The organism is Paenarthrobacter sp. PH39-S1 (assembly GCF_030063245.1).
Classification (GTDB): Bacteria; Actinomycetota; Actinomycetes; order Actinomycetales; family Micrococcaceae; genus Arthrobacter_M.
In genome coordinates this window covers 1-56,689 of the sequence record NZ_JASISR010000012.1, presented here as the reverse complement: position 1 = coordinate 56,689, position 56,689 = coordinate 1, and the positions used below count along the sequence as shown (strand labels likewise).

53 protein-coding genes and 3 pseudogenes (1 of these 56 cut by a window edge) are annotated in these 56,689 nt (G+C 61.2%); 32 read left to right on the top strand and 24 right to left on the bottom strand.

Features of this window, described 5'->3' with window-relative positions:
* From QMG52_RS09545 to QMG52_RS09535, 3 genes are all read left to right on the top strand, one after another.
* A protein-coding gene (locus QMG52_RS09545; protein ID WP_283560179.1) for a type IV secretory system conjugative DNA transfer family protein crosses the window boundary here: on the top strand, positions 1 to 781 show its end. Its footprint begins 1,031 nt before the window's first position; only the last 781 of its 1,812 coding nucleotides appear in the window; its start codon lies off the left edge, out of view; its stop codon occupies positions 779 to 781.
* A gap of 9 nt (positions 782 to 790) precedes the next feature.
* Positions 791 to 1,276: a hypothetical protein gene (locus tag QMG52_RS09540; RefSeq protein WP_283560178.1), complete on the top strand. Its 486-nt coding sequence runs from the start codon at positions 791 to 793 to the stop codon at positions 1,274 to 1,276.
* Positions 1,277 to 1,472: 196 nt separating this feature from the next.
* Positions 1,473 to 2,522, top strand: coding sequence for an ArdC-like ssDNA-binding domain-containing protein (locus tag QMG52_RS09535; RefSeq protein ID WP_283560177.1), 1,050 nt, complete (start codon positions 1,473 to 1,475; stop codon positions 2,520 to 2,522).
* Between the two features lie 351 nt (positions 2,523 to 2,873).
* Here QMG52_RS09535 and QMG52_RS09530 read toward each other — a convergent pair whose 3' ends face one another.
* The gene (locus QMG52_RS09530; RefSeq protein WP_283560176.1) at positions 2,874 to 3,920 is read right to left on the bottom strand and encodes a YopA family protein; all 1,047 of its coding nucleotides are present in this window, start codon (positions 3,918 to 3,920) and stop codon (positions 2,874 to 2,876) included.
* A gap of 575 nt (positions 3,921 to 4,495) precedes the next feature.
* Here QMG52_RS09530 and QMG52_RS09525 point away from each other — a divergent pair.
* On the top strand, positions 4,496 to 5,194 hold the full coding sequence (locus QMG52_RS09525) for a DUF8453 domain-containing protein (RefSeq protein WP_283560175.1): 699 nt from the start codon (positions 4,496 to 4,498) through the stop codon (positions 5,192 to 5,194).
* Positions 5,195 to 5,781: 587 nt separating this feature from the next.
* Here the strand turns inward: QMG52_RS09525 and QMG52_RS09520 are convergent.
* From QMG52_RS09520 to QMG52_RS09510, 3 genes are read right to left on the bottom strand one after another with little or no spacing between them, the layout of a single operon-like run.
* Positions 5,782 to 6,312 (bottom strand): hypothetical protein, encoded by a 531-nt coding sequence (locus QMG52_RS09520; RefSeq protein WP_283560174.1) that lies wholly within the window; start codon positions 6,310 to 6,312, stop codon positions 5,782 to 5,784.
* Positions 6,313 to 6,341: 29 nt separating this feature from the next.
* The gene (gene mobF / locus QMG52_RS09515; protein ID WP_283560173.1) at positions 6,342 to 9,890 is read right to left on the bottom strand and encodes a MobF family relaxase; all 3,549 of its coding nucleotides are present in this window, start codon (positions 9,888 to 9,890) and stop codon (positions 6,342 to 6,344) included.
* The gene (locus QMG52_RS09510; protein ID WP_283560172.1) at positions 9,887 to 10,444 is read right to left on the bottom strand and encodes a hypothetical protein; all 558 of its coding nucleotides are present in this window, start codon (positions 10,442 to 10,444) and stop codon (positions 9,887 to 9,889) included. The genes mobF and QMG52_RS09510 overlap by 4 nt, the downstream gene beginning before the upstream one ends.
* 1,397 nt (positions 10,445 to 11,841) lie before the next feature.
* Here QMG52_RS09510 and QMG52_RS09505 point away from each other — a divergent pair.
* Genes QMG52_RS09505 through QMG52_RS09490 form a run of 5 tightly spaced genes read left to right on the top strand, consistent with a single transcriptional unit; the run spans position 11,842 to position 19,916 of the window.
* Entirely contained in the window at positions 11,842 to 12,192 is a 351-nt protein-coding gene (locus QMG52_RS09505; protein ID WP_283560171.1) for a hypothetical protein, read from the top strand.
* Positions 12,120 to 12,503, top strand: coding sequence for a transposase (locus QMG52_RS22220; protein ID WP_502920484.1), 384 nt, complete (start codon positions 12,120 to 12,122; stop codon positions 12,501 to 12,503). Before QMG52_RS09505 ends, QMG52_RS22220 begins: the two co-directional genes overlap by 73 nt.
* 50 nt (positions 12,504 to 12,553) lie before the next feature.
* Positions 12,554 to 17,467, top strand: coding sequence for a DEAD/DEAH box helicase (locus QMG52_RS09500; RefSeq protein ID WP_283560170.1), 4,914 nt, complete (start codon positions 12,554 to 12,556; stop codon positions 17,465 to 17,467).
* Positions 17,464 to 19,461 (top strand): GNAT family N-acetyltransferase, encoded by a 1,998-nt coding sequence (locus tag QMG52_RS09495; protein WP_283560169.1) that lies wholly within the window; start codon positions 17,464 to 17,466, stop codon positions 19,459 to 19,461. Before QMG52_RS09500 ends, QMG52_RS09495 begins: the two co-directional genes overlap by 4 nt.
* Entirely contained in the window at positions 19,458 to 19,916 is a 459-nt protein-coding gene (locus tag QMG52_RS09490) for an ASCH domain-containing protein (protein ID WP_283560168.1), read from the top strand. Before QMG52_RS09495 ends, QMG52_RS09490 begins: the two co-directional genes overlap by 4 nt.
* Before the next feature lie 265 nt (positions 19,917 to 20,181).
* Here QMG52_RS09490 and QMG52_RS09485 read toward each other — a convergent pair whose 3' ends face one another.
* The 3 genes from QMG52_RS09485 to QMG52_RS09475 form a co-directional block, all read right to left on the bottom strand.
* Positions 20,182 to 20,928, bottom strand: coding sequence for a DUF4192 family protein (locus QMG52_RS09485; RefSeq protein ID WP_283560167.1), 747 nt, complete (start codon positions 20,926 to 20,928; stop codon positions 20,182 to 20,184).
* Positions 20,913 to 21,206, bottom strand: coding sequence for a hypothetical protein (locus QMG52_RS09480; protein WP_283560166.1), 294 nt, complete (start codon positions 21,204 to 21,206; stop codon positions 20,913 to 20,915). Before QMG52_RS09480 ends, QMG52_RS09485 begins: the two co-directional genes overlap by 16 nt.
* A gap of 65 nt (positions 21,207 to 21,271) precedes the next feature.
* Positions 21,272 to 22,330 (bottom strand): DUF4192 domain-containing protein, encoded by a 1,059-nt coding sequence (locus QMG52_RS09475; RefSeq protein ID WP_283560165.1) that lies wholly within the window; start codon positions 22,328 to 22,330, stop codon positions 21,272 to 21,274.
* Positions 22,331 to 22,720: 390 nt separating this feature from the next.
* Between QMG52_RS09475 and QMG52_RS09470 the strand changes: the two genes are divergently transcribed.
* The 4 genes from QMG52_RS09470 to QMG52_RS09455 all read left to right on the top strand — a co-directional run bounded on the left by QMG52_RS09470 (position 22,721) and on the right by QMG52_RS09455 (position 26,030).
* Entirely contained in the window at positions 22,721 to 23,212 is a 492-nt protein-coding gene (locus QMG52_RS09470; protein ID WP_283560164.1) for a hypothetical protein, read from the top strand.
* Positions 23,209 to 24,237, top strand: a complete 1,029-nt coding sequence (locus QMG52_RS09465; protein ID WP_283560163.1) for a hypothetical protein — start codon at positions 23,209 to 23,211, stop codon at positions 24,235 to 24,237. Before QMG52_RS09470 ends, QMG52_RS09465 begins: the two co-directional genes overlap by 4 nt.
* A 319-nt stretch (positions 24,238 to 24,556) precedes the next feature.
* Complete coding sequence (locus QMG52_RS22215; protein WP_502920483.1) at positions 24,557 to 25,720, top strand: alpha/beta hydrolase family protein; 1,164 nt, start codon at positions 24,557 to 24,559, stop codon at positions 25,718 to 25,720.
* A 49-nt stretch (positions 25,721 to 25,769) separates the two neighbouring features.
* On the top strand, positions 25,770 to 26,030 hold the full coding sequence (locus tag QMG52_RS09455) for an addiction module protein (RefSeq protein WP_283560162.1): 261 nt from the start codon (positions 25,770 to 25,772) through the stop codon (positions 26,028 to 26,030).
* A gap of 529 nt (positions 26,031 to 26,559) precedes the next feature.
* Here QMG52_RS09455 and QMG52_RS22210 read toward each other — a convergent pair.
* Positions 26,560 to 26,703 carry a helix-turn-helix domain-containing protein gene (locus QMG52_RS22210; RefSeq protein WP_502920488.1) on the bottom strand — a complete coding sequence of 48 codons (144 nt, stop codon included), beginning with the start codon at positions 26,701 to 26,703 and terminating at the stop codon, positions 26,560 to 26,562.
* A 98-nt stretch (positions 26,704 to 26,801) separates the two neighbouring features.
* On the opposite strand from QMG52_RS22210, the gene QMG52_RS09450 reads away from it, so the two are divergent.
* Both QMG52_RS09450 and QMG52_RS09445 read left to right on the top strand, forming a co-directional pair.
* Complete coding sequence (locus QMG52_RS09450; protein WP_283560161.1) at positions 26,802 to 27,986, top strand: FAD-binding domain; 1,185 nt, start codon at positions 26,802 to 26,804, stop codon at positions 27,984 to 27,986.
* A 4-nt stretch (positions 27,987 to 27,990) separates the two neighbouring features.
* Positions 27,991 to 28,608 (top strand): TetR/AcrR family transcriptional regulator, encoded by a 618-nt coding sequence (locus tag QMG52_RS09445; protein ID WP_283560160.1) that lies wholly within the window; start codon positions 27,991 to 27,993, stop codon positions 28,606 to 28,608.
* A gap of 183 nt (positions 28,609 to 28,791) precedes the next feature.
* Here QMG52_RS09445 and QMG52_RS09440 read toward each other — a convergent pair whose 3' ends face one another.
* Positions 28,792 to 29,178, bottom strand: coding sequence for a hypothetical protein (locus QMG52_RS09440; protein WP_283560159.1), 387 nt, complete (start codon positions 29,176 to 29,178; stop codon positions 28,792 to 28,794).
* Positions 29,179 to 29,487: 309 nt separating this feature from the next.
* Entirely contained in the window at positions 29,488 to 30,159 is a 672-nt protein-coding gene (locus tag QMG52_RS09435; protein ID WP_283560158.1) for a VOC family protein, read from the bottom strand.
* Between the two features lie 365 nt (positions 30,160 to 30,524).
* On the opposite strand from QMG52_RS09435, the gene soxR reads away from it, so the two are divergent.
* The 3 genes from soxR (at position 30,525) to QMG52_RS09425 (ending at position 31,819) form a co-directional block, all read left to right on the top strand.
* Positions 30,525 to 30,995, top strand: a complete 471-nt coding sequence (soxR, locus tag QMG52_RS09430) for a redox-sensitive transcriptional activator SoxR (protein ID WP_283560157.1) — start codon at positions 30,525 to 30,527, stop codon at positions 30,993 to 30,995.
* A 208-nt stretch (positions 30,996 to 31,203) separates the two neighbouring features.
* A complete protein-coding gene (locus QMG52_RS22205) occupies positions 31,204 to 31,527 on the top strand; it encodes an RraA family protein (RefSeq protein ID WP_502920482.1) in 324 nt (107 codons plus the stop codon).
* Positions 31,415 to 31,819, top strand: a complete 405-nt coding sequence (locus QMG52_RS09425; RefSeq protein ID WP_283560156.1) for an RraA family protein — start codon at positions 31,415 to 31,417, stop codon at positions 31,817 to 31,819. The genes QMG52_RS22205 and QMG52_RS09425 overlap by 113 nt, the downstream gene beginning before the upstream one ends.
* A 135-nt stretch (positions 31,820 to 31,954) precedes the next feature.
* Here QMG52_RS09425 and QMG52_RS09420 read toward each other — a convergent pair whose 3' ends face one another.
* The 3 genes and pseudogenes from QMG52_RS09420 to QMG52_RS09410 form a co-directional block, all read right to left on the bottom strand.
* A complete protein-coding gene (locus QMG52_RS09420; protein ID WP_283560155.1) occupies positions 31,955 to 32,347 on the bottom strand; it encodes a VOC family protein in 393 nt (130 codons plus the stop codon).
* Positions 32,348 to 32,436: 89 nt separating this feature from the next.
* Positions 32,437 to 32,829 (bottom strand): annotated as a pseudogene (locus tag QMG52_RS09415) (Tn3 family transposase); the annotation flags it as partial.
* A gap of 372 nt (positions 32,830 to 33,201) precedes the next feature.
* Complete coding sequence (locus QMG52_RS09410) at positions 33,202 to 33,681, bottom strand: MarR family winged helix-turn-helix transcriptional regulator (protein WP_283560154.1); 480 nt, start codon at positions 33,679 to 33,681, stop codon at positions 33,202 to 33,204.
* Positions 33,682 to 33,773: 92 nt separating this feature from the next.
* Between QMG52_RS09410 and QMG52_RS09405 the strand changes: the two genes are divergently transcribed.
* The 3 genes from QMG52_RS09405 to QMG52_RS09395 are packed head-to-tail and all read left to right on the top strand — an operon-like array spanning position 33,774 to position 36,287.
* Entirely contained in the window at positions 33,774 to 34,409 is a 636-nt protein-coding gene (locus QMG52_RS09405; protein ID WP_283560153.1) for an NAD(P)-dependent oxidoreductase, read from the top strand.
* A gap of 31 nt (positions 34,410 to 34,440) precedes the next feature.
* Complete coding sequence (locus QMG52_RS09400) at positions 34,441 to 35,343, top strand: NAD(P)H-binding protein (RefSeq protein WP_283560152.1); 903 nt, start codon at positions 34,441 to 34,443, stop codon at positions 35,341 to 35,343.
* Positions 35,340 to 36,287 carry an NADP-dependent oxidoreductase gene (locus QMG52_RS09395; RefSeq protein WP_283560151.1) on the top strand — a complete coding sequence of 316 codons (948 nt, stop codon included), beginning with the start codon at positions 35,340 to 35,342 and terminating at the stop codon, positions 36,285 to 36,287. Before QMG52_RS09400 ends, QMG52_RS09395 begins: the two co-directional genes overlap by 4 nt.
* A 16-nt stretch (positions 36,288 to 36,303) precedes the next feature.
* On the opposite strand, the gene QMG52_RS09390 is transcribed toward QMG52_RS09395, so the two are convergent.
* Together QMG52_RS09390 and QMG52_RS09385 are read right to left on the bottom strand one after the other, a co-directional pair.
* The gene (locus QMG52_RS09390) at positions 36,304 to 37,161 is read right to left on the bottom strand and encodes an alpha/beta fold hydrolase (RefSeq protein ID WP_283560232.1); all 858 of its coding nucleotides are present in this window, start codon (positions 37,159 to 37,161) and stop codon (positions 36,304 to 36,306) included.
* Positions 37,161 to 37,640, bottom strand: coding sequence for a MarR family winged helix-turn-helix transcriptional regulator (locus QMG52_RS09385; protein ID WP_283560150.1), 480 nt, complete (start codon positions 37,638 to 37,640; stop codon positions 37,161 to 37,163). Before QMG52_RS09385 ends, QMG52_RS09390 begins: the two co-directional genes overlap by 1 nt.
* Positions 37,641 to 37,780: 140 nt before the next feature.
* Here QMG52_RS09385 and QMG52_RS09380 point away from each other — a divergent pair, with 140 nt between their 5' ends.
* From QMG52_RS09380 to QMG52_RS09365, 5 genes are all read left to right on the top strand, one after another.
* A complete protein-coding gene (locus tag QMG52_RS09380; RefSeq protein WP_283560231.1) occupies positions 37,781 to 39,004 on the top strand; it encodes an FAD-dependent oxidoreductase in 1,224 nt (407 codons plus the stop codon).
* A 14-nt stretch (positions 39,005 to 39,018) separates the two neighbouring features.
* Positions 39,019 to 39,654, top strand: coding sequence for a TetR/AcrR family transcriptional regulator (locus tag QMG52_RS22200; protein WP_502920480.1), 636 nt, complete (start codon positions 39,019 to 39,021; stop codon positions 39,652 to 39,654).
* A gap of 427 nt (positions 39,655 to 40,081) precedes the next feature.
* A complete protein-coding gene (locus QMG52_RS09375; protein WP_283560149.1) occupies positions 40,082 to 40,696 on the top strand; it encodes an RDD family protein in 615 nt (204 codons plus the stop codon).
* 89 nt (positions 40,697 to 40,785) lie between these two features.
* A complete protein-coding gene (locus tag QMG52_RS09370; protein WP_283560148.1) occupies positions 40,786 to 41,247 on the top strand; it encodes a MarR family winged helix-turn-helix transcriptional regulator in 462 nt (153 codons plus the stop codon).
* 329 nt (positions 41,248 to 41,576) lie between these two features.
* Positions 41,577 to 42,215 carry an SDR family oxidoreductase gene (locus QMG52_RS09365; protein ID WP_283560147.1) on the top strand — a complete coding sequence of 213 codons (639 nt, stop codon included), beginning with the start codon at positions 41,577 to 41,579 and terminating at the stop codon, positions 42,213 to 42,215.
* Between the two features lie 766 nt (positions 42,216 to 42,981).
* On the opposite strand, the gene QMG52_RS09360 is transcribed toward QMG52_RS09365, so the two are convergent.
* Both QMG52_RS09360 and QMG52_RS09355 read right to left on the bottom strand, forming a co-directional pair.
* Complete coding sequence (locus QMG52_RS09360; RefSeq protein WP_283560146.1) at positions 42,982 to 43,635, bottom strand: LysE family translocator; 654 nt, start codon at positions 43,633 to 43,635, stop codon at positions 42,982 to 42,984.
* Between the two features lie 9 nt (positions 43,636 to 43,644).
* Complete coding sequence (locus QMG52_RS09355) at positions 43,645 to 44,775, bottom strand: GNAT family N-acetyltransferase (protein WP_283560145.1); 1,131 nt, start codon at positions 44,773 to 44,775, stop codon at positions 43,645 to 43,647.
* 47 nt (positions 44,776 to 44,822) lie between these two features.
* Between QMG52_RS09355 and QMG52_RS09350 the strand changes: the two genes are divergently transcribed.
* Entirely contained in the window at positions 44,823 to 45,281 is a 459-nt protein-coding gene (locus QMG52_RS09350) for a MarR family winged helix-turn-helix transcriptional regulator (RefSeq protein WP_283560144.1), read from the top strand.
* Positions 45,282 to 45,666: 385 nt separating this feature from the next.
* Here QMG52_RS09350 and QMG52_RS09345 read toward each other — a convergent pair whose 3' ends face one another.
* The gene (locus QMG52_RS09345; RefSeq protein ID WP_283560143.1) at positions 45,667 to 46,161 is read right to left on the bottom strand and encodes a MarR family winged helix-turn-helix transcriptional regulator; all 495 of its coding nucleotides are present in this window, start codon (positions 46,159 to 46,161) and stop codon (positions 45,667 to 45,669) included.
* A 151-nt stretch (positions 46,162 to 46,312) separates the two neighbouring features.
* On the opposite strand from QMG52_RS09345, the gene QMG52_RS09340 reads away from it, so the two are divergent.
* The 4 genes and pseudogenes from QMG52_RS09340 to QMG52_RS09330 form a co-directional block, all read left to right on the top strand.
* The gene (locus QMG52_RS09340; RefSeq protein WP_283560142.1) at positions 46,313 to 46,948 is read left to right on the top strand and encodes a hypothetical protein; all 636 of its coding nucleotides are present in this window, start codon (positions 46,313 to 46,315) and stop codon (positions 46,946 to 46,948) included.
* Positions 46,945 to 47,733, top strand: coding sequence for an SDR family NAD(P)-dependent oxidoreductase (locus tag QMG52_RS09335; RefSeq protein ID WP_283560141.1), 789 nt, complete (start codon positions 46,945 to 46,947; stop codon positions 47,731 to 47,733). The genes QMG52_RS09340 and QMG52_RS09335 overlap by 4 nt, the downstream gene beginning before the upstream one ends.
* Before the next feature lie 101 nt (positions 47,734 to 47,834).
* Entirely contained in the window at positions 47,835 to 48,278 is a 444-nt protein-coding gene (locus QMG52_RS21935; protein WP_349361684.1) for a putative immunity protein, read from the top strand.
* Positions 48,279 to 48,542: 264 nt separating this feature from the next.
* Positions 48,543 to 49,090: pseudogene (locus QMG52_RS09330) on the top strand (recombinase family protein); the annotation flags it as partial.
* Here the strand turns inward: QMG52_RS09330 and QMG52_RS09325 are convergent.
* The 4 genes from QMG52_RS09325 to QMG52_RS09310 form a co-directional block, all read right to left on the bottom strand.
* Positions 49,073 to 50,377 (bottom strand): carboxylate-amine ligase, encoded by a 1,305-nt coding sequence (locus tag QMG52_RS09325; RefSeq protein ID WP_283560230.1) that lies wholly within the window; start codon positions 50,375 to 50,377, stop codon positions 49,073 to 49,075. The pseudogene QMG52_RS09330 and the gene QMG52_RS09325 sit on opposite strands and share 18 nt — an antisense overlap.
* Before the next feature lie 85 nt (positions 50,378 to 50,462).
* On the bottom strand, positions 50,463 to 50,657 hold the full coding sequence (locus QMG52_RS09320; protein WP_283560140.1) for a hypothetical protein: 195 nt from the start codon (positions 50,655 to 50,657) through the stop codon (positions 50,463 to 50,465).
* 240 nt (positions 50,658 to 50,897) lie between these two features.
* Entirely contained in the window at positions 50,898 to 52,361 is a 1,464-nt protein-coding gene (locus tag QMG52_RS09315; protein ID WP_283560139.1) for a protein adenylyltransferase SelO, read from the bottom strand.
* Between the two features lie 75 nt (positions 52,362 to 52,436).
* The gene (locus QMG52_RS09310) at positions 52,437 to 53,144 is read right to left on the bottom strand and encodes a VOC family protein (RefSeq protein ID WP_283560138.1); all 708 of its coding nucleotides are present in this window, start codon (positions 53,142 to 53,144) and stop codon (positions 52,437 to 52,439) included.
* 434 nt (positions 53,145 to 53,578) lie between these two features.
* Here QMG52_RS09310 and QMG52_RS09305 point away from each other — a divergent pair, with 434 nt between their 5' ends.
* A complete protein-coding gene (locus QMG52_RS09305; RefSeq protein WP_283560137.1) occupies positions 53,579 to 53,917 on the top strand; it encodes an ArsR/SmtB family transcription factor in 339 nt (112 codons plus the stop codon).
* A 148-nt stretch (positions 53,918 to 54,065) separates the two neighbouring features.
* Here the strand turns inward: QMG52_RS09305 and QMG52_RS09300 are convergent.
* Both QMG52_RS09300 and sigJ read right to left on the bottom strand, forming a co-directional pair.
* Positions 54,066 to 55,460: pseudogene (locus QMG52_RS09300) on the bottom strand (IS1380 family transposase).
* 167 nt (positions 55,461 to 55,627) lie between these two features.
* On the bottom strand, positions 55,628 to 56,524 hold the full coding sequence (gene sigJ, locus QMG52_RS09295; RefSeq protein WP_283560136.1) for an RNA polymerase sigma factor SigJ: 897 nt from the start codon (positions 56,522 to 56,524) through the stop codon (positions 55,628 to 55,630).
* Between the last annotated feature and the right edge of the window lie 165 nt (positions 56,525 to 56,689).

Below are 56,689 nucleotides of genomic sequence, written 5' to 3'. Positions count from 1 at the left end.
GATCGGCGTTACCGCCGCCGTCGCGCCTCTTTCATCTCCGAAAGTCTTGGCAGCACTTGACCCGCACGGTGAAGCCGAACAATTCGATCCGAAAGCGTTTATCCGTCAACGCGGCACGCTCTACCTGATCGGCACAAAATCCGGGGCCGCCGCAGCGGGACCGTACCTCTCGGCACTGGTCGATGACATCGACTACGCGGCCAGGGAGATGGCGTTCGTCGCCCAGGGAGGACGGCTGGACCCGCCACTCTCGCTCATTCTGGACGAGATTGCGAACCTCTCACCCTGGCCCGGGCTTCCGGTTGCGCTCTCCGACGGCGGCGGCATCGGCATCTCCACAATGGTCGTGCTCCAATCCCTGTCCCAGGCACGCTCCGGCTGGTCCATCGATGAAGCGGCCACCATCTGGGACGCCGCCATCATCAAGATCATCTTTGGCGGCGGGTCGGATGAACGCGACCTGCGGGCCTTGGCCGGACTCATCGGTGAACGCAGCACCACCGTCAATACCCGATCATGGTCCGCTCAGGGGCGCCAAGACGGTGAACAGATCCGTGAAACCCCCGTTATCCCACTGCACGAGATCCGCAGGCTCCCCGTCGGCACGGCGATCATGCTGGGCAGGCGAACCCGCCCCATCCTGCTGGACCTGCGTGAGTGGCACAAACGCAAGGACGCCGCGCAACTCGGTGTGTCCAAGAACGAAACCGAACTCGAGCTTGCCGCGGGGCACCGGCAGCGCCAACAGGCCAACGGGAATTCCGCCCCAGCGGAGGAATAGGAAAACAGCATGGATGAGGAAGAGTCCTTCGAATACACCGTTGGCGGGGGCGCCGAAGACGAATTCGCCGCGATGCTGTTCGGATCGACCGAGGGCAAACGCTCCAACCGGGTCCCGATAACGTACCGCTGGCGCGACATGGACGCCCGCACCGCAGAGGCAGTTTGGAAACACCTCGGACTGTGGGTCCAGTGGCTCGTCGACACGTACCACCTGTCAACTTCCGTGGTGCCTGACTGCTGGTGGAAGCACAGCGACATGGTCGCCGAACTCTACGGTCTCCAGCGAGCGGAGCAGGCCTCGTACACCGAGGACGACGGCGGGTTCGGCCCCATCACGTTCCACGAACGGCTGACATCGAGCATTGAGCGCATGCGTGAACACACCCGCACGGCAGGCTGCGTGGGCCTGCAGGCACACCGGGAACCGTCGCGTCGAAACCTGCCGCCGGACGGGCCTGGCTCATCGAGCTGGGGCCCCGAGCCACGAGGCTAAACCTGCACCATGCCGTTCCCGTTTCACAACACCATGAACAGGTAGCCGGGCGGAAAGCCCGGCACGTGGAGTTGTGGAGGTCGCGGCAATGGGTACCAACTCGTTGGAATCCGAGGTTCCGGAAGGCTACGGACCAGTGGACCATCACGCCGCCCCGCCGCCAACCCATCCGGGCCCTGAAGAACGAGTTGCTACTTTGACGCAAGGCCTCGTGGACCTCCTGGACCAGGCAGTCAACGAACCATGGCGCTGGCAAAAACTCCTCGACAACTCCGCCACCCTTTGGCGTTACTCCGGCGGCAACGCCGCCATGTTGATGGTCCAGATGGCGCAACGCGGCAAGGAACCACCAACACTCGTCGCCGGATACAAGGAATGGGAACGCCACGGCCGCTATGTACTCAAGGGCGAAGGTGCACTCTGGGTCATCGCACCGCGAACAGCCCGAGCAATAGCGGACGAAGAAGTGGACCATCGACCGGCGCCCGGGCCTGACGTTATGGGAGGAACCGTTGAGCCGCAACGTGCCCGCATCGTCGGCTGGCGTGGACAGGCAGTCTTCGACGTCTCGCAAACCGATGGGGAGCCACTTTTGGTTCCACGCAAAGACACAGGACTCCCGCAGCCCGTCGGAACGACGCACGAGGAATTGTGGGAGTCACTGGTAGCCGCCGCCGGCAACCGCGGGTTCTCCGTCGAGGTTTCCGACGGCCAACGCTCGCTGGCCAGCGGCTATACCAACTTTGGTGATCACCTCATCAGCATTGGGGCATGGCTCGACAATGAGGAACGCACTGCCGTACTCGCCCACGAACTTGCACACGTTTTGCTCCACGGCCCCGACGATCTCCTCGGGCAGCTCTACGGCAGCAGCGTCGAGCACCGCGGACTCGCCGAAATCGAGGCCGAATCCGTTGCCTACACAGTGCTCAAGGCGCACGACATCGATCGAAGCGGGCAGTCGTCCAGTTACCTGGCGGGCTGGGCCGACGCCGTCCTCGTCGCCGAAGCGGATTCCATCCTGCAATCAGCAAACGGCTGCAAGCTGCTATCCCGAACCGACATCGCCAAGTCAGTGCTGGGCCGGGTAACGTCGGCATCCAAATGCATCTTGGACGTTACGGCGCCCATCGCCGCCGGCGGACGCCTTGCTACTCTCAGCGCGGACACCCGGATTGATTTGAATTTCCCGCCCCGTGCGACTGAACCAAGGTTGCATCCAAACCAGGGGGTGTCCTTGGGCTAGAACGAGCAGTGTTCGAGTTTGTATTGTAAGGTCTACTTTCAAATATCACGAAAAATAGCCTGGGACATGCGCTGGGGCTGCCTGCTCTTCAATATCCTTCTCCTGGTCAAGCGCGCCGAATTCGAATCCGACTTAGCTCGCGCAACGCACCCGCGACAGCATGCGGACGAGCAAAGCCAATGGCCGGTCCGGCAGCAAACAACCCAAACTCACAAAAGTCAGGAAACCTACCTCCTGTCCATCCATAGGGGAGGACGAAAACTCGACCGTCGAGTTTGCGGAACTATTCGAGTCGCATACTGCACCGTGCACCGAACTGTTCAACGGACAGCGTGACAGCAGGAGGGTCGCTCAGGGACCGATATCCTCACTTCCTTTGTTCCACGGAGACGGATCGGATTCTCCAACCCATCCGCGCACGCGCGTGCGGTCCGCCACTCTTCCCTCGTATCCCAAGTAATGCAGAACCAGCAGGTCTAGGTATCGCCGTGCCAGACGAGACGTCTCAGCAATGAGAGCGGGCCTGCTGTACAGGTCTTCGGTATTTTTTGGGTGTGTTAGACGATCTCTGATATCTACAATTACCAGTGGCCCGTCGCCCAACCCGTGTTCTCGCGAATACTCAGCGAGGCAAGGAGAGCGCAGGGGATTGAGGTGGATGGGAATTGATGCATTGCTGAGAAGCCTCCTGATCCGCCAATCAGATCTACGGCCACGCCAGTTTGCCTCTGTGAGTCTCTCGGTCAGAACCTCGGTGGCCCACGATAAGTTCTCAATCGCTGCCAAACTCGTCATCAGTCGCTGCTCGACAAAGGCGCCTTCCCCCGAGGCAATCGCCGAAGTGACAAGAAACGAGAGGTGACGCCTCGCGCCGGCATCTTCCCAACGATCAACCCAGTTATGAAGAAACGACCATAGATCCTCGGGGCGGTGATTCACCCACCATCTGCCTGACCCGTGCATCGGCGGATCAATATGCAAGGGAGTCCACTCGGACCAGATCGCTTCGCCAATGTTGGAGAATCCAACAGGTAAAATTGGTGCGACCCATCGGCTGAGAGCAAAGCTCATGACCAGCTGCATACATATGAGAAACTCAGCAACATCGGATGCTGAGAACAACGTTTCGTCCGCTCTCCTGACTTGCATCACATGGGTGGCGACGTTGAGATAACCTGCTTTGGCCATCTTGAACACCTCATCGAGATCGGGCCGAGCGTCTATTCGACACCGCCAGATACCGAAATCCAGTTCGTGCCGTCCTCCCCATTCCTGCCACCCGCCATCAGGCATGATTTGGCGCAGCTTGTCTCCGAAAGGGATGTGCGGAAGATTGATCCAATGAACTATTACGCGGTCTAGGATTTCTTCCGTATCAGCGGGGTCGGGTTGTTTCATGACGAAGCCCCTACCGGCTGACGTCTGGGCCACACGCAAGGATAAAGGGCGACCAAGAAAGTTGATTCTAATCGACTCCGGTTCCTCTGTCACACGAAAACTCCACGGATCGTCACCATTGTCTTGGAGACCTTCGGCCTCGACGGACCAGTGGAGGTGGGACCCGGCGCGTACGATGAGCTGAATCAGCCCCTTGGTTCGGGGAGTAATGTGCAATCCAGCCACATATTGAATGGGTCCGTTGAAAAGATTGAAGGTATCTGACGGGGCGGACCAAGGGAGCACCGGCTGGAGTGGCATAACGAACGTGGACATGCCTCCATGGTCCGTCACAAAAGCGCTATTCCCCTTACAGCACGCAATGTATGCCGCAAGGTTTTTCAGCTCCGACGGGACACTCAGCGTTGGGAGTCGAATTTTTCCCAGTGCAAAGAGCTTTCAGCGCCTTGTGGCGCTCTTGGGCCCCTCACAGCCCTGGTCCCAAGTGACGGCTAAAGTCATCGCCGAGGAAGACGAACGAGGGGACACGGAGCGGAAGCATCGGACCTGTCGCTCCCCAACCCTAGGATGAGTCCGTGACTGCAAATGAACTCGCCCAGCGCGCTAACGATATTGCTCAGTCCGCAGCCACTGCCACATGGTGGTCTGCCGCCGGGACTCTACTTACAGCACTTCTGACTCTTGGATTGCTGGTCGGTGCAATGCTGGCTTGGCGGACTGCAAAACATGCGTTGGACCAGGCCAAGTTCACCCAGAAGCAAATGGAGAGGGACAGCATCGAACAGACGCGGCCCTACGTTTACGCGCACATTGTCCCCGGGCTTGCAGGGATGGCAACCTGGGACCTCGTCATCAGTAACACTGGTAAGTCCACGGCGCGGAAGCTTACTATCAGCTGCGACAGATGGCCTGATTCGGAGGATGAGATCACCATCGCATTGGGAAAAATGTTCGCTACTGAGCAATCGTTGCCCCCGAGTGTGACGCTGCGTACGTATTGGAAACTTGGGCTGGAAGAGGGGGCAATGTGGGGAGACGGCACCAGTGACCCGGTCGGCATAGCTACGGGCGCGACCCTCACGCTCCGGTACACCAGCGACGACCCATCCAACCCCCCATACGAGGATCGGTTCAGGATTGACGACGCGGTTATCGGGCTGACACCAGTCCCTTACAAGGGCCCGGAACCGAAAAGGGGGAAGTCAAAGGCTGAAGAGGACCTTCATAGTGTTCTCACAGCAATCGCGGTCAACGTGGGGGAGATCAGACGATAAGCGGCACAACTACGTGTCGCCGTCGCGGATGAAATACAGAAGCTTAACGAGCTGGGCTATTTTTTTCTGCCCGTTTTGTTTCTCATAAACCATGGAGATGCTGGCGTGCATCGAAGGCCCTCGGGTCACCCTCCAGCCGGTCCTGTGCAAGCCCTCGGACAGAGAACTAACGCCGACTCATAGTGGTCGACCTTGCCGACCACTTATATGGAATCCATCAAATAAAGCAATCCAGTTACCATGATCACACCATCAGCAGCATCGTTGGCTCCCCGGACTGCGTTGTGAAGTTGCTCGAGCAGTTGCCCAATCCGGACATGGAGTTTACCCAAAAGAGAGGTTCCCGTGACGTTGAGATCCTACGTTTACGTCACAGGGCCACTTCGGCGCTGCCTTTGGTCTTCAGCTTTTCCAACGCACTCGTAGTTTGTGGGGTATTTGTCCGGTTCGGAGCCCTCGTCAACGGTGTTCTGACCATTTCGGCGTGCCACGCACATTTGGTCCAGCTGTCGAAGGTCGCTGGATTTCGCTTGACGAAGACTGCAGGGCGAGGGCCGGAAAAGTGACGAGCATCTTGGAACCTGCATCTATCGGAGAGCCAACTGACCAACAGCAGGGGCAACAGCGCGGCAATCCGTTTCGGCAATCCGGTACGTTGGTGGCCACGGCTGACCGATGTGTACCTGTGCAGGGTCGGGAGTGATGAGTAGGACGGAGCCCGGCCAGTAGGTTCCACCTCTGCCTTCGATCCAGGCTGGCTGCTGGTAGCCGAATTGGTCCCAGTTGATTGTTACCCAGGCGCCGGTGGGCTGGACTTCCTGAACGCTGAGGACGGTGACTTCCGCTGTTGTACCGCCGGTTCGTCTCGCGACTTCAAGTTGTTGCCACTGAAGCTGTGCGTTCTTGTTCCATTGTCGAGCTTGGCGGACCTTGATGATCCAGCGCAGTGCCAGCAACGCCAGTAGTACGAGAAATACCGAAGCGATGGTCGTTAGCCATGCAGGGGCTGGCCAGTTTGCCATGGTCGCGGGAACTAAATACGCCGCACCCAAGCCCACTAAGACACTCGCCACGAGGAGGGGCATCGAGATAACCGTTGGCTTAATCATTGGGTTCATGACCGGAGCTCTTCCTTTCGAGACCTAGCTTAGATCGCGGGGCCGACAGAAATAAGGGGTTGTCGCGCAATAGGTTCAGGAAGCGCCGTTTGGTCAGCCGGTGAATGATGCGCCGCATCCTCCGTCATCGATTGGATTCGGCATTCGAGGTCCCTTCGATGTTCCGATTGCTCCCATTCGTAGTTTGCAGGTACTGGACCGAGCGGCTCTGTGGGTACACCTATGCCCCAGCGGTCACGATAGGCGGCGACTTCTTCGACGACGGCTGCCCATTGGTCTGCTGTGACTGTAGATCCGATTTTCTTTTGTAGCGCATGAACCCAAGAAGGACGGGCAGTAAGAGCTTCTCGACCAACACGATCACGGCGTTGAACGGTGCGGGAGCGAACCTGATTGATCATGTCCCTCAAGGCGGCCCGGTCGGTGTGCAGTGACTCTTGAAGGATGCTCAGAGATTCCAGGGATGTGCTGCGAGCGAATTGGCGAAGCCTCGCATGGATAACAGCCATGTGGTCCTCGGCATCCCCGGAATGGCGCAGCGCGTTCTCCAGCACCCGCTCGGCAGCCAGCGGGTTGACGACCATGGCTCGTCGCCACGCTGCTACTCCGGCACCCCAGGCTGGTGATTCTTGAAGGTGAGTGACGCCGTCGGGCATCGCTTTGTCAATGACAACGGTGAGGTGCTCGGCAGCGGCGAGCTGGGCAAGGTAGTCGTATTCGGCAGCAAGTCGCTGGAGTGTGTCGCTCTTGGCGAGTTGGGCCTGGCGGACTTCATGGGCGGTGCGTTCGGAACCTTCGGAGGCTAGGACCTCGCCGAGGATTTGGAGCCAATCCTCCGCGGGCTGTGTCATTTGGGGTTCGTCAACGGCGGGGCTGGATTCGCACACGTATGCGGTGTTGCTGGTGCGGCCGCGGGTCATGCCGACGTAGAAGAGTTCGCGGGTGAGGCGGCCTTGCGTGAGGACTGTGTGGCTGGTGTCCACGGTGATGCCCTGTGAGCGGTGGGCAGTCGTCGCGTAACCCAGTTCGGCCGATGTGAGCAGGTAGACCGGATCCAGCGTGATCATGGCACCGGTGTCCAGTCGCCGAGCAGCGACATGCTTGGCTTTGCGCGGTTGCTCCGTGATCTGGAGAAGGGTGCCGTTGCGCAGATAGTCGCCGTTGCTGTCGGTCAGCGTGCGGTTGTTTTTGCGGGCAATGATCGTGTCCCCGCGCCCTGCGGTCAGCCCGTCGCTGAGAACGACTGTATGTTCGGCATCGACGCGGCCTGACTCGACCAGGTCAGCATGCGCGCGTTCGTTGAGCGTGGTTACGGTGTCGTTGTCCGGGGCGATGAGGATGGACGATTTGCCGTCGTGGAGGTCACGGGTCCAGCCTCGGTAGGCGTCTTCGACCATGCCCGTGAAATCGCCGTGTGAGATACGGCCGTGGGCGGCGTATTGGTCGATAGCCTCGATGTTGCCATCGCGGAGCATCAGCGAAGCGGAGCCTTCCCACTCATGGGTGAAGCGGTGGATGCTCGTCAGCTCAATCGCTTTCCCTTCACGATGCAGCCACCCGAGGATGCCGCCAGCGTCAATCGAATCGAGCTGGGCTGGGTCGCCAACCAGGAGCAGTTTCGCTCCCGCATCCCGCGACTGGTGCACTAGCCCTGCGAGCTGGATGGTTGAAAGCATGGAGGCTTCGTCAACGATGACGAGCTGATTCGTCTTGAACTGCCACTGCGCCTGCTGCAGGGACAGGCTGGCCAGATACTTCGAGGCAAAGCTGCGTGAACCGTTCCGCGCCGCCTCCAATGCGTGGAAACGATCTGCCCTGTTGCCCGCACCTTGCCCGACACTCTCGTAGAGCCACTTGGCGACATTCTCGGCCGTGATACCCAGTTCCCTTGCAAGAACGTCGGCGCTCGCAGCAGCGGGTGCAAGTCCGACGACGGTTCCGTCACCGTGGGTGCGTTCCCAAGCGCCCTTGATGGCCGCCATCGTGGTCGTCTTCCCGGACCCGGCCGGTCCGACGATGGCATCCAAGCAGTTGCCGCTGGTCAGGACGGCCTCCGCGGCGCCGCGTTGGTCTGGGGCAAGCCGATAGCCAGCGGTGTGCCGGTATGCGGAGAGCAAATCGCCGGCTTCGGCCGAACAGACGGCTGGCCCGTTGTCGTCGTTCCTGGCATTCATGACGAACGCTTCGTTGGCGAGCGCACTGGCGTCAGTGTAGAGTCGAGCGCCTGGGAAATCGAAGAGGCTGTGGCCGGCGTAGGCGAGGTCTCCGCGGGCATTCAGCGGGAGGCGGTAGCGGTCGTGGTTGAGAGGAACGGACTGGGATTCTGCCGCGGTGGTGACGGCGTTGATCAAGAAGCGGCGATCGGCGGGGGAATAGCAGCGGATGTCGGCACAAACGCGCTCGGCCTCTGCCAGAAGGTTCCAACGGTTCCAGGTAGCCCTCCTCTGCGCGACTCCTTCGCGGGTGAGTACTGCGGCGGCGTTGGTCCATTCAGGCGAGAGGTCCGTTGCCCTGACAGGCCGCTGTATGGAACGGTGGATGGCGCCTTCGACGACGGCATTCGGGTTCTGCCCCTTGGCTTCAGCCCGCTGCCGCCATCCGGCTCTTAGCGCAGGCAGAGGCGTCGGGGACTCGTCCTTGGGCCTGCGGGTGGACAGTGTGGCTGTCTGGCGGAGCTTGATGATGGTCGTGGCGCTGGGCTGTCGGCCGTGCTCGCGGGTCCAGTTCTGGCTGAGTTTGTCGGCTTCGGCGTCGATGAGTCGCGAACGGTTGGAGAACTCTTTGATGAGCTCCGAGTCAATACCGACGAGCTCATGGCCGAAATTTCGCCGCGCAGTGGTTTGTGGACGGAACTCGCCTTCAGTACCCAGGTCGCGTTGCAGCTCGTCGAAGAGTAGGCCGTTGTAATGTTCGCTGGCGGCGACGACGGCCTTGTACAACGTTCGGGAATCAAGAGTGGTCCACGCCCCGTCGCTGAGCCGTTGCACCCGGTTTACAATGACCAGATGTGTGTGGAGCTGGGGGTCGCCGGCGCGGGATTCCCAATGGTCGAAGGCCGCGGCAATGGCTCCTTTTGTGCCGACGTGGGCGACGCCGTTGCGTCCCGTTCTGGTGTGGATTGCTTCCTGCTCGAGCCACGTGAGCGTGGTGGTGACGGCAAAGTGGTGTGCTTCGAGTATTTGCCGTTGGACCTCTTTGTTTGCGAGTGCCCAGAGCACGGACACAGACTTGGGTACGCTAAACGTCAGATCAAAACCTGCGACCGCGTGGCGTTGCTGCTCCTCGCCGTTCCGGTAGGCGACAGTGGTCCGCCCATATGGTCGGCCCAGGATTACTTTGGTGTCTGGGTGCGCGGCGTGCGTGAATAAGGCGTTGGCATCGGTGGACGTCACTGGATCTTGCAGTTTTCGGTCAATGCCGGCCAGCCCAAGACCGAGCCACCGTCCTTGCGGGGTCCCGGCTTTGATGTAGTAACTGGTGACGTCAGCGACGGGTTTGATCAGGTCATCCTGCATCGTGGTTTTCAGCAGGTACTTGAGACCGACGCCGGCCGCCAGCTTGGCAATCGAGACGGTCAAGGTTCGGTGACCAGAGTGTTTGTCCGCCAACCACGACGCTGGAATATCTCCTTTGTGGCCTTGTCCAACGGGATGCCCAGCCGCGACGATAGCTGAAACAACCTGCCGGCGATCTGCATGAGTTCTTCGGAATCTGCATGCTGGCCGTGGAGCAGCCGTGCGTTGTCCAGCTGCAGCTCGGTGACCTGTGCCTTCAACTCAGGGATCTCACTACAAAGATCGACGTTGACTGTTGCTAGGTCACGGAGTCTCGCATGGAGTTTCCCTAACTCCTGATCGTGCCGGTTGACCTCCCGCTCGAGTTGGTCACGGGCGGTTTGGCGTGCTTCGGCCAATTGACGCTGGAACTTTGTGGCGGCGGCTTCTCGATTTATTCGATTCTCTGTCGCGGCAACGGTAAGCTGCGCGCGCAGTGACTGTGCCGCCTTTGATTGGTGACGGTTGCGCCACTCCCGATCCCGGTGCCTATGCGAGCACTTCGTGGAACAATACCGCTGGGTGGTACGTCTCGGTTCAAACGATTCGCCGCACTGGTTGCATAACTTCGTATTCATACCCGCTCATAGGGCTGGCGAAGCTCTACGGCATGACTGCCCGTCGGGATCGAATCCGACTGGCAGGGCCTTGGGTGCCAGACGTGTGAAACTATGACGCTGTTGATGATTGGAGCGGGGGACTGCTGGCAGATGCCGGTCGGATTGATTTGGCGGCGCGCTTGACTATTATCTGGTGGGCAGCCCTTTCTCGCGCAACCTGATGACGCGGTATCCGGCGTCCGGCAGGTCGAGGGACTTGCGCTGGTCGCTGACACGCTGGGGTCGCCGACCCGCGATTGTCTTCATGGCCGGAACCATGCGTGGAAAGTTCGGTCCTGGCTGCCAACGTAGGAGAGACCCGTACCAACCTGTCGGCAGCGGTGCCCTATTCTGATTCCATGACACCTTCGCCGACGCCGGTCCCCATCGATGTCATCCTGCGAGCTGGCCCTTCCAACTGGTGGGAACCTCTCGCAGCTTTGGGACCTCTCGCTGTTCTCCTTGGAGCTGTACTGGCCGCTGTCCTCGGCTGGAACACGCTGAGGCAGCGGACAAATGCAGACGCCCTCACTCTCAGCCATAAGGATGAATCGGATAGCAAGGCTCTGGAACAGAAGCAACATGCCGATGATCGGTCCGAGTGGTGGAGGCGTGCCCAATGGGCACTTGACCGCGCCTTGGACGGCGACCCGGACACCAAAGCCCTGGGTATGGCCACTCTCGAAGTTCTGGCACACAGTAAGCTGGCGCATGAAGAGGAGCTTGAGCTTTTCGACATCACCTGGGAGGCTGTGAGCGCCATAACATCGGTCGCAGCTCCGGAGACTGACGAAAAGGGTAGACCATTCGAGTTCGTTTTTACGGAGCCTGTTAACGGCTACTCATATTCGTCAGGCTCCGGAGAGCAGTACCCCAGATGGCCGAACGCTGGAGGGCTGTACCCCGGAGATCCATACACGGGTAGGTCGAGCCTGAAGTCGCGCTTTCGACGTTGGATGGGCCGGAGACCTCCCGCCCCTGTGGACACGTGGGGCGGTACACAGGACAATAGAATGACTACTGAGACGGAGGAGGATTAGGCATGGTCAGGAAGGTTTCGGCCCACCAGACTGTCAGGAATCAGTTCGGTGCCCTCCCTATGCGAAGCTCAAGGCAAGCTGTTGTCCCGAAGACCTTCAAACTGGAGGATCTCTCTCCTCAGGATCGCCGGGTCCAAGTCGCTGCTGCCCGCCTCCGCGTCACCTTGGACGAGCGGCTGGACCGCCCCACGCCGCCAGAAGTTGCGGCTTTGGCGAAAGAAGCACTTTAGCCCTGCGCGTCCGCGCGCGACGCCGCTTGCCTTGCATGGCCTGAAGATGGAAGGGAATCTTCCAGGGCAGCCAGATGGAATCGAGTCACACTGTCTGCGTTACCTATTGCTGCAGATCTTCCCCTCCCTGGAACGGGCCCTTCCGGGAGTGCTGATTCAGGTGCTGGTGCTTGAGCCGTTCATCCGGCATGCGGGTCCCCACGGGTCTGCATGCTGTCGGCCGGCCGAACATGCTGGCTGGGCCCGTAACCATAGCCGCAAGGACCCGGTGAAGCTCATTGACGCGATCTTCACTGCTCTCGGGGAACAGAGCGTGACCGTCGCCGGAGCCGAAGCCGTCGAACTCGTGATTCCGCGAATTGCCGGACAGATCATCGAGGACGGATGCACCATCGGGCGACCGTGGCCGAAGAAATCGAAAAACTTCTTGATGGCTTCCCTTGTTCCCGGTTCTTGATGTCCGTGCCGGGAGTCTGCATCAAGACCGCTCCGACGATACTCCTGACCGTCGGCAGTGACAGCAGCTTCCAGACCGCCGGCCATCTCGGCTCCTACGTAGGCATAGCGTCGATCACTGCCGCTCCGGCACCTGACCCTGTCCAAAAATACCTGCTGCCACCGGTCAGTTTTAACGTGCTGTTGGCACAAGGAACACAAACGCGGCTATCATCTGTCTCGCCCGGCACCGCAGCAGCGTCCTCTTCGCCATACCCAGAAACGCAATCCCGTACCGGGAAAAACCCCTCAAGCGGCTTGAAAAAAAGATAGGACCCACTCTGGATGCGGCGCCCACCATCGCCATAGGCGAAGATAGACCCATGCCTTCATCCGCCTTCGCCACCCTGCTCGACAAGCTGTACTTCACCGCATCGGACGAGCATGACAAGGGCAGCAAGTTTGAGAACCTGATCCAGTCCTACCTGAAGCTGGATCCGCAGTACACGGATCAGTTCTCCGACGTCTGGCTCTGGAACGAGTGGCCGGGCCGGAACGGTCAGGTGGACACCGGCATCGATCTGGTGGCCAAGGAGCGGGGCACTGGCGCGCTGGTGGCGATCCAATGCAAGTTCTATGATCCGGCGCGGCAGTTGCGCAAGGAACAGATCGACTCCTTTTTCACCGCAGCCGGTAAATCGGACTTCCAGTATGGGATGATCGTCTCCACCACGGACAACTGGAGCAAGCACGCCGAGGACGCCCTCCGGGGCCAGTCCAAGCCGGTCACCAGGCTGCGGTTCCAGGACCTGGCGGACTCCGTGGTGGACTGGTCCACCTTCGATTTGGACCAGCCGGCGGAAATGGAGCGCAAGGACAGGAAGCGTCCGCGCCCGCACCAGCGCAAGGCCATCGAGCAGGTCCGGGCGGGCTTCGAGACCCATGACCGCGGCAAGCTGATCATGGCCTGCGGCACCGGCAAAACGTATACATCGCTGCAAATCGCGCAGGAGCTGGTCCCGGTGGGCGGGAACGTGCTGTTCCTGGTCCCCTCCATCTCGCTACTACAGCAAACGCTCGTCGAATGGACCGCCGAAGCCGAGGTCCCATTGCGCCCGCTGGCGGTCTGCTCAGACACCAAGGTCGGCAAAAAGCAGGAGGACATGAGCGTCCACGACCTCGCGTTCCCCGCATCGACAGATCCGCAAAAGCTCTACGCGCGCTCGCAGATCAGCACCGGTCAGGACCACCTCACCGTTGTCTTTTCCACCTACCAGTCGATCGACGTCGTCGCGCAGGCGCAGGCGCTGGGCCTGCCGGAATTTGACCTGATCATTTGCGATGAGGCGCACCGGACCACGGGTTTGACGCAGGGGGATGAGGATGATTCCGCGTTCGTGCGCGTCCATGACCAGGGTTTCCTGAAGGCGGAGAAGCGCCTGTATATGACGGCGACGCCGCGGATTTATGTGCAGGAGTCCAAGACGAAGGCGGCGGAGAACGACGTCAAGGTCTTTTCCATGGACGACGGCGGCGCGTATGGTCCGGAGTTCCATCACCTCGGGTTCGGGGAGGCCGTGGAGAAGGATCTCCTCGCGGACTACAAGGTCCTGGTCCTGGCCGTGAACGAGGATTCCGTCAACAAGACCTTCCAGCAGCTGCTCACCGATGAGGACAACGAGCTGAGCCTGGATGACGTGGCCAAGATCGTGGGCTGCTGGAACGGGTTGGCCAAGCGCGGCGTGGCGCAACCCCGCTGGGATGGCGTCGGCACCGAGGTTACCGGCGCCCCGATGCGCCGGGCCGTCGCTTTCGCACAGAACATCAAGGAGTCCAAGAAGATCGCGGGCATGTTCGCCGACGTCACCGGCCAGCTCGCCCGCGAACACGAGGGCTCGCTGCGCTGCGAGGGCGAGCATGTGGACGGCACCTTCAATGTGTTGGACCGGAGCGCGAAACTGGATTGGCTCAAGGCGGACACCGCCACCGGCTCTGCAATAGATGGCCCGGTGTGCCGGATCCTCTCCAACGCCCGCTGCCTGTCCGAGGGTGTGGACGTCCCGTCGCTGGATGCGGTGCTGTTCTTGAACCCGCGCAATTCCCAGGTGGACGTCGTCCAGTCGGTGGGCCGGGTGATGCGCAAGGCCCCGGGCAAGGAGTACGGCTACATCATCTTGCCCATCGCGGTCCCGGCGGATGTGCCGCCGGAGGAGGCGCTGAAGGACAACCGCAAGTACAAGGTCGTCTGGGACGTCCTGCAGGCCCTGCGCGCGCACGATGACCGCTTCAACGCGATGGTCAACAAGATCGAGCTGAACCAGGCCAAGGACGACAAGCTGCAGATCATCGGCGTCGGCGCGGGCACGGACAGCGAAAACGAGACCGACGACGGCGGCACTGACGCGGGCAGCGGGCTCGCCGGCGGAGTGCAGACGGCACTGAGCTTCCCGAACCTGGAGGAATGGCGGGAAGCGATCTACGCCAAGATCGTGCAGAAAGTGGGGGACCGGCGGTATTGGGAGGACTGGGCCAAGGATGTCCGGCAGATCGCCGAGCGACACACCCTGAGGATCGACGGTATCCTCGACGACCCGGATTCCGGCGTGCAGGAGGCCTTCGACGGGTTCCTTGCCGGCCTGCGCGGGAACCTGAACGACAGCATCAGCCGCGCCGACGCTGTGGACATGCTCTCTCAGCACCTGATCACCAAACCGGTCTTCGACGCGCTCTTCGAGGGGTATTCCTTCGCCAAGCACAACCCGGTCTCCCTGGTCATGGAGGACATGCTGGCCCAGCTGGAAAGCAAATCACTTCAAACGGAAACGGAGTCGCTGGAAAAGTTCTACGCCTCCGTCCGGATGCGGGCCGAGGGCATCGACAGTGCCGAGGGCAAGCAGCAGATCATCCACCAACTCTATGAGAAGTTCTTCAAATACGCCTTCCCGCGGGCCGCCGAATCCCTGGGCATCGTGTACACGCCCACCGAGGTGGTGGACTTCATTATCCGCGGCGTGAACGACCTGCTCCGCGCCGAATTCGTCGCCTCCCTGTCCGACCCCGGCGTGCATGTACTTGACCCTTTCACCGGAACGGGGACCTTCATCGTGCGCATCCTGCAGTCCGGCCTGATCAGGCCCGAGGACCTGCTGTACAAATACACGAACGAGTTGCACGCCAACGAGATCCTGCTGCTGGCGTACTACATTGCCGCCATCAACATCGAAGCCACCTTCCACGGCCTCACCGCAGAGGATCGTGACGGGCTGAACGACATCAACGTCACGGACGTGGATGAGTATGTCCCCTTCGAGGGCATCGTGCTGGCGGACACCTTCCAGATGACCGAAGACGGCGACACCCTCGACGACGTGATTTTCCCGCAGAACAACGAACGCGCCAGCAAACAGCTCGCCACGGACATCCGTGTTATCGTCGGAAACCCGCCATACTCCGTTGGCCAGAGCAGCGGCAACGACAACAACGCCAACTTCAAATACCCCACCCTGGACGGCTCCATCGCCCGGACCTACGCCGCCCGATCGACAGCTACAAACAAGAACTCGCTCTACGACTCCTACATCCGCGCCATCCGCTGGGCCTCGGACCGTATCGAAGGCTCGGCCGACGGCGGCATCGTCGGCTTCGTCAGCAACGGCGGCTACATCGACGGGAACACCGCCGACGGACTACGCAAATCGCTGCAGGACGAATTCGACTCCCTCTACATCTACAACCTGCGTGGCAACCAGCGCACGGCAGGGGAACTGTCCCGCAAGGAAGGCGGCAAGGTCTTCGGCAGCGGCAGCCGCAACACCGTGGCCATCATGTTCCTGGTCAAAAACCCCGCCCGACGTACCAAGGCCGGCGACGCGGCGGCTCAGCTGCATTACCGGGACATCGGCGACTACCTCACCCGCGAGCAAAAGCTCGAGATCGTCTCCGGCGACAGTCTCGCGTCCGTAAACTGGCAGCAGCTTCAGCCGAATTCCGACGGTGACTGGATCAACCAGCGTAATGCTTCGTTCGATGAGTTCATTCCCGTCGGGGACAAGGCAGGCGGATCGAGCGCAATCTTCAACACATATTCCGGAGGACTCAAGACCAACCGCGATGCATGGGTTTACAACTCATCACGTGCAAAAGTTGAAACGAACGTCAGGCGTTCCATCGACTTCTACAACAGTCAGGTCGAGGGCTATCAGGCCGCGCGGACCGCAACCTCTGCGCTATTGGCGGACGAGTTCATCGACATGGATTCGACACGATTCAGCTGGAACCGGGCCGACAAGACACAGCTTGCCCGAGGAACCGAATACGACTTTGAAACGCAGGGAATTCGGACAGGAACGTACCGCCCGTTTACCAAAGAAGTCGTCTACTTTAGCCGCCAATTCAATGACATGATCTACCAACTGCAATTGGTCTATCCGGAACAGGCAACGACGAACATAGGCTTCTATTACGTCGGAATGGGCTCTGCCGTTCCGTTCTCAGTGTTGGCGACAGACTGCCTGCCTGACCTCCACGTGACAGGGGCAGGCAGCGGGGGCCAGTTCTTCCCCCGATACACCTACGCGCCCCGCGCGGAAGCTGGCGATGACCTGCTCAGCCAGCTGGCGCCGTCGTCGGACTCCACCACCGGCACCGAAACCGGCCCGGCCTACGAACGCGTGGACAACATCACCGACTGGGCACTCACAGACTATCGCGCTGCCTACGGATCGCAGGTGACCAAGGATGACATCTTCTACTTCATCTACGGGCTCCTGCACTCGCCGGACTACCGCACTGAGTTTGCCGCGGACCTGAAGAAGATGCTGCCACGCATCCCCAAACTCGCGGACCCGGCCGACTTCGCCGCCTTCGCCGCCGCCGGCCGCGAACTCGCCGGCCTTCACATCGGCTACGAGAGCGTGGAACCGTATCCGCTGGAGGAAATCTGGTCGACCGGAGCTTTGATGAGCCCCACCGGCGAAGACCTTCGGGTAAAGAAGATGGCGTTCGGCAAGAACAAGGACCGGACCCGGATCATCTACAACCAGCACCTCACCCTGGCTGGCATCCCCGAGGAGGCATACGAGTACATGCTCGGCTCGCGGTCCGCCGTCGAATGGATCATGGAGCGCTACCAGGTGAAGACAGACAAGGCTTCCGGCATCGTCAACGACCCGAACGACTGGTGCGACGAAACCGACGATCCGCGCTATATTCTCGATCTGGTCAAACGGATCGTTACTGTCAGCTTGGAGACCATCAAGCTCGTCACCAACCTCCCGGCGTTAGTTGTAGTCAAATGATCGACATAAGGACATGTAAGGAGTCAGATCTAGACGCCATAGTTATCTTGGGGAATCGATATAAAAGGTACTTGGGTCTCTTACCGCCGGAGGCGATTTCGAATGCAATAGCTGCGGGACATGTCATTGGCGCTTTCGAAGCTACCTCCTTGATCGGCTACACGCTTTTTGATCTGCCGTATGCGGATATACGCCTTGTCCACCTATGCATTGCTCCCGAGGGCCGACGGAGGGGTGTCGCGCGGAGACTGATTGACGAGATCGCGATCCGCCATTCGGACCGCCAAGGTATCAGGCTCAAGTGCCGGCACGACTATGAGGCGAATGAGGCATGGCCGCGCCTAGGGTTTTGCGCGCAGAGCCAAGGTGTGGGCCGTGGCAAGGATCGAGCCGAGATGACAGTCTGGTGGCGAGACTTCGGTCAAACGGATCTGTTTGCGTCTGCCCTGGAGGATGACGACCGGATCAAAGCTGTATTAGACACCAACGTTGTCCTGGACATGATTCTGGAACGGGGGCTGACGAACCAATATTTCGATTCGCCGGCTGTCGTGGGGGAAGTGTCGTACTGCTTGGCTCCTTCGGTTAAGAATGAACTTGCCAAGACTCCCGACGCGGCGGAACGCACTCAAGTGATGAAGAGCTTCGGGAAGTTCGACGCTATCGCCGTCGACCTCGCGACAGTTGACCATTTGAGCGGGGAACTCTTTGACTCGATAGCCGAATCAGAGCGTAAAAGAGATCCGAGTCTGGAGGCGGACGCCCGAGTACTGGCGGAAGCTATTGTCACCGGTGCGGATGTCCTTCTGACCAACGACGAAAATGCAAGCCGACTGATGGGACCATTAGCGCTGGCAAACAGCGTCGACATCCTTCACCCCTCGCAGTTAACTGCCAAGATCGATGAGCTAAAGGGACGGCGTCGAAATTCTGGAGACAGAATACAAAACACCGTGATCGAAATCAGCGACGCTCCTGCTGGAAGCGATCGGGGGTTAGATCACCTTATTGCAACGCGTTCTGGCGAAACGAAATCCGCCTTTCGACGGCTTTTACGGCAACAGTCTGCATGCGGAATTCGAGTCATTCATGTCTCCAATGGAAAATTGGCTGAGGCGATCCTATCTACACGGGTCACGGACGAAGCTCTCGTGGTTGACATCATTCGGGTTCGTCGGTCGACGCTAGGTCCGACTCTATTGAAGCAGATCCTATTTCAGCTCCGGCAAGAAGCCATGGCGAAAGGAACTGCCCGAATCGTATTTCGGGATCCTCACCCGGGTGGCGGGGAGGAGGCAGACGAAATTTTAGCATCTGAGGGGGCTCGCCAACTCGACGGATATTGGACCATCGCTGTAGTCAACCTGCAGGTATCGGAGTCTGAGCTGACGTCCGGTGTCGTCGGCGCGTTGGATCTCCGACCTTGGGGGGCCCAAAACGCCGTAGATCCAGATGAATATGATCTTCTAGAACGCGAGCTCTGGCCACTCAAAATTACTGATGCTCCTATTTTCTGTTATGTCGTTCCAACTAAGCAGTTGTATGCCAGTGAACTTCTTGGATACGATAGCCCGCTCCTGAACCGAAAATATGATTTGGGAGTGAGTAGGCGGCATGTCTACTATAAGTCACCGGGTAATATGCCCAAAAACCCGGCTCGCATACTCTGGTATGCCAGCGGTAAGAATGGTGGTTATATCGTGGCGTCATCCAGATTAATTTCAACGATGAAGGCAAAACCGGAGACTTTGCACTCGAAATTCCAACGCTACGGTGTATGGTCATTGGCGGATATTGCGGCAAGCGCGGGGAAGAGCGATCGTGCGGGTGCCATTCAGTTCGGGGATACAGAGGTCTTTCGGCAACGCGTCAAACTATCGGAGGCCCAAAGCATCGTAGCTAGACACGGGAAAACGCTGTCTAGTGTCCCGACGCTGAGGGAAATACCTCGAGAGGCCTACGAGGAGATTTACTGGACTGGGATGAAGAAATGAATTTTCCGCTTGCACCAAACCCAAAGGGCGACAGGGCGGTAGCGGTCTTGATATCGATTCAATCGCGCTACGTTCGAGCTATCCTCGATGGCTCAAAAACCATTGAATTGCGGAGGAAAGTTCCCCGAAACGCCCTAGGAATGCCTTTGATCGTATACTCTTCGGGTGAAGATCGCGCCGTAACGGCTCAAGCAGTAATTGTTGGCATAGCCTCCGACACGCCCCAGCGAATTTGGGAGAAATATGCCGATGCCTTAGGTATCACTGAAGCAACATTTATGGAATATTTCGACGGAGCGTCGGTCGCGTTTGCCCTTCACCTCGGAAGCGTGACAGCTAGCCAGCGTCCATTGCCACTGCATGAGCTTCGTAGTGATCATGGAATTGAGCCGCCGCAAAGTTGGCGATATCTCCAAAAAGAGCCGTATACGCGCCTTGTGGATTCAGTTGGTTAAGGGCAACTCGTTTAATCGTGAAATTCTGACTACTGCTGGCGACTTCATGTGTGTCAGTCGGGTGTGGCGGGCACGAAAAGACCGGTCATTGAGGACGTTCCGACAGTGCTTCCGTCGCTGCTTAGTTCTTGCACGACTTAGGGCTATCCTGCGATATATTCGGCACGAGTACCAGACGACCGAGGACCGAATTTCGCGGAAGACTGTGTCTCTCAGAGATCGTCTACAGCGACCTTAACCCTCGCCGATCCTTTCACAGGATCTGTCACAGGCTACGGTAGGCCTTGCGCCGGTCGGTCGCCCAACTGGCAAGGTAGCCCGCGCGCAGCATCTGACGGATGAGGACGGCAAGCCGGTATTGCGGGCTGGCGTCCAGGGCCATATCGATGAACTGGATGGCTTTGCTTCCCCGGCCCTGCCACCAGCTGATGTAGCCGATGGCGGTCAGGACTGCGGCTACGTAACTCGGGTCGCAGTGGGTGTACAGGTGCATGAGCACCAGCTCAGCCCATTCCACTCGGCTCCATCGCGGTGCTTGACGGGTTTGAGCCATGAGGATTTGGGTGATGGGTTCGTCGATGCCGGGGATATCGGCGATCAACCGGTCTCGGATGGCGGGGATTTGGAAGTCGGCGATCAGTTCACAGGTCTGTTGGTCCGTGGGAATTGAGCCAGTTTCCAGGATCGCGTCCCACAGGGTTCTGGCCCGCGACATGGCGACTGGGCCGTCCATGGCTTCGATGAAGCCCTTGAAATGTTCGACGGCGGCACCCGAGTTGGGGTGCGGAGCGGCCGGCGGCAGGGCGACGATGTTTGACGGCTGAATGTTGCTGCAGCGATAGACCAGCTCGGTGTTGAGGACGCTGGTTTCACCTTCCTGGATCGGGCTGCTCTGCTTGTCGGCGCGGGGTTCGTCGCAGAAATAGTCCGCGTAACCGGTTGCACTGACCAGGAAGCCGTCGTAAACGAGGATCAGGCGGTTCGTTAGAAAACGGGTCAGCGCTTCGACCAATCCCGCGTACGGTCGTGGCAGACCTGTTGTCCGGGAACGTCGGTGAAGATGGCGAACGCTACGCCCGGGGCGTTAAGATCGGCAGCGAAGTATCCGGTGACCTTCCACGCATACCCGATCATGTCGCCGTCGGACGCGGGTGGACCGATCCTGAGTGTTGCGCCGGTCTGTTTGTTGTCGCTGGTGATGAGGACGAGACTTTCCGTGGTCCGACTGCCGAGCCCGAGGATGATGTAGCTGATGACGTCGGCCGGTGTTGTAATGCTGAGCGTTTCCATGATGGCTCTCCTTGACGGAGCAGCGGTTTGTTAAGGTGACCGTCAACGGTGGGAATTGACTCGGGCTATGCCATTCCCATGCCTTCGATCCGGGGCCCGTGGCTCATGCGTGGTTGATAGGCGGCGTTTCGGTCCATGGCCCAGGGGGCGAGGATACCGGCGCCGACCATTTGGTCGCTGAGTTGGGCCAGCCGGTAGTTTGGGTCGGCTTCGAGTGCGTGTTGGAAGCACTGGTGGGCGCGCGATCCCTTGCCTTCCCACCATTGAATAATGCCCAAGCTGGTGAGGACGGGGGCGGCATCGGCTCCATCGGCGCGGGTATATAGGTGCAGGAGGAGCTCTGTTGCGCGGTCGACGCGGCGCCAATGCGGTGCTCGTTTGGTTTGGGCCAAGAGCAGATCACCCATGGTGTCGTCGAGTCCGGGGATGTCCGCCAGCAGCCGGTCCCGTACCGAGATGAACTTGAAGTTTGCCAGCAGCTCGGCGGCCTGGCCGTCAGTCGGGAGGTCAGTGTTTTGTAGAAGGTTGCTCCACAATTTCCTGGCGTTGGCGACGGCAACCGGCGGACTCATGGCCTCGATCCGGCGGCAGTGCTTGATCACGTCTTCGCTCACGTCACGTTGGGCGATAACCGGCATCCTGAAGTCCGGGCTCGCCTCGATGCTGGAACCGCGGAACACAAGCTCTGCGTTGAGCTCGCTGGAGGTGATGCGGTCGATTGGATGAGTCAAGAAGGAATCGGACCCCATTCGGATGTAGTTGGCGAAGGACTTCTCGCCAATGATCCAACCGTCGCGCAATCTAATATTGCGTGCGGAGAGCTCACCGGCGAGCCGCTCCATCATGGCTTCGTACGGCCGATCTTCACCGGGAGCCCAGTCGGCATGCGTGAAAATACCGAACACGATGCCTGTGGCCTCGCGGTCGCTGGAAACATATTTGACCACGTCGTCAACGAAGCCGGCCGGGTTGGACTTTGGGGAAGGAAGGTCCACCCGAAGGGTCGCACCAATGCGCCGATCGTCCAGGGTGACACAGACTAGGCTTTCCTTGGGCCAGTAGCCGAGTGTGTGCCCCATCAGACTGATGAAGTCGTCAGGGGTCTTGATGCTAAGCCGTTCCACAATTCCTCCGACCACGCACGGTCCGTGAGCCAAGCTCCTCTTGACTGTTCATGGGGACGAAAACGGGAAACGACGTGACTGGCACCGGTCCATCAGAAGCCGGTTGCTGCCGGCTGTAACGCGGCTCGTATGCAAAGCATGGCGGTCGTCGGCTGTGGCTCCTACGGCGGCGGCCAACGGTCCGCGCACGAGCTGATGGCGCCGTCGTCGTCCTTTGTTTGCACAGGTAGCGTGCCGATGTAGGACCTGACCGTAATTGAACGCTGAGGTGCTGGACATGTCCAGAGCGCAAGCGTTCAATAGCAGGTATCCGATATCCACGGCGTGGGGCCGAGGTAAATTTGATCGACGCCGAGGGTGTTGAAGGCTGGTGGCAGGAGGAGTTGGCGCATGGAAACCCAGGTCTCATCCGAAGGAAGTTCACCGTCTCAAGGTGCGCTGACAGCATTTGCCGAGCTCAATCTGCCAAGCCATCTTACTTTGGGTCGGATTATTGCGATTGTTGAGGGAACAAGAAACAAACCGATCGTGATTGATGTCGCCGAATGGCTGAACGGCGGCAACCTCTGCGGACTGTGGCTGTCGACGGATAGCCGGGAAATTATTTTGCACGCCGCCACGCCGTCAGAGCTTCACCGTCAGCAGTTCATTCTGCATGAGCTCGGGCATATGGTCCTGCGGCACGATGAGACCGCCCGGCCTTCGGATTATGCAGCACTGCTTTTTCCAAACGTCGATGGCGAGAGGGTTTCCCGGATATTGCAACGAAGCGATTTCTTTGACCACATCGAGGCAGCCGCGGAATCGATGGCCGATCTTTTTGCAGCAGCGATACGTGCCAGCACTACGGAGCCGAGATCCTTCGAAAAGATTCTCGGGTGATCCAGGCTATAGCCGCCGGCGTTATCTGGTGCCTCGTAGTATGTTTGCTGCCGGGTTCACGGTATCGCACGGACCATAGCATCCTGGTCGCCGCAGTGATGATGGCAGCGGTCCAGACTCTCAACGTGAAAAGTGTCTATGCCACCGGAGACGGGTTCTTCGGCGGCCGCAACCTGCTGGACCTGGGCACAACGATTCTCATGGTCATTGGAATACGATTTTTGTCCAGAGCCATTATCCGAGCTGCGGATCCCGGCGAAAGCCTGCGCAAACGCCACACCGGTGATCTCATTGCCCTCGGCAGTGTCATCGTGGCACTAATCGTTAGTTTCAGTTTCATAGATGCTCCGAATACCTCCACGGCATTCATGGTGGATTATGGAGGCCAGTTGGCCGCCGCGATTTACAGCGCCATACAGTTTCTGTACATCGGAGTGGTAGTGACAGTCACAGGCGTGATTTGTTTCCGGTTCCGCCGAGACATGTCCAAAAAGTATTTCCGGATCGCTCTTGCCGTCATTGGAGTCGGCTGCTTCGTGGGGTTACTCGACGTGGTGACGGTGCTTGGAATGGACGTCCTGCATCTGCAGGGCAGGCTTCAATCGATGCAGTTGCTTTCTCGTGTCTATGATGTTGCCCAGGTAGCCGCCATTACGCTCCTTTGTGCGGGTCTTGCTATACCACCTGTCGCTCGCCGTTGGGAACGGCGGGCAGCCAGTGGCTCAATTGAACTGCTTCTCAAGCAGATGACGGCGATCTGGGACAGAGCTACGGCGGGGACACCCGAATACCGGCTCGAGATTGGCCAGGTCCCGGCAGATCCCCAGGATGCGGATAATCGACGATTGCATCGGATGATGGTTGAAGTACAGGACGCCATGCTCAGGGATCCGGATCTTGATAAGTTATTGACTGATCAGGACGTTGAAGTCATGGATAGGGTGGAGGAGCATCTAAGCGCTCCTGTTATTCCTCATGATCGTGCGCTAGCGAAGACCCAGCGACAGGAGGGGAACACCGGGTGACCAGAAGTGGAGGCACGCTTGAGGATGTGCGCGGGGCTAAATTCGGCCGGAAGCCCAGTGTCCTGCCGGACCTTTTTGAGGTCCAGGGTGCAAGTGTCCTCAGCTATCCGCAAACAAGTCTGTACCTGCCGGGTCAAGGAACACGTGTTTCCCGATCTCCTTGGGCCTCCATGAGCGGTGGCGAGGGATCCTTGGCCACAGACAAGGGACTCCTGCAGAATTTCGCTAGGTTCTTTAGGATTGATTCGAGCGATCTTCTTGACGAGGGCTATCGCGTCTACCGTCAGGAACGTCCGCTTGAGCGCCCAGGAGGAGGATAATGCGTAGGATCGTTTTTGGCGCGTCAGTTGCGGCGCTCGTCGGCGGTGCGGCCACGTTACTCGCCGCTGTCTACTTTGCACGCCAAATCGTCGTCCCGCGGACCAAACGCATAGAGGATCTCGAGATCCGACGCGTCTTCGTCGATGCAAAATGGGGGCTGCTCATTGAGTTGCCATCTTCTACACGAACACTGTCTCCAGGCCTCTATAGCCTCTGGTACGCAGGTGGCAGCGGACACGCCTGCATTGGATCAGTCGTCGCGATTGACGACAGGGCATCGACCGTCACGCGGATGGTTGAAAGAGTTGACTCAGGCCAACTTTCCACCGCACGAGCAGGCATCTGGAGTGGCTACGTTTACCCGAGCCCGGGACCACTTGGCTTGCCGTATGAAGACGTTGAGATTCCCGTGGAAAACGGTTCGGCGCCAGCATGGAAATTCGCTCCAGTGGATGCTTCAATCGCACCCGGAGTTTGGGCCATACACATCCACGGAATGGGCGGCACTAAAGCCGGGGCCCTCCGCGGGGTACCCGTCGCCGATCGACTCGGATTGACGTCCCTTGTGGTGTCCTATCGGAACGACGGGCAGGCGCCGGCCTCCACCGACGGCCGTCACAACTTGGGGCAGAGCGAGTGGCGGGACGTCGAAGCAGCACTTGCCTACGCAGTTGATCAAGGTGCCAAGCGAATCTTTCTCTTCGGTTGGTCACTCGGTGGCTCTATGGCACTTCAAGCCGCCGCTCGATCAGAATACCGGCGCCAGATTGTCGGACTCATTCTCGACGCTCCCGTCTTCGACTGGACCAGCACGCTGATGGCCAATGCACGCGCAGCCAAGCTTCCCAAGCCCGCTGCCGCCCTCGGACTGCGACTGCTCGAATCGAAACCTTTGCGGAAGATAACAGGCCTGCATGAACCCCTGGAACTGTCCGCACTCGATTGGTTGCCGCGTGCCCAAGAGCTCCAAACGCGCATGTTGGTGCTACATAGTGAAAACGACCGGTCTACTCCCTTCGATGTATCCCGACAGATAGCGCGTATCCGTCCTGACCTCATGACCCTGATTCCGTTCCAAAACGTCGAACACACCCAAGAGTGGAACATCGACATTGAACGATGGGACCAGGCAGTCTTCTCGTGGGTCGCCCCGAGGGAATAGGCTCCCATGTCGCGTCCCTCCCTCTTGCTCCCCGGCGTAGACTGGGGACATGGCTTCGGAGCTGCAGGACTACATCGCGGAGCTGCAGGACTACATCGCGGCGGGCAGGGCCATTGACGCCGACGCGCGCGAGATCGCCGCGCTCGCGCTCCAGCAGGTCGACGAGGCGGAGCAGGCCGAGGTCGACGCCGGCTGGGACGAGACGATCGACCGCCGGCTCGATGAGCTGATGAGCGGCGAGGTCGCGCCGGTCAGCGGTCGAGAGACCATCGCCATCGCGCGGGCACGGTCGGCCGCGCGGCGTAGGTGACCCCTGACTGGAACGAGCACCCCGAGGCTCGTGAGGAGTTCTTGGATGCCCATGAGCGGTACGTAGGGATCGAGGACGGCCAGCTCGGCGACGAGTTCGCCGACGCGGCCGAATCCGCAGCGGAGCTGATCCTCCGGGTGGCCGGACGCGCCGCCGCCGTACCGCGGCCGGCGGCGCGAGCCGATGATCCGCAGGTGGCACCTCGGCAAGTTCCCGTACCGGCTCGTCTACACCATCCGCGAGAGAGATGTCTATGTCCTCGCCTACGCCCACGAGGCGCGCCGGCCCGGCTACTGGTCGCATCGCCTGAACGACTGATTTAGCAGCAGCTTCCTCTTATCCCCTGCGGGATCAGCCGCACCGTCGCCGGGCGGGGGCCCTCGCAGCGGCGGTGCGGAGGTCGTCTTCGATGGTTCCTGGCTTGGTGGGGCAGCCCAGATCCGTTGTACCTAGGCCGACGACACCCCAACTTTCGCGGCCATGGTCCGCACCGACCAGTGCGTCTGCCCCTCCGGTTTGGAATTCCTTGTCAACTCAACGACCGGTCAACAATTGACTGCGGGATAACCGGCTTGCGGCCACGCCCTGGACGGACGTCGCCCAAATGAGCGAGGCCCTCTTCGCTGAAACGGGCCCGCCATGACCGCACGGTCGCCGGGCTGACCCCGACCACCCGCGCGATCCACTCACTGGCCAATATTGCCACCAGTGACTTCTTTAGACCGCCGGTTTAGACTAATGGTCTAAGGCGAGCGGAATCGAGGGTTCATCATGAAGGTCTTGGTTGTGGGTGCCGGTATTGCGGGCCCGACGGCGGCGTTCTGGCTGACCAGGGCGGGGCACGAGGTCACGCTCGTCGAACAGGCACCAGAGCTCCGCAGCGGTGGATACCTCATCGACTTTTGGGGTGCCGGGTTCGACGTGGCGGAGAAGATGGGCATCCTGCCCGAGCTGCGGCGGCGTGGGTACGTGATGACGGAAGCCTGGGCGGTCAACCGTGAAGGTCGCCGGGTGGCTTCTTTCAAACCCGAGGTCATCATGGAATCAGTGGAGCGATACTTGAGTCTCGCCCGCTCCGACCTCTCTGCCGTGATTTACGAAGCTCTCGGCGGCGCCGCCGAGCTGATTCTGGGCGACACGGTGCAGGACCTGACGGATGACGGCGACCGGGTCCGGGTAACGTTCGAGAGCGGCAGCACCCGGGACTTCGACTTGGTGATCGGAGCTGATGGCCTTCACTCCCGGGTAAGAAGGCTCGCATTCGGCCCGGACGAGGGCTTCGAGAGGTACCTGGGGATGGTCGTGGCCGCGTTCGAAGCGGACCGGTACCCGGAACGCGATGAGCTCGTCGCGATGATGTACGCCGACGTGGGCTTCCAGGCGGTCCGGCTTTCCCTTCGCGACGACGTCACACTGTTCCTGGTCTCCCTCCGACATGACGGTGACGTACCTACCGGGCGCGCGGCACAGGAGAGCCTGCTGCGGGCCAAGCTGGGCCAGAAGGGGTGGGAGGTGCCGGCCATGCTCGAGCTCATGTCCCAGGCCAGGGATTTCTATTTCGACGCGGTGAGCCAGATCCGGATGCCGTCGTGGACGACGGGGCGGGTTGCGTTGGTGGGCGATGCCGGAGCGTGCCCATCGTTTCTGGCCGGGCAGGGCTCCGCTTTGGCGATGGTCGAGGCCTACACGCTAGCGACGGAACTGGCGACAGCGGGCGACCACCGCGAGGCGTTCGCCCGATACCAGGCGCGGCTGGCCCCGTTGCTGCAGTCCAAGCAGGACGCCGCAGTGGGTTTGGGGCTGGCGTTCGCCCCGAAGAACAGGCTGCAACTATTTGAAAGGAACACGGTGATGCGCTTGATGGGACTTCCCAAGGTTGCCGACATCGTGATGGGAAGAAGCTTTCACGATGCCGTTGAGCTCCCACCGTTCCCCACAACCGAGACGGCCCGCTGAGCCAATGGTTCGACCACGATTCACAAAACTACCGCTAGAGCAGCAACAGGCCATCCTCCAGGCGGCCCTGGACGAGTTCGCCGCACACGGATTCCACGACGCCTCGCTCAACCGAGTGATCGACACTGCCGGTATTTCCAAGGGATCGATGTACTACTACTTCGACGGCAAGGAAGACCTCTACGCCTACCTCGTCCGCACCGAGCTGGCCGGGCTGTTCGCCCGCGTCGGGACACTGCCGGAGCTGGACATCGGTGATGCCGATGCGTTCTGGGCAGTTCTGGAGGACTACTACCTGCAATTGATGAGAGCCCTCACCGCCTCGCCGCAGCTTGCAGCGCTGCTTCGGGGTTGGGCTGCAGCGTCGAAAAACCCCGCGTTCCAGGCAGCACAAGGCGACATTGAGCAGGCATCACTCCATTGGATCGAGCAGGCGCTCACCGCGGGACAACGCGTGGGCGCCGTCCGCGACGACCTGCCATCCAGCCTGCTGATCGCCGTCGTGATGGGAATGGGCCAGGCGATGGACATCTGGCTCATGTCACAACAACCCGGAGAGGACACCCTGCCGGGATTAGTCAGCGACCTCATCAGCATGATCCGGGGAGCGGTCAGCGCTTAACAATTAGGCTCGACGCTTGATATGGATGACAACCTTTTGACTCTCGCACCATCGGAGGGGAAGACATTCCAAAAGATTCCGACCGACCAAAGATCTGGCCATTTCGGTACCTCCGTCCGCTCAGCGTTCCCCTATGGGAAATCGCATTCTGGGGAACGTGAGGCGTTATTCACCGGCGTCCTGTCAGTCTGCCAGGGTGCCGGCCCAAGTACGCGCCTGTGCGATCTGTTCAACGTCAAGCCCTTCGGTGTCGACTGCGCGGCGCTGAGCTTCCTGCCCGTCAATCCAGCGCATGTGCGTCTCCCAAGCCGCCTGACGACTGATGCCCAGCGACCTGCCGATGTCAGCCCATGACGCTCCAGCTGTCCGCGCGGTCCGCACACTCAGCTGCTGGCCATACCTCACCTTGCGGGTGATGACCTCACTGAGCGCCAACAACTCCAACGCTTCAGCCGTTCGCAGTGACGGCCCCGGCCCCTCACCAATCGCTTCCTGGGTTCGCAGCTCATCAAACCACTCAACCGCAGCATGCAACGACAACGACCACTCCAACTTCCCCAGATCATTCATGCCTTCAGCGTCCTCTGCTGCAAGCCATCTGTCAAGGTACCCTGACAGATTAATTTAGAAACCGGACCACAGCCGGTGGCCGAGTTCAGCGGAGGCTATGTTCGAGCACTTTTCACAGTTGTCGTGAAAACCTAGTGCGCATGGCCGCGCACGTCACCAATTCAAGTGAATGGGTTGGGCAGAGCGATCCTTACTGGGCTCCTTGAAAGCCCGGTAGCCCTTCGGTTTGCGGGACGAGTTGCTGGCCTCTGTAAGGAACCTTCTACCAGGACGTTTTCTGAAGTAGACGCAGGCCGGCCGTGGCCTTAGCTATCCGCGGGCTATCGAGATTCTCGAGCTGAGATCCACCCGAGATTTCCCCGCCAGTGGTTCGATCTGAATAGTCAGGGGCCCGCGAGCCGGTTTAGATACCTTGCTGGGGAACCAGAGCCGTTCCTGTTGTACAACGATCAGGAGACCGTCATGGCTGCCCATTGATGCGAAGGTGCTTGAGCAATCGTAAAAGTTGGGGATGGCCAGCCCTTCGGACAGCGTTGCTACGGCGGCCAGCACGTCTTCTACGCCAATTCCAACTTCACTGATGGACAAGATTTGCGGGTTCTCACCCTTGCTGGAAACCGTGGATGCATCGGCGTCGCGGGCGATGAACTCCAGGATGATGCCTTCGGGGCCCAAAAAATACAGGGACCGGGATTTCCAGTCATCCCCACCGAAGAAGACTTCCGAGCCGTCCGCCTGGAGTAGAGAGACACGACGGGCCAGCCAGTCGTGGGCCAGTTCAAACTCCGACGGCAGGATCCCGAAGGCGAGGTGATGGACGCCGTCAAAACCATCCCCGGTGGTCAGTGTTAGTCGGCTTGAGCCAATGGTGACTTCTGCGCTGGCGTGGGCCACCTCGACCGGTAGCAGCAGAATGTCGCGGTAGAACTGCACTGCTTTGGCGAGGTCACGGACGGTGATGGCGACGCTGCGGATTTTCATTATTGGCATTCCTTCTCTTAGAGGTTGGTTCTACCGGATGTATTCGTCGGTCAGATGATTCTCGAACCAAAACTTCCGCCCATAATGCTCTGGGGTGATTCGTAGGGTCGTGGGATGCTCGCTGTTCGGATGGAGCCTCTTCTCTCGCGGAGCTGTTTCCTCAGGAGTCTCAGTCCTTGGCGCTGTTCACGGGCACGGTTTGCAGGCTGCACCGAAGCTTGTTCCCGATCTGCTGCAGCGGTGGCTTCGCGTTCACCGTTGATCAATATGGGGGTCATGGTTTTCCTTCTGTTCGAGGGCGTATGCACCATCGAACTAGGTGAAGGTAGCTTGAGGTCAAGCTTGTGGCATGAAATCATGGGCGTATGACACCCGTCATGCCCAAGAGCCTGCTGCCCATCGGTGAGATTGCGCGCCGGTCAGGCTTGTCGGTGCCCACCGTGAGGTATTACGAGTCGCGAAACCTGATCACCTCTGAACGAACCCCCGGCAACAAGCGTCTTTACCGCCGATATACCCTGCGGCGATTGGCCGTGATTGCCGCAGGGCAACGAGTAGGCCTCACCTTGGCCGAGATTGCGGAAGCCCTGTCCGAACTGCCTTCAGACAGGGCCCCTACCCAGGCCCAATGGCACCAGCTCAGCACGCACTGGGCAGTCCTGGTGGCACGGAGGGTCCGCCAGCTGGAAAAACTTCAAGGATCACTCGATGATTGCATCGGCTGCGGTTGCCTCTCCCTCAAGAAATGTCACCTCTTCAATCCTCAAGACGAGGCCGCATCTGAAGGTCCTGGTTCACGTTGGATTCGAAGGAGCATGGAATATGACGAAGAATAAGATGCATGCAGCTGAACGCCGTCGCCTACTGTCATGACATCGACGAGTCCCGTCGGGTGATGTCCGGCTGATGGACCGACTTACGGTATAAATTACCGGTTAGCCGTTCAGGTCTTCAACGGTGCTCGACGAAGCATGGTCATAAGGCAAGCCAAAGAACCTTTCGCCCGTAGGCTCTGAGAGCATCCAACCACCCAAGGGAGTCATCATGTCAGCCTTGCCCCAGTTTGTTTCACCCACAGCAGTCGCCGAGCAGGTGAATCGATCACAAATCCTTACACTTGAAATTCGGCCTTTGTGGGATGGTGCGCAACTGAACGGGCCGGCTTATACAGTGCGTTGCGCCCCTGGAGATAATTTGATGCTCCATGCCGCGATTCACCGTGCACCCCTCGGGTCAGTACTCGTAGTTGATGGCGGTGACGCTTCCCATGCGATCGCAGGCGGAAACGCTTGTGCTGTCGCACAACGACGAGGAATTGCCGGACTATATAGTCGACGGCGCCATCCGGGATGTCAAAGAAATCCGTGAACTTGGATTTCCCGTCTTTGCTCGCGCTGTAGTTCCTAAGCCCGCACTGAAAGCTGTTGTTCTTCCCCTGCAAGAACCTGTGAACTGCGGTGGCGTACTCGTACACCCAAACGATTTCATCGTCGCAGATGAGGAAGGAATCGTCGCAGTTCCAGCTGAACGACTAGAAACGGTACTGAAAGCGGTCTCGGAGAAAGCCCAACGTGAGAAAGCCCAAACACTTGATGCTTGGGACACCGAACATGATGAGAAAATCAATTCGATTCTGCGGGCGGCGGGCGTGGATTGGTAAAAAGCTGGGCAATTGTACGGGCACAAAATGAAGGTCAGGGCGCGTCTTCTGGCAGGTTCCGTAGGAGGTTCCCCTGCGGTCACGGCAGGACTGCGCTGACTACTCCTGAAAATCGGCGCCGAGCAGTTCTGGTAATTACGACCAGTCGCGCGTGGCTAGTACCAGAAGATACCCGTCAACGTCGGTGAATGTCATGCCATGCTTGTCCCAGTAAGGATTCCGTGCGGCAACTCGGACGCCTCCGGCATGCTCGATCCGCGATATGACGTCTTCATCTATAGGGCCGCCAAGGTAAATCACAAGGAGGTCTTCAGCGCTGGGCGAAGGTTGCAAGGTATCGTCTTCGACGATTTCCAAGTGCCAGGCCGCATCTGGCCAGCCAATGAAAGCAAGCTTGTGCCCCGAACCCTCGTCTTCCTGACGCCCTTGGAGTGGCAGACCAACTCCGTCGACCCAAAATCGAATGGCCGCTTCAATGTCGAGGGCCGGACGTGCGAAACGAATATGGTGTTGCGGTTCCGGTTTCATAAGCAACAATCATAGACAGCACATTGCTATTCTTACCGCTATCCCGTCCCGCTACGGGACGGGATACATTCAGAGCAATGTTGCCTCGTTTAGGTCTCTCGGTCCTCGTCGGGTTTCCGGAATGGCCGAAGTTGCGTTCCTGTGGCACCAGCTGTGAAGGAGTAGCGGCCCAGCATATTGATGTGTTCCGAGATCAGCGGCGATAGTCGTTGTACGTCCTCATCGGCAACGTTGTGGCCGCTGTCGCGGAGCCCGGTGAGTGCGGCGTCCAGGTAGCGGGTGTTCCACAGGATGACGGCGTTCAGGACCAGGCTAAGGGCTCCGAGTTGGTCTTCCTGGCCTTCCCCGTAGGACTGGCGTATCTGGCCTCTCCTGCCATGAAAGACGAGTCGGGCCAGCGCGTGTCTGGATTCCTGCACAGTCAACTAGGTGTGAATCTGCCGGCGGTACCCCTTTTCGCGACCTTTGCCAATTGCAGTGAGGCCTTGGACAAGCGGGGAAGGGACTTCAACCGGGCCGCACTGGATTCCCTGGCTGCCTTGCGAAGAACGCGTTCGGTGACGATGGCATCCATGGCATCACACACAAATCATCGGTAACCTCTCACGTCAATGCGCACGGCACAAAGCAGTGTCGCACCCCTGCACTGCCCCGATAATCCGTGAACCGCCGAGCCCTTACCCGCCAACCCGTAGCGGGCAAGGGCATTCATCCGTCCCTCGGGGATCATCTCCACATCGACAGACCCGGCGCCTCGTCAAGTTGTGTACGAGAAGAAGACTAGAAGGTGGAGCACGGAATGGCCCACACTGGTAGTGCTGCCATGACCCGCAGTTGCATAGAACTTTTGACTATTAGGTGCGTCGCGCCGCTTTGAGGTGCGGGTGAATCCCGGGAGCCAAATCCAACGAATGTGCGACGGTGCGGAGTAACTGGATGAGAAGGTCGGCCTCTGTTCGGGTTAGGCCTTCTGTCACGTGTCGCTCGAGTTCTGCCACTAGGCGGAGCGCACGGTCTACCGTCTCGCTGCCCTGGCGAGTGAGCTGAATATCGAATGCCCGCCGGTCGGCCGAACTGCGGTTGCGTCGCACCCATCCCAAGGCCTCGAGCTCGTCGATCAGGCCAACCATGTTGTTGCGATGAATGCCAAGGTTGTCGGCCAGGTGCTGCTGGGTCAGACTTCCCGAAACCTGAAGGTTGGTCATAACTCCGAAGCCGCGCGGCGTCACTCCGATCTTCGACAGCTCGGTGCCGAAGAGCTCTGCGATCTGGGCCCCGATCTGAGAGAACAGGAAAGATGCCGACTCTGCGTACTGTATGAGTTTCGGGGTCACGGGCATGATTCTAGCATTTCAGGTGATTGTCACCTAGAGTGACAGTCACTACAGATGTGTATTCTGGAGAGATTGGAAAAGGAGGTGCACCGATGAAGATCAGTGTGGTGGGTGCGTCCGGGCGCACTGGGCGACAGGTCGTTGAGCAGGCAGTACAGCGCGGGCTCGAGGTGACAGCGATAGCTCGCACTCCCGCACCTTCACCCACGTTCCACCCTGGAGTCCGGTGGGTGGCCGCCGACGTCTTGCGGCCGGAATCGGTCAATTCTGCATTAGAGGGCTCTGACGCTGTTGTGTCCGCCCTGGGCGCAGGCACCTCCCGTCAACCGACGCATGTGTACTCGGACGGAATCCGGAACCTCCTGTCTGCGATGGCGATCCACCGGATCGACCGAATCGTCGTAATCTCGGCCGCACCGGTCGGGGCGCCGAGCGAGCATCCTGCATTCCAGCGCCGTCTGCTGCTCCCCGTACTGGAGCGGTTCTTCGGAGCCACGTACCGCGACATGCGCGCGATGGAGGCCATCTTGGAGGCGAGCGGTGTCGACTGGGTGGCGTTGCGGCCGCCATATCTTCAGGACAGGATCGGCACCGGCGAGTACCGCCTGGACCGGCGCCGGCCACCAGCACGCGGCCAGACCATCACCATCCCCGATCTCGCAACCGCGCTGCTTGATGCGCTCGACCGCGCCGATCTGCGCGGGCACGCCAGCTACGTGGCGAACTAGGCCGCGTCCCTAACTCGAAGGAGAACATGCTGTGATCATCGTGACTGGGGCGACCGGAGGCGTCGGTCGCCCACTGCTGAGGCTTCTCGTCGACGCGGGGGAGCGGGTGCGGGCGATCACCCGTCAGCCCGCGCCGGCGGGTCTGCCTGCCGAGGTCGATGTCGTTGTCGCTGATCTGACTTCCGGTGCGGCTGTCGTGGACTGCCTTGCGGATGCCCAGGCCATCCTCATTAATCCGCGCGCTGTCGGCGATAACGCCGGTCCGATATTGGCTCGGGCAGTCGAAGCGGGCGTCACCCGTGCTGTCGTACTGTCGGCGATCAACGTCGAGGACGACCGGGAGCGCCAGCCGTCGCGCTTCCGCGGAGATCTCAACGCCGAAGTCGAGGCCGCGGTCATTGCCAGCGGACTGGAGTGGACCAGCTTGCGCAGCGCGATTTATGCCTCCAACATGATCGGGCTCTGGGCGTCCCAAATCCGGTCCACCGATGTCGTGTACGGGCCGTACGCCGAGGCGATGGCGGCTCCCATCGTCGAGCTCGATGTCGCAGCGGTTGCCGCGGCCGCCCTGCGTACCGACCAGCTGCTCGGACAACGGGTGGAACTAACCGGACCCGATTCGCTCAGCCAGCGCGCCATGCTGACGAGCATCGGCGAGGCCCTGGGCCGGGAACTGGCCTATCACGAGATTTCCCCGGATGCTGCGCGTGAGGCGATGATGAGGCAGGGCTTTCCGGCAGGCTTTGCCGATGCCTATTTGCGGATGCTCGCTTTCGCCGTCAGCGCACCCACCCCGGTCACGGACTCCGTCAGTGACGTTCTCGGGAGGGACGCGACCAGCTTAGCTGACTGGGCCGCAGAACATGCCGACGCGTTCCGCTCGAGCCGGACTGGGCCGGAGCATCTGGATGGCCGCGTTAGCGTGGGGCAATGAACGCGCACACCAGGGTCGAGTTCGACGAGTACGGCGGGCCCGAGGTCCTCCACCTTCGTGAACGCGAAACATCCTCGCCAGGCGAGGGGCAGGTGCGGGTGCGCGTGTCCGTGGCGGGAATACAGCAGGTCGATGCGAAGCTGCGCCGCGGGCAGTTCGCCGCCGGCAAACCTGCGACTGTCTCGATGACGCTCGGCAATGAGTTCTCCGGGGTCATTGATGAGGTCGGAGCTGGCGTCAGCACGCTGGTCCCCGGCCAGGCGGTCTTAGGATTCGGGTCGGCGATCGCGTACAGCGAGAGCGTGATCGTACCGGCCGATCAGGTGATCACCAAACCCGATGGTGTGAGCTTCGAGGTTGCCGGCGCTCTCTCCGGGGCGGGGCAGACGGCGGCCAACGCGGTCGAGACCCTTAACGTCGGGCCTGGCGATACTCTGTTGATTCACGCCGCTGCCGGAGGCGTTGGGACTCTCGCCATCCAACTCGCCCGGATGCGCGGGGTGAGCGTCATCGGAACCGCCAGCGAGGCGAACCACGACTATCTGCGACGGCTTGGCGCGATCCCCGTGGTCTACGGCCCGGGTTTGATCGAACGGGTCCGCGATGCGGCAACCACCGGTGTGGACGCCGCTCTCGACCTGATCGGGGGCCCAGCGACCGAGGTGTCTAATGAGCTCGTCGCTGACCGTCAGCGCATCGGCACGACGGTCAATGACGAGGCCGCTGCACGCTTCGGCGTCCATCGGCTTCGCGGTGTGCGCTCGACACGGCTCCTCCAGGAGTTGGTGACCCTGGTCGCCGATGGGAAGGTCATCTTGCCGATCACGGGAGTGTATGAGCCGGTGCAGGCGCCCGAGGCGCACAGCGTCATCGACGCAGGACACGTTCACGGCAAGATCATCCTGAACTTCTCGAGGTCGACTCCTGCTGCCGATTTCCGCTGAACGGCGAGGTGCGGCCTCAGTCGGTACGGGCTGCCGGCTTGGCTCCCGTTTCCATAAGGAAGCGGACCAACACCTGTGCCAGTTGCTCGGGCTGGTCCTCAGGGACCAGGGTCGCCGAGTCGTCGATCTCAACCAGGCGCCCCTGAGGAAACAGCTCGGCCAGGCGCCGACCGTGTTCCTGCGGCATGAATGTGTCTTGGCGCGCCCAAACGACGAGCACGGGACGGTCGAAGTGCCGCATCCGCTCACTCCAGGCGAGGAGGGTGTCGCGGTTCGGCGCCGACGTCGCGAACTTGGCAAAGTCTCGACGGATGGCTCGGTCCCGGGTTGCTGGCGCGAACCAGTCGTCCAGAATGTCGTCCGGGATGCCGCGCAGGCTCATTCCCCCGTACAACGTCCGGTTTCGCCGGACGCGTTTGATCCGCAACAGCTGCATCAACAGCCAGATGCCACCGGGCATCCTCGCCAGCACCGCCAGTTGCTTGGCCGGGCCCGGCGGGAAGTTGTCGAACGCCTCGCACGCCACGAGAACCAGCCGGGCGATTCGGTCTGATTTTCCCTCCGAAATCAGGAACTGCCCACCACCCCAGTCGTTCAGGATGAGGGTCACCGCGTTCAGATCGAGTCGGTCCAGTAGTTCGCCCAGCAGCAGCGCGACGCCGCGTTGGGATAGGTCGGCGCCCGGGTTCATCGGGTGCCGGTGACCCCCGAGCGGCAGCGTCGGAAGGATGCATCGATAGCCGTTCAGCAACGGAGTCACCTTGCGCCATTGCCTCTCATTCATCGGCAGTCCGTGGGCGAGTACCAGTACCGGACCCGCGCCACCGGTGTCCTGATAGTCGATCGGTCCTGCGGACAGTTGAACCTGAGGCATCATAGCCATCCCGTGAGGTCGAGTGCGCCCGCGCTCTCACCAGATATGGCCTGGAGGCCGGACTCGAGCGCTTGGAACTCCGCGTCTCCCAGCACGGCGATCCACCGTCTGCGGACCCGACCGAAACTGCAAGCCGACTCCGTCAACACGTCCACGCCGCGGGCGGTGAGCGTCACTGTCTTGCGTCGTCTGTCGCCCGGATCGGATGCTCGGGCGACGTATCCGTCTTCGACCAGCTTGTCGATCGTTTTACCCGCCGCTTGTTTCGACATGTCAAGACGGCGGCCGACGTCCACTGCAGTCGCACCCTGAGTGCCGATGGCCTGGAGTGCGAAGCCGTACGAGGGACGCATGTTGCTGTAGCCGCGGTGTGCGAGGTCCTCCTGCAGTTCATCGATTACGGCCCGGAATGCGCCGAGAAGCATCAGCGGGAACGCGAAACCCGGACGGCCGGATTGTGGGTCGGTCTTGCTCATCATCTTTAGTTCCCCTGGCAGACACCGAGGTCGACCATAGACATCCGAGTTGTCTAACTATTCTTACAATGCGCTAATGTTACACTCATGTATCTTATGCGAAAAGGTGGTACCCGGTGGTAGTGGCGAATGCGGGCCTTCCGATGACGACGACGGTGGTTATCGTCGGCGCAGGTCCTACGGGACTGGTTGCGGCAATCCGCCTAGCTGAACGCGGGGTGCCTATGATGATCGTCGACGCCGCGCCCCATCCCACGCGGGAATCTCGGGCCGCGCTGGTGCACGCTTCGACGATTGAGATAATCGATCGGATCGGTCTGGGCGAAGCTCTCATCGCCGCGGGCCAGCGGGTCGACGTCATCACCCTGGCTGATGGCGGGAAGAAGCTGGCGCGCGTTGAGCTGAAGCGCCTCCCGGGTCGCTTCCCATTCGCGCTTGGGGTGCCGCAAAACGTAACCGAGGGGCTACTGATCTCCCGACTGGCGGAGTTGGGGCACTCTGTACACCGAAATCTGAGGGTTGAGTCCGTGACGTCGGATGGCGACCGCAGCGTAGTCTCCGGGTCTGCGCAACCATTTGGGATGACCTTCACCGTTAATGCCGAGTATGTGGTCGGCGCCGACGGGTCCCACAGCGTCGTACGGGCAGCTATCGGCGAGGAATTCCGGGGAGAGACCTACTTGGACGACTTTGTCTTGGCCGACATCTCCTTGTCCCCAGACCTGTTCCCGGCAAACGAAGCACGTATCACGTTATCTCCATATGGCGTCACGGTGCTCGGCAAGCTCCCTTCAGGCCGTTACCGCCTGATCGCCACTGCCACCCAGGACGTCGCGACGCCGGCTGCTCCGGACAGAGGCTACATCCAGGCGCTATTGAATCAGCGCCATTTGAGCACAGCGACAGCGGCGGACCCTGAGTGGTCTTCGAGGTTCCGAATCAGCCACCGGGTCGCCGACCACTTTCGGCGAGGTGGTGTTTTCCTCTGCGGAGACGCGGCTCATGTCCACAGCCCCGCGGCAGGGCAAGGAATGAACACCGGGATTGCCGACGCGTATGACATCGCTGACAGGTTGGGGGAGGTGGTCCAGCTCGAAGGCAGCGACTCTACTCTCGACGGTTACGAGCCAAGCCGACGATCCGCAGCGCTTGAAGTGCTTGCTTACACGGATCGCATCACGCGAATGGCGTTACTCCGAAACCCCCTCGGCCGGCTCGCGCGCAATACCGCCATCCGGGTTTTGAGCCGGCTACCGGTTGTTCAAAGCTCGATGGTGATGTGGGTGTCGGGCCTGAAAAGGAGCCCGCTGGCCTCACCTCTCGGGCCTGCGCCGCGGAGTAGGGCTTCGCGGCGGGGCACTCTCTGAGAGGGGTCAGCTAAATGTCAATAAGCCACTCACGTGACGTCCCGGATTCAGCCAGAGGGACCCGGCGCCGGGGCGCGGCGTTGGAGTCGGCGATCGGAAAGGCCGTCTCCGACGAGTTGGAAGACGTCGGCTACGACGCCGCGACGGTCGAGGGCATCGCGAAACGTGCGGGAGTAAGTCGAATGTCGATCTATCGGCGTTGGAAGTCGAAGGCGGACTTGGTTTCATCAACGTTCAGTCCTTGGCTCCCGGTTCTTCACCCTGCGCAGGAAGGGGTCCCACTTCGTGAGGGGTTGTTAGAACTACTCCTCCAGATGTATTCCTCCGGTGCGGCGCCGTTGTCGCTCCTACGCTCGCTCGCGGCGGGGACGGCGTCTGAGGCAGACGAACGATTCGTGCAACGCCTCCGTAACGAGGTAATAAAACCGAGACTGGGAATGTTGGAAAGCCTGTTTGTGGCCGCCGAGACGCGAGGTGAGATCCCCCGAGGCGCGGATGCCGCTCTTCTCGCATCCGCTGGCCCGGCGCTTCTCTTCCAAATCGTGTTGACCACTGGCGCGAGCCCCAAGAGGGAGCAGGTTGAAGCGATTATCGATCGACTAATCTTGCCAGCAGCACGAGCCGACGAATTTGCGGATCCATCGGCATGACCACCGTAGCCGCTGGCACTGCCAGGACAGGCGCGCTACCGGAGCGGCGCCTAACTCGCTGCATGGCTGCTCCGGTGCGGCTTCCCAGGACGGACCTGGGCCAGGACGCCAGCCGCCGTGCCAGCGCTGGTGCTTGCTGCGCTCACGAGAACCCCTACTGTCTAACGGCTGGGGGTTGCCTCACCTGGCGACATCCGAGGGCAATATACGATAAGAATGAAGGGCGAAAGTCGATGATCAAGGGTAGCGTCGCACTGTCTACTGGCGAAGTTGAATACCCGGACACGGGAGATGGCGGCCCAGTCGTTGTGCTGTGCCATGGGCTATTGATGGACAGCAGGTTACAGCCAGGCGCTCATGTCGAATCCATTCGGGCCTTCCTCAGCGGAACCTCCGGTGCAACGCCCATTTCTCGCGCGGAACTGGCATGAGCCACCCCCCTGCTATCTACGCTAGCCGGCATCTTCCCTGGCGGCGCTTGGCTGCAGGTCTCATCGACGGCCTATGCATCGGTGCGTGGGTCGCTATTGTGGCTGCGGCTGGGGTCACAATTTACCTGCTCTCGGGAGCCAATGGGCGATTTAACGAGGTGCAGGAAAACTTGCTCGCCTTAGTCGTTACCATCGCTCCAGTGACGGTCGGAATCACACTGACTGAGTCGCGTGAGGGCGCGAGCCTGGGCAAGCGAGTTGTTGGTATTCGTATGCGAGAGGTTGACGGCGGAACCCCCACATTTGCCTCGCTGTTGGGCCGGAATGCCTTGAAGCTCGGTGTTCCATGGACCATTGCTCACGCCGCGGTATTCGGGCTCTTTGACTCGGCCGCCAAGGACCCGCCCGCTACTTGGGTCTTGATACTGCTGATCCTTGCATACGCGCTGCCAGTATTTTACGTTGCCTCGCTATTCATATCCCGCGGGCGCACACCGTATGACCGGTTGTCCAACATTGTGGTTGAGCAGTCCGTACTCACTACGGGTCACCGTGGGTCTCGGAGGGAAGGGGCCACTGTCGACCAACGCCGGCTTTTCCCGGAAGAGTGATCGTCTCCCTTGTGCACGAGGACGTGCACGGGATGAGCGTCCGAGATGTAACTTGACATGCCAAGTTGGCGGCCCGTAGTGTCCTGGTCGTGATCAGTGAACGGCGTTTGTCCGAGGACGAGTTGCGGACTTGGAAAGGGCTTCGCTTGATGTTTCGTCAGCTCGAGGCACACCTGGCGCGGGAACTGGCTCGCGTCAGCGAGCTATCGATGCAGGACTACGACGTGCTGTCGTCGGTAGCCCCACTTCCCGAGCATCGGGGGGCCATCAAGGCGCTCGCCGAGCACTTGAGCTGGTCCTTCTCACGCCTATCTCATCACTTGGACCGAATGGCGCGGCGTTCTCTCGTACGAAGAGAACCGGCGGCGGACGGTGTGAGCACTGATGTTGTGGTCACCGAGGAAGGGATGGCAGCGATCAGTGCAGCCACGGGAGCCCATCTCACCGCCGTGAGGCAGTCGTTCTTCGATCGGTTGCGGTCGGAAGACCTAGCGACGCTGGAGCGAATTAGCATTGAGGTTTCCGGAAATCTACCGGGTTCGGCGCTCTGAGACACGAGCAGGGAGCCTTCAGCGCGACGGATCGTGATAGCTGACGCAGGTGTGGAGCTCCTCGCGCCTGCTCACCCCACGCGCTGACACATCGAGCAGTGGACAGCGAAAGTGCCAAGCAGCAGCGCACAACACGGTTCCGTTGACCACTTGACATATCAAGTGGTCAACGGATACCGTCTTGACATATGGCTGCACGTTCGTAGAGGAGGGTCAGGGTGGAAGTTGCAGTAGTTGGTGGAGGCCGGTCCGGCCGTGCCATACAAGACGCTCTGCGAGCTCGCGGAACCGCAGTGCGCATGCTCTCGAGGTCCACGGGCTTTGACGTCTTGCATGACGACGCTGCGGCTGCTCTCGACGGTGTTGAGGCGGTGATCGAGGCGACTGGCCTGTTCACCACGAGCCGCCGCGTCGCCACCCGCTTCTTCAGCAGCTCGACGCGCGCAATTGCACACGCCGTGCGCGAGTGCCAGATCGACCGTCACGTGCTGCTTTCGATCATCAACTGCGAGCGACCCGACGTGCAGGGGTACGGGTACTTCGCAGCCAAAGCAGAGCAGGAACGGATCGCGCGATGCGTGAGCGAACACCTGATCATTGTCCGATCGACGCAGTGGTACGAGTTCGCGGAGCAGAACCTCGAACGGTTCCGGCTCGGCCCGATCGCACTCGTGCCCTCAATGAAGATCCGCCCGGTGGCGCTCGCTGCCGTTGCAGAGGTGCTCGCGGACTCAGCACTAGGCGCCCCTCCTTCCTCAACAGTGGAGGTCACCGGACCGGACATCACTACGCTGTGGGCCTTGACGCAACAGGTTCGCCAGCACGCCCACCAGCACACCCCCCAGCCGATCCCGCTACCACTTCCCGGCCGCCTCGGCGCCGCGTTCAGGGGAGGAGCGCTTCTCCCTGCCGACGGCGTCGAGACGGTAGGTCCGACGCTTGCGGACTGGCTCGACAACCGACCCTAACCCCCTGACCGCCCTGCCGTGAATCCTCGAACGAAGCAGGCCGCAACCACGAGCCTTTGCCACAGGCCGTGGGAGACTTTCTCCGTCAGATCGCGGAAGCGGACGCGGTTCTTCAAGAACCTGCTTGACCGGACGGTCGGCGGCAGCGAGATCCAAGGCAAGCCGGTGGCCTGGATCAACGTGTCCTCCGTCGCGGCGCGCACGGGAGGCACCGCCCACGCTTCGCTCGAGGACGTTCTCGCTTACGTCGCCACCCACGTCGTCAGAGCCGCGTGCCGACGATCACGGCTCGCACCAGCCTTGCCACGGCCTTGACGGAGCTCGATCGACATGTTCGCCGAGGCGCCCCGCCTGAGGCAACCGCCATAGTGCTTCTGAGGATCGGCTCAGCACGCGCCCGAGACGCCGCCGCGGTGACGCTCGCTCCGTCGTGTGGCGAACGAGGTGGACGGGTCAGGGCCTGGATGGCCTCCGCTCGCTCTCCACCAGCCGCCGCATCGTGTTCGTGATGTCGTCCAGGTCGGCTTTGATCAGCTCGAATCGAGAATGCATCGATGTGTTCCTACCATGTTTGCCAGGGGTTCGACGATTGAATTCCACACTCAGCATGAACACGTCGTTAGTGAGAGAGGACTGCCCGGGTAGGCCCGCAGTTGGAACCTCAGCGGACGGTGAACTCTGATTCAATTCGGCCAGTCGAGAAGATACCTCAATATGTGGAGGACGCCAAAGCTCGCTCCCCCTTCACAACGAGCGATCGGCGCGGTCACGATGTCTGCTCAGCGAGGACGGCGATGCCGAAAATGAGAAAGACGACACCGGTAACCGCGTTTACTGCGCGCACGAAACCTGCACGCGACATCTGGTGCCCGGCGCTGGCCGCTACCGCGCCGATGATCAGATACCAGATGACTGCCTCCACCGCCTGCACTGCGCTCAGCAGAAGCGTCATCGCAATCGGGGACGTGTCTGGAGGAATGAATTGCGGCAGAAACGCCACGAAGAAGATTCCGAGTTTCGGGTTTGTGATCGCGGTGAGAAACGCGCGGCGAAAACCCCAGCCCTGAGCCGGAAATGCTGTGGACCGATCGTTGATAACTGGTTCCTGCCCGGTGGGGCCGTGCTCGCGCCGCACTGCAGCGCGGAAGCATTGGAAGGCCAGGAAGGCGAGGTACGCGGCGCACGCGTATTTGAAGACCGAATATACCAGTCCGGTCGTTCTCAGCACCGCCGACAGGCCGAGCGCGGCGGCGAGTCCCCAGATCAACAGTCCGGTTCCTATCCCGAGGGCGGCGCGGCGCGCGGGTCTCCTTCCTGCCCGAAGTGCCGTTGTGAGGACGACCGCCGTGTCCGGCCCAGGCAGAATTGTTAATAGTCCCGCAGCTAATGCATACGCCAATACTGAGTTTGCGATTGTCATCTGGACCGATCAATCCGCAATCACGGTGGCATCCCTCGACTTCCGTTCCACGTCTTGATGCATCGGCTTGGTGAGATGCACGCTGATGTCGCTGCTGTCGTTCACCGGAGTCGGTTGGAGCGTGTAGCCGGCACGCTGATACAAGCGGATGTTGTTCTGACTCCGTTGGCCGGTGAACAGGGCGAACTCGGTTGCATCAGCTGGGGCGTGCCGCTCGGCGTATGCGAGCAGCCAGGAGCCGAGGCCTTGCCCTGCCTGATCGGGTGCGACCATCAGCCGTCCGATTTCCCACGCTGGGCCGTTTGTGCGGGCGCGGACGGCGCCGATCACGCGGCCGTTTCGGCGTGCGCACCAGACTTGCCACGAGTCGGACCAGGCCCGGACGTCTGCGAGCGTCTCCCGGAACGGTGCGAGGTCCAGGGTGTCGTTTGCCAGCGCCTCCTGCACCCAGCAACAGCGCTGCAGCACTAGTAATTCGCCGAGATCGTCCTCCGAGGCGGCAGCGATGCTGAGCGCCGTGACCGGGCGACTGGTCTCGCTGTCGTTGTCGATCACGCGCAACGGCCGCATGGCACGAGCAACGCGGGTCAGTTCGGCGAGCACGCGGCGAGCGGCGTTGTCCAGTTCCACGCCGGCCCGAACCCGTCCATTGTTAATGCTGTCCTTGATGCGCATCGACATGGTAGCCCCGATCGGCATCATGCGCAGTGCACAGACCACTTGCTTGGCCATTTCCACCGATCGTGTTCCGGCCGAAGTATTGCCGTAACTTATGAACGCCACGGGTTTCCACGCCCACTCCTCATAGAGGAAGTCAAGCGCGTTCTTCAACACAGCGGGCATTCCGTAGTTGTACTCGGGGGTGACGATCACGAACGCATCGGCGGCCGCCACTTGTCGGCTCCACTTACGCGTGTGCTCGTGCCTGTACACACCTCCCGACGGATGCTCCGGCTCGTCCAGTAGGGGCAACGCGATCTCGTCCAGATCTGCTAGTTCGAAGCGAGCGTCTGCGCGGTCCGCATCGCTTCGCGTCGCGTCTGTAAACCACTCCGCGATGGCCGGTGCAAGACGGCCCGGGCGGGTGCTGGCCACAATGACCAGTATTCGCAACGAGATCGAGCATGATTTCAATGACATATCACTGATAGTAGAAAACTTTCAGTGATATGTCAATAATGATTAATATGAGCGACGTGGATACGAACTGGCTGGACAACAACGAAGAGCAGGCGTGGCGGTCGTTTCGGCGGCTCCTCTCCGTCCTTCCAGCGCGGATTGGCCGAGACTTGGCCGCTGATTCGGCATTATCCTCAGCCGATTACGAGGTCTTGAGTACCCTGTCGGAGAAGCCAAATCGGCGATGGGAGCTCAAGGGCCTGGCGAACAAAATGGAGTGGTCACGCAGTCGCCTCTCCCACCACACAAGCCGGATGCAGCAGCGTGGGCTCATCGAAAAGCGGCCGGACCCGGATGACGCACGTGGATGCATCCTCGTCCTGACAGACCGCGGTTTCACCGTGCTGGATGAGGCATCCCACCACCACGTCGTCTCCGTGCGCGCACGGTTCATCGACCACCTCACCGCGGCCGAGCTTGCAACGCTCCAGTCGATCTCTACCCGGGTTGCCGACCTTCCTGACTGAGCGCATTAGCACGCGGGCTGCCCGCACGGCCCGCGGCGACGCGCGCCCGAGGTCCGATACCAGCCGGGACGCTGTTGTGACGCCTACGAGCGCATCGAAGACTGGAGCGTCCCCGGTTTTGTGGACAGGGTGGTGGTTGGTCCGGTTGCCGTGACTATCTTTGATCACGCCACATTGTTGGTCGACGCTGGGTGCTGTGACGTCTATGCCGACCATGGTAAGTAAGGGGCGACGATGGGGTTCTCCGGCACCGGCGCAGAACAGGAACTGGTCCATACTGACTGCAAACCACATGGCGAGGGTGCGATGTCGTTGATAGCGGTCAGCCGCATCGTGCCGTAGATAGCAAGGCCGGCACTGATGGATCCGCCGGGGGGGGCTGAGGCTACTGCTGGGGCTGAGTCGTCGTGCCGGGATCCTTGCGACCGAGGTCTCGATGGAGGTCCGTGTCGAAGCCGTGGGCGCCAGCGAGCCGGGCGAGCAGGTTCCCGAGCTGGGCGGACTGTTCGCTGGTGAGCGGGGCAAGGAGTTCAGCTTCATGCTTTTCGGCGATCTCGCGCAGCGTTCGCAGCATCTTAGCGCCCTCGACGGTCAGACGCAGCTCGTAGTTCCGCCGGTCGGTGCTGCTGCGACCGCGCTCGACCAGGCCGCGCACCTGTAGCGAGTCGATGAGTGGAACAACGCGGCTCGGCACGGCTCCCAGTCGGTCGGCAAGAGACCGCTGGCTCAGCCCGGGCGCCCGGCCGAGCAGGCGGATCACACCGGCATCACTTGGGGTCAGCCCGACCTCGCGTGTGCGCTCGGCGAAGCGGGACGACGCCAGCGCACCGAGCTGTGAGAGTAGGAAGGCGGTGCGCTTCGACGGAGACGGTAAGTCCATGGCTCCAGATTACCCTCTTGACAGAATAATTCAGTAGGTGAATCATTGCGAGCATGATGCAATTATTGGAAGGGTGCGATCATGACTGACGTTTCTCCTCGCACCGTACAAACGGCCCGCGGGCGGTCCCAACCCGGGCATCCTGGCAGCCGTGAGTCTGGGACTCACCGTCGGCGGTCTGATCAGCAGTGCTATCCTCACGGGCGGCCAGACGTTCGTCTCGCCGTTCTCGCCCACTGACCAGGTCGCGGCATACTTTCACGGGAACTCTGATGCCGTGCGGCTTGTCAGCATGTTCCAGTTCGGTTCGGCTGTACCGCTGGGTATCTTCGCGGCAACTGTCTACGCGCGACAGCTCCGACTTGGGGTGCGGGTCCCGGGGCCGGGCATCGGATTCTTCGGTGGTATCACCGCATCCGTCTTCCTCATGCTCTCGGCTCTGCTGAGTTGGGTACTGAGCCGCCCGGAGATCACCACTGATGTGACGCTCACCCACGCGCTGTCATTTCTCGCGTTCATGGCCGGCGGGGTAGCTTACGTCATCGGGATGGGGCTTCTCGTCGCCGGAATCGCCGTACCGGCCCTGATCCTGCGCCTTATACCGCGTTGGCTCGCCTGGACCGGCCTCGTCATCGCCGCGTTGTCCGAGCTGAGCTTCCTCTCCATGGCCGTTGAGCCGCTCCAATTCCTGCTCCCGATCGGGCGGTTCGGCGCGCTCATCTGGCTCATCGCAGTCGGCTTCCTCCTGCCCCAGAACCGTGCCGCCGCGAATCGAGAAGAACGATGACCAGCTCCTGGCTCCTCGACGGGAAGGTTGCACTGGTCACCGGCGCCAGCCAGGGGATCGGCGCGGCGATCGCCGCGGCTCTGGCCGGGGCCGGGGCACACGTCGTGCTCGACTCGCGCGATGAGGCAGCCCTGTCGCGGCAGGTGAAGGCCATCACCGACAGCGGCGGACTTGCTGCTGCGATGCCGGTCGACGTGACGAGCGAACCGTCGGTGCGGGATCTACTGGCTGGCATTCGGTCACGGTTCGGTCGGCTCGACGCCGCCGTTAATAATGCCGCGGGTGGAGGGCGACCGCCTGCTCCGCTGGCCGAGTGGACCAGCGAGCAGTTCGACAGCGCGATCGCGGTCAATCTGCGCGGAACGTTTCTCTGCCTCAAATACGAAGTGGAACTCATGCGGGAAGCCCCGGATGGTGCCGCAATCGTAAATATGTCCTCGACCGCAGGCGAGCAAGGCGTCGCCGGTCTGATCGGCTACGTGGCCAGCAAGTTCGGCGTGGGAGGCTTAACCCGCGTCGCCGCGCTCGACTACGCGGCATCAGGCATACGCGTCAATGCAATCGCGCCAGGCCCGATCCTCACCGGCCGGCTCGCTGCTGCAGGAGAGGCCGCTCAGGCCGGTGCAGCGGCAGCCGTGCCCCTCGGACGGATCGGCCAGGTCGAGGAAATCGCCGAGGCCGCGTTGTGGCTGTGCTCTGACGCGGCCTCATTCGTCACAGGCACCGTGCTCGCCGTCGACGGCGGACGGCTTGCCGGTACCCCGGCGTTCACCCACAAGCCCTGACTTCGCATCACCCTGACATAGTCTGCGCAGCCCATATTTACTGGCAGGAGTTAGCCGGAGGTAAGGGGGATGGGTCTGCGAGCCATGTGTACGGTACTGATATGGCTTCTCCGCAAACCCTAAGCGAGCCCGAGCGCCGCGTCGTCGCGACTTGGGCCGCAGACTGCGCTGAGCGAGTCGTGGCCCTATTTGAGACAGAGGCGCCGGCAGATGCCCGCCCCCGCGACGCCATCACCCGAGCCCGAGCTTTCGCTCGCGGTGAGCTCAGCGCCGCCGAAGAGATCCGCCGGCGATTTGTTGCTGGCCGTGCCGCACGCGAGAGCAATAGCCCTGCTGCGGTGGCTGCCGCGCGGTCCGCCACGCAAGCCGCAGCCGTCGCCCACATGGGCGCGCACGCCCTGGGGGCAGCCGCTTATGCCGCAAAAGCCTGCCGGACTGGCGGCGCCCGATCGACCCCAGACGGTCGACGAGGAGATCCACTGGCAACTCGAGCACATGACCGCCGAAGCCCGGTCCGCGCTTCACCGCTTGCCACCGCTGGGTGAAAATTCCGCCGGTCCGCTGGGGTCAGGACTTCTCGCGTCCGGAATCCTCGCCTCGATCATCCGTGCACTCCAGGCCGGCTTGGCTCGCCCTGACCAGCCTGCCTCCTCCAGCTGAATCTGCCGCCCTGCCGCCTTCAAGGCGGTCGATCACCGTGACGCGGGAGACCGCCGCCGCGTTCCGCGCAGTTGCTGGCCGACGCCATGTACGTAAGACGCGCACGATCAAATGCACGGTGTGGGGGGATTATTGCAACCATGTTCCTTATGACTGGAATGAAGATCGGTAATGCCCGGGTCTCGACGAACGACCAGGACCCTACCGCCCAACGCAATGCCCTCCTTGCTCTGGGCGTAGAGGAGTCCCAGATCTTCGTCGATCACGGACTGACCGGAGCGAATCGGTTACGCCCTGGGCTCCGTGAAGCGATGGCGGCGTGCCGAACCGGCGATACGCTCGTGGTGACCAAGCTCGACCGGCTGGCGCGTTCCCTCTCTGATGCCAGGGACATTGCCGATGAGCTGACGGCCAAAGGGGTAGTGCTTAGTCTTGGCGGCAACAGCCACGACCCGACTGACCCGGTAGGCCGGCTGTTGTTCAACGTCCTGGGAATGGTGGCCGAGTTTGAGGCGGATCTGATCCGGATGCACACTCGCGAGGGCATGGCGGCGCAAAAGCGAAGGGCCGGCTGAAAGGCAAACAGCCCAAATTATCCAAGACGCAGCGGAAGCATCTTCTGACTCTGCCGGACGCCGGCGAGCATACGCAGGCCGAATTGGCCGGGCTATTCCGGGTGTCACGGACGACGGTACATTCCCCGTACAACGACTCCACCGCACTCGGTTCGAGCCGTTCCGCAAAACCCATAAAACGATGCCCGCGCGCTGTGGGTATCAACGCATCCGGTCGCGGCGAGGTCAAACGTCCATCGGATGCTGGACAGCACTGGAACGAGTGCGCTGTACGGCATCAAGAACAACGTCCCGGAGGTTACCTCTGCGGCGCAGAACGTTTCTTTGATGCTGGGCGCCGGTGCCCTCGGCAAGAATGTGCTCGAGTGTTTTCCCACCCGTGCTAGATCACCGGTTTCCGTCAGGACCGGTCGGACATGGTCCATCAGTGCTGATACGCATGCCTTCGCCGGTCGGGGCCGGTTTTCGAGCGGGTGAATGAGGCTATCGGCCAAAGCGAATCGGCTGGCCCGCCAGGACGCTAGCCGGAGCATTTCCGCCGGAACCGGTGCAGGGGGTTCTCCTGCGTCCCATTGCCTGGCGGCGGTCTCGACCAGGGCTCGGATGATAGCGGCAAGGGCCACAGCGTGGTTCGCGTCCATGCAGACGTCCGGGACACGGATTTCCACGGTGGGGTAGGTGGAGGAAAGCCGGGCGTCAAAGTAAATCATGGCAGCGTCGAGTAGGACGTCGCAGGAGAGCAACATCGCCAGAAGATCCCGGTATGCCTTCGCTGAACCAAAAATTTCGGTGGGTCCTGCGGTGGGTAATCTTCTCCAGACCTGATAGCGGAAGCTGGCATATCCGGTGTCCTTCCCCTGCCAGAATGGGGAGTTGGCCGAGAGGGCAATCAGGATGGGCAGCCAGATGCGTATACGGTCCAGCACGGCCACTCCCTCCTCGTCGGAGGCGACCGATACGTGGACGTGGAAACCGCACGTCAACTGTTCTCGATGGATGAGCCCGAAGCGTTCCCTCATCGCTAGGTAGCGTTCCTGCCCCGTCGGGTGGGGCAGTTCAGACAGCGGGGAGGTTCCCAGAGCAACGGCCCGGGCGCCGAGGGCGAGGGCCTGCCGGTCAGCTTCGGTCCTGCCCGCTCTAATAGCCGTGGCGAGATCGCGCAACTGGGTGAACGGGGCAGAAACGGCTTCCACTTGTTCGCGCTGCACCTCGGTCTTCAGGCTGTTTCCCGCCGGTTTGTTTCGTGCCGATTTGTTTCCTGGAGGCACCGTCCCGGGGTGAAGGTTTCGGCGGGAGGACGGATCTAGCTGTGTAGCCGAGGCGCCCGACAAGTAGCTGTCCAGCAGCTGTTCGGCAACCGGAGCATGACTGACCGTTCGGGCATCGACCAGCAAGAACTCCTCTTCCACACCGAAGCTGCGCACCACCCCAGTCTGGCGTATCGGCTATGCTTCGCCAACGGTTCAGCAGAACAACGGGTAGATGCCGTCACGGTCAGCCGATGTTCCAGCGGTAAGGGTTGGTATTGGAACCATCAACACTGTGGTGGTCATAGCCTTCCTGCCATGCAGCTCCAACAGCGGAGACGAGCCGAGCCAACAATGGATAGTACGGATGATCAGGCCCGATATAAATCATCTCTTCCCGCGCCTGGTCGACAATGACACGAGTATCGCCTTCCATGCTCATGCGAAATGGTCGCATGCAAACGACGCTACGGCCAGAGCACGTGGACGATTTCGTTCCATCCATCTCAGACGTCTCGAGCATCCCGTTGCAGCGTGTCAGCTCAAAGACCCGCCGGTCCCATCGGCAAGCCGTCCAAGGAACACGCGTAGTGCGGTTGATGTTCCGCTGTGCCAGGTGCTCACTGTTCGACCAGGCTTGTTTGATGATCCAGGAGCCCACCATCAACAGCGAAGCGGAAGCTCAGGTTCCGCAGAAGGTTCGGTAGGCGCCGAAGTTTTCCGGGGCGGGGGCGGCGTACCGCTCCAGACCAGGGCGCTCTTCATACGGGGTCCTCACCGCGTCTAGAAGCCGCTTGAACGGATCGAGGTCACCCTCGGTCGCGGCAGTAAGGGCTTCCTCGACGAGGTGGTTGCGGGGGATGTAGACAGGGTTGACCCGATCCATCACATCTGCGTCCGGATGCAGGGCATCCCAGCGCTTTAACCAGGCATCAAACGCCGCGAGGTCCAGGAACAGACCGCGCACAGGTCCTGCGTTGCCGCGGGCCGCCCCGCTCAAACTCCGGAAGAACGATGTGGAGTCGACGTGAATTTCTTGGAGCAGGGTGAGCAGCTCGTCCACCACGGGTGAGACTACTTCGCTAGCCAGGCCGACGGGCAGGCCAAGCTTGGCTTTCATGCCGGCCGACCAGGCGGCGCTGTAGTGGTGACGGAACGAGCCCAGTGACTCTACCGCCAGGGCGATCGCCTGTTCCTGGTCGTCCTGGAAAAGGGGCAGGAGAGCCTCTGCAAGCCGGGCGAGGTTCCATTCGGCCACGACCGGCTGGTTGCGGTAGGAATAGCGTCCGCCCTCATCGATGGAGCTGTAGACCGTTGCCGGGTCGAAGGCCTCCATAAAGGCGCACGGGCCGTAATCGATGGTCTCCCCTGAAATTGTCATGTTGTCGGTGTTCATGACTCCGTGGACGAAACCTATGAGCATCCACTTGGCAACCAACGACGCCTGCGCGGTGACCACAGCCTGGAACAATGCGACGTAGGGACGCTCGGCCTCCGCCAAGCTGGGGTAGTGACGGTTGATCGCATGGTCGGCGAGGCGGCGCAAGAGGTTGATGTCACCCGTTGCCGCGGCGTACTGGAAGCTGCCCACGCGCAGGTGACTGCTCGCGACCCGTGTCAGCACGGCTCCCGGAAGCACGGTCTCACGGCGCACCGAGCGCCCAGTCGCGGTCACGGCAAGGGAGCGGGTGGTGGGAATGCCCAGAACATGCATCGCTTCGCTGACGACGTACTCACGCAGCATCGGACCGACCGCAGCCAGTCCGTCGCCACCGCGGGCGAACGGCGTTCGTCCGGATCCTTTGAGGTGGACGTCGCGAAGGTGGCCGTCCGCGTCAGTGACCTCACCGAGCAGAAGTGCGCGTCCGTCACCCAGGCGCGGGGAATACCCACCGAACTGGTGACCGGCGTAGGCTTGCGCCACCGGAGTGGCACCGCTGGGGACCAGGGTGCCGATCAGCAAACGCAGGCCCTCCGAACTCTGGAGGGAGGCGGGGTCCAGGCCTAGCTCGGTGGCCAGTGGCTCATTGAGCACGAGCAGTCGGGGGTTCGGAACCTCTTCGGCCTGCCACGGGAGGGCCATCTCCGCAAACTCCCGGGCGAAGAGACCAGCAAGGACGACGGTAGGTTGGACTGCGGCATTCATCTATCAACAATACCTGCGGCGCGATAATCAATGTCGCTTGTCGAAGTCCCGGCTTCCTGGCCCTGAGATCGGGCGTCACTCCACCAAGCAGAACTCGTTGCCCCCGGGGTCAGCCATGCCTACGCCGTCCGCGCAGCCGGCGTCGACGCGGCGGGCCCCAAGTGCCAACAGACGCTCGACTTCGTCGTCGATGGTTGATTGGGCGGATGGCGCGAGGTCGAGATGGAGCCGATTCCTTCCGAGCTTGGGCTGCACCGGATCGCCACCCCAGGTGATATTGGGACCCCCGGTGCGTGACTGGACCGCGGTCTCGCCGTCCTGGTCCCAGACCAAGTCCCATGCCAGCGCTTCGCGCCAGAAGTAGCCGACGTTGGCGAGACCGTCGCCGGCCAACGAGCTGAAGAATGGGCAACCGGCGAGGAACGTACCCCCGGGCTCGAGTATGCAAAGCTCGTTGCCGTCGGGATCAGCGAGGACAACGTGCTCGGCGCCCGGTCCCTGGCCAACGTCCCAGTGCCGGGCGCCAAGCTCGAGCGCTCGGTGCACCGCGGACGCCTGCTCGTCGATGGAGGTCGGTTTCAGGTCGGGGTGCATCTGGTTCGGGCCCCACTTCTCACCAGCGCCAGCAACGAAGCGGAGACCGAACCCCACTTCTGGCAGTGCCTCCAGTGACGGTACGCCCCGTCCGATCGTGATGACTTGGCCGAGCAGACCGCCCCAGAACCGAGCGAGACGCGCCGGGCCGGGTGAGCTGAAGGTAAGGGCAGACAATTCGCACACCATGACCGCCATTCTCCGCTCGCTCGCGCCCGCATCAGACCATTTTAGGAGGCAGCCCACGAGGGAACGGTCCATTCAAGCCGGGCTGCCGGCCATCAGGCCACTCCGATTGACGATGGGCTCGCGGAGCGTGCCGGTGACCGATCCCTTATGGAATGGTGAGGCGTTCCGGTGGAGTGTTCCACTTGTGAGATGGCGACGTGCGTCCAACGTCGGGGAAACAACCAGCACACCGATCCCGGCTGACCGGAACTTCGCCGCGGCAGCCCTACTGCACCAGATCAACGCTACCGGCGCGCACTATCTGGTCCGGGTGAAAAACGCCCGTCACCTCCGGGTCCATTAACCATTGCCGGACGGGCGGTCCGGTAGATCTGTCATTGGGATGTGACAGGGCAGCCTGGACGTCCGGAAACGTAAGTGGTAACTTACATGTTATGGCGACGTTAACCGCTGATTTATGGCAGGCGCTGGCTGATCCGACGCGGCGTCGTATTTTCGCGCGGGTAGCGCTGGGTCCGGCCTCGGTGACTGAGATTGCGCGAGATCTGCCGGTTAGCCGGCCGGCGGTGTCCCAGCACTTGAGGGTGCTGTTTGATGCGCAGCTGGTGGATGTCCGCAGCCAGGGTCGTACGCGCGTCTACCGCCCGCGGGCTGATGGCTTGGCGCTGCTGCGGAGCGAGTTGGAGAGCTACTGGAACCAGACGTTGGACAGCTTCAAAGCTCTGGCGGAACAGAGTTACCGGGCGGCCAAATCGGAGGGGGGCACCAACTAAGCCTTGATCCACCGATCGGCGGCCGGTCCCGGACGTAGTTCCGGGCTGGCTGCGGTGAGGTGTTTTGGGCATGGATGGATCTCCGGCCTCCCTGTCGGGGTGTTCCACTGGTGGTCCTGGTTGCGCCGTGTGGCTGGTTGATGGGGTTTCAGGCTGGTTGTGGCGGCGGGTAGAGGTGGTCGAAGAGGCCCTGCCATGGTGTTTGCCAGGGCCAGGCTTCGGGCAGGTGAAGACGGATTTTCCGGGCGCTGGTGGCGATGCGTGCCGGGACGTGGATGAGTTTGCGGCGGATGTGCCGGTCCGGGCCTTGCCGAAGGGCCCGGCAGCAAGGAGGCCGGCGGCGCGGGTGAGGTTGTAGGCCATGACCGCGGCAACCAGCCAGGCCGAGTTCGCCGCGAAAACACCTGAGGGCATGTGGGCCAGGGCGCTGTCCTTCAAATCAGCATTGATTTGCTCAATGATGGCGTGTTTGCGGTGGGTTTGGTCCGCCGCGACGGTGTCCAGGACCTTGGCGTCCACGGTGGTGAAGAACGCGTGGTGCCGGTGCGTTTCAAACAAGGTGGGCTGTCCGTCGCTGGCTTTCTTGTTCAGTTCCGGGATCCGGCGCACGACCAGCCGGCCGGTGACCTGCTCGGCCTTTTTCCGGGAGGTGAACGCGGTGAACCCGGTTTCGGCGACCTCGGCCTTGGAGACCCAGGTGTTGGTGGTCTCATCGAAGACCGCGTCGGTGTATTCGATCGTTTCCCATGCCGTTTCCGGGATCCCGGCGATAGCCCGTTTGACGGCCGGGTCCATGCGCACGGTCACCGATACCTCCGCGCAGCCGGCCAGGGCGGCGGAAACCGCCGCATGGCCGTAGAAGGCCGAATCGAACCGGCAGATGACCCGCCCGCCGGCGTGGAGGCGTTTGAGGGTGGACAGGGCATCGGTGATCAGGCGTTTGGCGCCGCGGGCCGAGTTCGCCGCGCCCTTGCGCAGCCGCTGGGCCAGGACCACCGGGGCGGTGTCCTTCGTGGAAACGCTCGGCCAGTAGCGTGTTCAGCCCGCGGACCCCGGAGTACCCGTAGCCTGAGCCTTGCTTGGCGTAGCCGTGGACCTCGATGATCGTGTCATCGACATCGACGAACACGAAGTCCTCCGTCCCGGGGCTCCCGAGCAGCCGGGCCCGCGCCGAAAGGTTGGCCAAGAAACGGGACGCGACAGCGTCCAGTTGCCGGACGTGTCCGAACGTGAAGGCCCGCAGGAACGAGCCCAGGGTGGAGGGCGCGTAGCAGGCTGTGAAGAGCCGCTTCATCCCGCCGTGGCGTAACAGGGCCATGTCATCAATACTGTCCGCGCCGGCGACCATCCCGGCGACCAGCGACGCGACCTTCAGCCCGGCGTTCGCGCCCTTTTCCGTAGGTACCGTCAGCCAGTCCTGGGCCAACTCGTGGAGTCCGGCGTCCCGGGCCAGGGTCATGACCGGCAGCAGCCCGGCAGTCGACACGAGATTCGGCTCGTCAAAGGAAACTGACACCGAGGACGGCTTGTGGGAAACTTGCATCTACGAGATGCCCTCTTTTCGGTGAAAAATGAGTTCTAGACAAGCTTCATTTTCCTTGAAAAGGCGGGCATTCTCGGTTTAAAACGCCGACGTAGCCCCAATCAACCTCGGTGGATCAAGGCTAAGGGTCACCGTGTGCCAGAACAGCCGACGTGACTGAGGGAGGATCAGTTCCAGAGAGAGAGCTTTTCCGGGTTAAGAACGATGCGCACGTCGGTGGTCAGGGAAGCGATGACCTCGAGAGTGACCACCCCGATGATGCGCCCTTGGTCCCAGAGTGCAAACCCGAGGCCGTCATTAGTCTCCTGCTCAAGCAGCTCGGTCTCCGGTCGCTTTTGAAGGATGCCCAGAAGGAATCGCCCGACCCGGTCAGAGCCGTAGACAGGACGACGCGCAGAACTGACCCTGCCCCCACCATCGGAACGCAGGATTACCTCCGGGTCCAATGTTGCGATGAGACCGTGCAGGTCGCCTGAGCGACTCGCCGCAGCGAATGCGAGCACGACTTCGTCGTGCTCGCGCCGTGTGACTTGGCGCACCGGTGAGCGTTGCACCCTGGATCTCGCGGAGGTCGCCAGTTGGCGGCAGGCCGCCGTGGACCTGCCCACGATCTCCGCGATCTCCGCGAAAGGCACCGCAAACACGTCGTGAAGCACAAAGGCAACGCGTTCGGCTGGCGTCATCGACTCCAAGACCACCAGGAGGGCGGTGCTTATCGAGTCATCCAATATCACACCGTCCAGCGGGTCGCCGCCGGCGGTGTCAACGAACGCGCCCCTGGGGACGGGTTCCGGAAGCCACGGGCCGATGTAGCTTTCACGTCGGACCCGGGCTGATGCCAGTATGTCGAGACAAAGTCGGCTCGCCACCCGGGTGAGCCACGCGCGCGGAATCCTGATCGCCTCGCGCTCTCCATGATCCATCCGATACCACCGGGCATAAGTTTCCTGCGCGACGTCCTCGGCTTCAGCAATAGTGCCAAGCATCCGGAACGCCAAAGCGATCAAGTGCCGCCGTTCGCCGACCGCCTCCGCGTCGTTGGCGAAAACCTCATCTGTCGTCACCAGAACCTCCTCCACTTCACAGGACGATTCTCCCGGACTGGAGCGTACCCGGTTTGATGGACGGGGTGGGGGTTGGTCCGGGTTCCCGACTGTAGGAGACTACTTTTATGGGTTCCACTCGCAGGAGCTTCACTGATGAATATAAGCGTGACGCGGTAGCGTTGG

What these genes read in the sequence shown, in the direction of transcription:
- QMG52_RS09450 (WP_283560161.1), top strand. Translation starts at nt 26,802, where the DNA reads ATGAAGGTCTTGGTTGTGGGTGCCGGTATTGCGGGCCCGACGGCGGCG.
- QMG52_RS09310 (WP_283560138.1), bottom strand. Translation starts at nt 53,144, where the DNA reads ATGGTGTGCGAATTGTCTGCCCTTACCTTCAGCTCACCCGGCCCGGCG.
- QMG52_RS09315 (WP_283560139.1), bottom strand. Translation starts at nt 52,361, where the DNA reads ATGAATGCCGCAGTCCAACCTACCGTCGTCCTTGCTGGTCTCTTCGCC.
- QMG52_RS21935 (WP_349361684.1), top strand. Translation starts at nt 47,835, where the DNA reads ATGGCTTCTCCGCAAACCCTAAGCGAGCCCGAGCGCCGCGTCGTCGCG.
- QMG52_RS09335 (WP_283560141.1), top strand. Translation starts at nt 46,945, where the DNA reads ATGACCAGCTCCTGGCTCCTCGACGGGAAGGTTGCACTGGTCACCGGC.
- QMG52_RS09480 (WP_283560166.1), bottom strand. Translation starts at nt 21,206, where the DNA reads ATGGAAACGCTCAGCATTACAACACCGGCCGACGTCATCAGCTACATC.
- QMG52_RS09435 (WP_283560158.1), bottom strand. Translation starts at nt 30,159, where the DNA reads ATGAAAATCCGCAGCGTCGCCATCACCGTCCGTGACCTCGCCAAAGCA.
- QMG52_RS09490 (WP_283560168.1), top strand. Translation starts at nt 19,458, where the DNA reads ATGAATTTTCCGCTTGCACCAAACCCAAAGGGCGACAGGGCGGTAGCG.
- QMG52_RS09360 (WP_283560146.1), bottom strand. Translation starts at nt 43,635, where the DNA reads ATGACAATCGCAAACTCAGTATTGGCGTATGCATTAGCTGCGGGACTA.
- QMG52_RS09395 (WP_283560151.1), top strand. Translation starts at nt 35,340, where the DNA reads ATGAACGCGCACACCAGGGTCGAGTTCGACGAGTACGGCGGGCCCGAG.
- QMG52_RS09440 (WP_283560159.1), bottom strand. Translation starts at nt 29,178, where the DNA reads ATGAATGATCTGGGGAAGTTGGAGTGGTCGTTGTCGTTGCATGCTGCG.
- QMG52_RS22200 (WP_502920480.1), top strand. Translation starts at nt 39,019, where the DNA reads ATGTCAATAAGCCACTCACGTGACGTCCCGGATTCAGCCAGAGGGACC.
- QMG52_RS09305 (WP_283560137.1), top strand. Translation starts at nt 53,579, where the DNA reads ATGGCGACGTTAACCGCTGATTTATGGCAGGCGCTGGCTGATCCGACG.
- QMG52_RS09390 (WP_283560232.1), bottom strand. Translation starts at nt 37,161, where the DNA reads ATGCCTCAGGTTCAACTGTCCGCAGGACCGATCGACTATCAGGACACC.
- QMG52_RS09320 (WP_283560140.1), bottom strand. Translation starts at nt 50,657, where the DNA reads ATGAGCATGGAAGGCGATACTCGTGTCATTGTCGACCAGGCGCGGGAA.
- QMG52_RS09385 (WP_283560150.1), bottom strand. Translation starts at nt 37,640, where the DNA reads ATGATGAGCAAGACCGACCCACAATCCGGCCGTCCGGGTTTCGCGTTC.
- QMG52_RS09520 (WP_283560174.1), bottom strand. Translation starts at nt 6,312, where the DNA reads ATGAACCCAATGATTAAGCCAACGGTTATCTCGATGCCCCTCCTCGTG.
- QMG52_RS09510 (WP_283560172.1), bottom strand. Translation starts at nt 10,444, where the DNA reads ATGAATACGAAGTTATGCAACCAGTGCGGCGAATCGTTTGAACCGAGA.
- QMG52_RS09445 (WP_283560160.1), top strand. Translation starts at nt 27,991, where the DNA reads ATGGTTCGACCACGATTCACAAAACTACCGCTAGAGCAGCAACAGGCC.
- QMG52_RS09495 (WP_283560169.1), top strand. Translation starts at nt 17,464, where the DNA reads ATGATCGACATAAGGACATGTAAGGAGTCAGATCTAGACGCCATAGTT.
- QMG52_RS09530 (WP_283560176.1), bottom strand. Translation starts at nt 3,920, where the DNA reads ATGAAACAACCCGACCCCGCTGATACGGAAGAAATCCTAGACCGCGTA.
- QMG52_RS09345 (WP_283560143.1), bottom strand. Translation starts at nt 46,161, where the DNA reads ATGGACTTACCGTCTCCGTCGAAGCGCACCGCCTTCCTACTCTCACAG.
- QMG52_RS22215 (WP_502920483.1), top strand. Translation starts at nt 24,557, where the DNA reads ATGCGTAGGATCGTTTTTGGCGCGTCAGTTGCGGCGCTCGTCGGCGGT.
- QMG52_RS09420 (WP_283560155.1), bottom strand. Translation starts at nt 32,347, where the DNA reads ATGAAACCGGAACCGCAACACCATATTCGTTTCGCACGTCCGGCCCTC.
- QMG52_RS09540 (WP_283560178.1), top strand. Translation starts at nt 791, where the DNA reads ATGGATGAGGAAGAGTCCTTCGAATACACCGTTGGCGGGGGCGCCGAA.
- QMG52_RS22220 (WP_502920484.1), top strand. Translation starts at nt 12,120, where the DNA reads ATGCACCATCGGGCGACCGTGGCCGAAGAAATCGAAAAACTTCTTGAT.
- QMG52_RS22205 (WP_502920482.1), top strand. Translation starts at nt 31,204, where the DNA reads ATGTCAGCCTTGCCCCAGTTTGTTTCACCCACAGCAGTCGCCGAGCAG.
- QMG52_RS09455 (WP_283560162.1), top strand. Translation starts at nt 25,770, where the DNA reads ATGGCTTCGGAGCTGCAGGACTACATCGCGGAGCTGCAGGACTACATC.
- QMG52_RS09500 (WP_283560170.1), top strand. Translation starts at nt 12,554, where the DNA reads ATGCCTTCATCCGCCTTCGCCACCCTGCTCGACAAGCTGTACTTCACC.
- QMG52_RS09375 (WP_283560149.1), top strand. Translation starts at nt 40,082, where the DNA reads ATGAGCCACCCCCCTGCTATCTACGCTAGCCGGCATCTTCCCTGGCGG.
- soxR (WP_283560157.1), top strand. Translation starts at nt 30,525, where the DNA reads ATGACACCCGTCATGCCCAAGAGCCTGCTGCCCATCGGTGAGATTGCG.
- QMG52_RS09405 (WP_283560153.1), top strand. Translation starts at nt 33,774, where the DNA reads ATGAAGATCAGTGTGGTGGGTGCGTCCGGGCGCACTGGGCGACAGGTC.
- QMG52_RS09470 (WP_283560164.1), top strand. Translation starts at nt 22,721, where the DNA reads ATGGAAACCCAGGTCTCATCCGAAGGAAGTTCACCGTCTCAAGGTGCG.
- QMG52_RS09380 (WP_283560231.1), top strand. Translation starts at nt 37,781, where the DNA reads ATGACGACGACGGTGGTTATCGTCGGCGCAGGTCCTACGGGACTGGTT.
- QMG52_RS09355 (WP_283560145.1), bottom strand. Translation starts at nt 44,775, where the DNA reads ATGTCATTGAAATCATGCTCGATCTCGTTGCGAATACTGGTCATTGTG.
- QMG52_RS09350 (WP_283560144.1), top strand. Translation starts at nt 44,823, where the DNA reads ATGAGCGACGTGGATACGAACTGGCTGGACAACAACGAAGAGCAGGCG.